The sequence below is a fragment of the Streptomyces sp. 8N616 genome (assembly GCF_052246385.1).
In the GTDB taxonomy this organism is placed as follows: Bacteria; Actinomycetota; Actinomycetes; order Streptomycetales; family Streptomycetaceae; genus Streptomyces.
Genome location: NZ_JBQQBY010000009.1, coordinates 1 through 56,100, shown reverse-complemented (window position 1 = coordinate 56,100; position 56,100 = coordinate 1). Strand labels below are relative to the sequence as shown.

The window sequence follows — 56,100 nt, the reverse complement described above, 5'->3', positions numbered from 1 at the left end:
GGTCATGGCGTCATCCACCAGATCGATGCACTTCGCGAGTCCGTCCTCGGTGAACACCACGTCGTCGGGGCCCTCATGCGTGGCGACGAGCGGATCACCCGGTCGCACGATATTGCGTCGCCGCAGTTCGAACGGATCGATGTGCAATGCGCGTGCCAGTTCGTCCATCGCCGATTCCACGGCGAACGCCGGTTGCGTCATCCCGTAACCGCGCAGTGCCCCGCTCGGAACGGTGTTCGTGTAGACGGAGAACGCGTCGTACTTCTTGTTGGGGCAGCGGTAGATCATGACGGCAGCGCCGCCCGCATAGAGCGTTTCGCCGCCGTGGTTGCCGTAGGCGCCCGTGTTCGACACATTGCGGACTTGGAACGCCGTGAGCGTTCCGTCTGCCTTCGCGCCGAGCTTGACCGTCAACGCCATCGGATGCCGTGGCGAAGCCGTGGTGAACTCCTCCTCGCGGGTGTACTCGAAGCAGACGGGTCGCCCGGTGTCCAGGGTGGCGAGCGCGACCAGATCCTCCGAGATCACTTCCTGTTTGCCGCCGAAGCCGCCGCCAACGCGTTTGCAGAACACGCGGAGCTGGTCCGGGCGCAGCGCGAAGAGATAGCCAAGTTTGGCCTTCCCGATCGACGGCGACTGCGAACTGGTGCGGACGTTCAGACGACCGTCCTCCATCCAGGCAATCGAGCCGTGGGTCTCAAGATGCGCGTGCTGTACTCGCGGAGAGAAGTACGTGCCTTCGTGGATCACGTCGGCTTCGGCGAACCCTGCCTCGATATCGCCGATGTGCGAATGGAGCTCGAGCAAGAGGTTGTGGACGGGATCGCGGACGAATGGATCGTCCGCGCCGTGCAGCTGTGGCGCCCCCTCGGCCATTGCCTCTTCGGGGTCGAATACTGCCGGCAGCACCTCGTATTCGACGACGACCCTTCGGCAGCCCTCTTCTGCCGCCCCGACCGTGTCGGCCAGGACCGCAACGACGCGTTGGCCGACGAAGCGGACCGTGTTGTCGAGGATGAAGGTGTCGTCCGGGTCGACAAGATGGTCGGTGTGGATCGCCGTAGTAAAACGCTTGCGCGGCACATCTTCCCAGGTGTAGACCCGATGAACGCCGGGAACTGCGAGTGCAGCGATCTTGTCGATCGAGACGATCCGGGCGTGCGCGTGTGGTGAGTGCAGCACCTTGAGGTGCAGCATGCCTTCCATGTGGGTGTCCATCGTGAACTCGGCGCGACCGGTTACCACGTCGTTGGCTGCCGGCGCACTGACGCTCGTCCCGACGGCCTTTCCTGGCGCCGCGGTCTCTATGCCGGCGACGCCCTTCACGGCATCCTCGATCCCTCGATAGCCCGTGCAGCGGCAGAGGTTGCCCTTCAACGCCCCTGGCAAGTCATCTTTCTGGGCCTCGGTGAACGTTGCCGACGTCATGATCATCCCTGCGGTGCAGAAACCGCATTGGAACCCCGGGGCGTCGCGGAACTGTCGCTGCATTGGATGCAGGTTGCCGGGTGATCCGAGACCCTCGATCGTCGTCACCTCACGACCGTCTGCGCGGAAAGCAGGGGTGATACAGCTGTGTACCGGACTGCCGTCCAACCACACCGTGCATGCGCCGCAATCGCCTGCGTCACAACCCTTTTTGACGCCATGGTGGCCGAGTGAGCGGAGGAAAGTGCGCAGGCACTGACCGGGGTCTGGTTCTTCGTCGAAGCTCTTGCCGTTCACGATGTATGTCATGCCACGCTCCCAGCCATGAGTTCGCGACGAATCTCTTCGGCGAAGTGCTTTGTCAGGTGGCGACGGTGGTCGGGGCTCCCGTTGGGATCGGCGAACCAGACGTCGGCGGGGATGACGTCGATGCTCTGCTGCAGAGTTCGGGCGTCGGGCATGGTGTCGAAAGCAATGCGCACCGGCCGTGTAGTGCCGGCTGTGACGGTGAGCAGCAGGTCGGTCGTTCCTGGCGTTTGAGTACCGATGAGGAATACCGTCGAACGGCCGAGGTGGGTCAGCGCGAAGCGGCGGTGCGAGGTGCGTTTCCTCAGGGCGTGCGCCGGAATGTCGATGCGCCGCAAAATTTCCCCGTGAGTAAGAATGTTCCGATGGTCGCCGGTCACGAAGTCGAGGGCATCGACGCTGCGCGCGGACCCGTCAGGAGCCCACAGCTCGTACTTTGCCTCGAGTGCGACTGTCAGCGTGATCATTGGGCCGGCGGGCAAAGACATGCAGATATTGCCGCCTACGGTCGCCGAGCTCCAGACTTTGAACGAGGACAAGAACGCCTCGCAGCTTTTCGCGAAAAGGGTGCCCGCGATCCAATCACCTGGCGGCGCAAAGGCATACAGGTCGCGGATGGTGCACGTTGCGCCGATCTCGAGGCCTGCGTCGCTCGGGACGAGGGGATCCCAACGCAACGCCGTCAGATCGATGAGGCGGCGCAGGCTTGGCTGCTCCGCGGAAAACAGCCACGTTCCGCCTGCGAGCCAAGCGTCGCCTTCGCGCCAGTCCACGCCTGGCCGATCGGACGGCCGCCGGATGACTTCGGTGATGGTGTTGAGGTCCATGGGAACTGATCTCCCTCACGACGATCATCGTGCGACGGACCGCCTACCGAACTCGATCGACCAGCGCGCGTGCTGGTGACCGTCTGCCCCGTTCCTTCCCCCTTCTCCCCGCCGGAGGAGTCGCAGCCACTGCCCCCGCCGCCACTGTTTCTGCCAGGAGGCAGGCGGACCCCTGCGGAGAGGATGCGGCTCATGGGCATCACCTCGCGAGCGGCTCACGCACTCTCACTCCAGTCTGCGCCGCGCGGCCCGGCGGCGCCTGTGGATCATCGATGGCGCGCGTCGCCCACGGTCAGAGCTGGTGAAGACTGCCTTACGCGGTCGAGGTCGCGCTAGCCGTCATCCGGCGCCGAGCACGGCGTCGCGCCTGGCTTGGAAAGTCTCCCCAGTGGCTTGGCTCGCATCGTCGGCCGGGTAATCGACGTGGTGTCCGGCGACCAGCAGACTGTCTCCAGGACCTGATCTTGGAGGCGGGTGTGGGGCGTCGGCCGAGTGCGTTCGTACGTCCGGTCAGCATGGACGAGGGCCGCCGGTTGCAGCGGATCAGCCGGAGTGCGAAGAACCCGGTGCGGCTGCGGCGGGCGATCGTGGTGCTGATGTCCGCCCAGAGCCAGACGGTCAGGACATCACCTCGCTGATGCAGGTCGGGCGAGGACTACGTCTGCGATGTCATCCATGCCTTCAACGGGCGAGGGTTCGAGGCACTGGACCCAAAAATGGAGCGGGGGACGCCCTGTGCGGGCGCCAGGGCATCAGCCTGGCGCTTGCCGCCGAAGAACTCAGTTCGAGTGCGGCCGACCGTCACGGACCCATGTCACCACAGTCAGAGCTGCGGTGATGTACATCACGACGCTGAAGTTGGCTACGGATTCGACGTACTGCTCGTAGCCGTTTGCGCGGAGTTGGAGCGCGAGGGCGCCAAGCACAGTCCCAAGCGACGCGGTAGCGACGGACACGGAGACGAACGGGGCCTTCGTCATTGGTACTTCCTCCAAGCCGCGAGACGATTGATCAATGCCGAGACTACATGCACTGCGACGTCACTGCCGGAAGCGGATGTGGACGGTCGACGAAGGACCGAACACCCGTGTTGCCTCTGCCAGTTGCACTCGTGTCACGGAGGAAGATCTACCGGTCCAGGTCTCGCTACGAGAGCGAATCGACAGATTGAGTACGACTCGATACGCGCCCCAGTACTCCAGCTGTAGATCGTGATCTTGCCGGTTAGGGCCGGTTGTGACTCAGCACTTCAGGCGGTTGGCCTGAGCTTCGCAGTTGGCCCCACACCCGAGCGGCGGGCTGAGTGGCTTGTCGGTCGCTGAGAGTAGGACCAACGGCTCATGCGCGCTTCGGAACTGCTGATTAGGATCGGCGTTCATGCAGACCACGGGAATCACTCGTCGCGATGTGCCGGAGCGCAGGCGCGACACTCTTGAACGGCTCGCTGGAGAACGGGATATATGGGTGTCGACGGCTCATCCGGATCACGGCCCGCACCAAGTGCCGCTGTGGTTCTGGTGGGACGGGCATGCCGTGTGGATGTGCACCGGCGAGACCTCCGCAACAGCGCGTAACGTGCGAAAGGAGCCCCGTGTGCGCCTGGCATTGCCGGACACCTTCGATGTGGTGCTCCTGCAGGGGGAGGCGAAGTGCTTCCCGGACCGGGGCGCGCCGGAGTACGCCGCGGATGCGTTCGCCGAAAAGTTCGCGTGGGACCCACGTGCGGAGGAAGGCCCTTTTCTCTATATACGCGTGGCGCCGAAGACTGTGCTCGCCTGGCGCGGGGAGCCGGAACTGCGCGGCAGAGTCCTCATGCGCGAGGGAGCGTGGCTGGAGTAGCCGCGGTCGCCAGGTGAGGCGTCCTCGTTCTCTGATCTCGACGACGCAGATCCATGCTGAGCACACCAGAACGGCCAACTGAACTGCTCAGCGGCCGACTGAAGCACTCAGTCACACCGATGCGGACATGGGTGCGGCCACCGTCGATCATCGTGAGAGATCCACCACGACGTCGCGCCCCAGCAGGGCGACATCGTGGTTACCAAGAAGCGGGGGAGCGCGTTCTCGGGCAGCGACCTCGATGTAGTACTCAGGGCTGGCGATATCGACAGCCTCGTTCTCACCGGCATCGCCACCAGCGATGTCGTGCTGTACACCCTGTGCCACGCCAACGACTTGGACTTCGGCCTCACTGTCCTGGCGGATGCCTGCCTCGACACCGACCCCGAGGTGCACCGGATCCTCACCGAAAAGCTGTTCCCGCAGTGGGCAGATGTCGCCGCCGTCGAGGACTGGCTCAAAGCCATCGCACCGCAATAGCGGGAGGCCGTCCGAACCCTCGCATGCGGGTCAAGACGGCATCGCCTTCCGCGCCCCCGACGAAGCCGCGACGCATCGCGGTGGTCCAGGGGACCCCACCCCACTGCCACGTCTGCGACTGGTCGTATCAGAGTGTCTCACCGCGCAGGAATCGCTGCCATTTCGCGCTGCGCCGATCTGAGGCGTAGCCAAGCTGGGTCTCCAGCCGCCACGCCGTGTGCTCGAACTCCTTGAAGAACTGCTGACCTCAGTGAATGGGATCAGGGCCGACACGTCACTCCTTGGGCCGAATCGGGTCAGCAGCTCACGAGATACGACCACGGAGATCTCCGACCGCTTCACGTCCCGCAACTGTGCTAGATGGTCAGGGTCTGTGAGCGTTCGCCCTGCACCACGATGTCACCAGTCTCCCTGACTTCGTAGAGGGTGGGGCAGTCACCGTCGTCCTCTAGGATCTGCAAGTTCATGCAAGTTCCTAGCCTCCGCGGCGACTTTGACTGCAGGCTCAACACAGAGATCGTCGGCTTCGGGCAAGGAGGTCAACATGGCTCTGCGTAAGCTCGGCAAGGACCCCTGAGGGCAAGGACGGTGCCTCTCCCACTGTCTACCTCGACGAGGAGACCGACAACTATCTGGTCCAGGGGTGGCGGGTGCTGGACGAGGAGCGCCTGAACCAGATGGACGTCCCTGGTCATGAGACCGTGGTCGAGATCCCCAGGCGCATGGTGCAGTTCTTCCAGGAGGTGGAGCGTGACGAAGGTCCCGTCGTTTGAGGAACTGCTCGGTTCGGCGCGCCGTTCGGCCGTGCATCTGGAGATGCGCGACTGGTACATGAAGTCCGACCCGAGCTATATCGCCTGGAAGGCCGGTGCCCGCAACACCCCGGAGGACAACGACCCCGAGCAGCGCCCATGCCTGAAGTGGGTGCGCGAGGCCACGGATCGCGGAGTGGTGATCCGGCGTGCGAGGGTCTTCTCGGTTCCGGAGTCGGACTACATCAAGTTCGAGCACCATGTATCCGACGCCAACGTGGAGGCCGGCGAGCAGATCGTCTGGCTCCCGCGGCGCCAGGTCACGGACATCGCTTTCCCCGGCAACGACTTCTGGGTCTTCGACGAGGAGCTCGTCCTGGTACTCCACTTCGACAGCGAGGGGGAGATGCCTCCGGACGGAGGACTCGAGCTGACCACTGAACCCGCGGTCCTCAACCTCTGCACGAGCGCCTTCGAAGAGGTATGGAAGCGGGCCATCCCCCACGGGGAGTACCGGCCTTCCTGACGGACCTCAGCAGCGAAGTACCGCAGCTGTGTGTTCGTTACTCCGCTGTGAGGCGTACGAGGTCGGAGGCGCGCACACCAGGCGGATGACGGCCGGATGATCTGCCGCAGGAAGCGCGACAGGGTTCGGATGGTCTCATCGAGGCAAGGGCCGGGCGGCGTCGTTCAGGGACCGAGGAGTTCGATCTCGATTGCGAGGGCGCCCAGCTTCTCCTTCTCGGGTGGATAGATGCTCCGGATGTTGGCGAGCTGCTCTTCGCGGGTGGCGGATGGGTTGACGTTCGAGGCCCCCTCGCCGTCGAGAAGGGCCTCGAAGCCGTCGTACGAGGTAACCCGCTTCACCAGCACGTCGCATGTCTCGTCGGTTCCTTTGATCCGAAAGCGAATCACGTCGCTGGCGGCGAGGTCTTCGAGGTGCGGGTAACGCACACGTACCTCAACTCTCTTTCGACGAGCTGAGATCAGATCGAAGTAGCGGCGATAGAGATTGAGTTCGTAGACGCGGGCGGCTGTTTCCGTCATGGAGAAGGAACGCTCCTAGGCAATGGTGCGGACATTAGCCGACCGAGCTCGCTGGCCGAGTACGAGCGGAAGAAGTGCCGAGGGTCCGAGAACAGAACCTCGGTCACTGCGAGCAAACGCTCAACGTACTCGGATAACGATCCTGACCACAGTCGAGTGTCGAGCATCCAAGGGGTGGCGCCATCGGGCAAGGGCGCGCGGCCCTTGCTGATGAGTGACTTCGACAGCTTCGCGCCTGTGTCGGTTACTACTTGAGGGCAGAACAACCGGGCAGGGAGTTGGCCATAGGGGAGCCCCACGGCCTGCAAAGCGCCATCGACGAGCTGCGAGCCAAACACCCAATCGCCACCCTTCACCATCACGTGCAGCGTGCCGCGCGATCCAGTGAGGGTCAGCTCTTTCACGAGGTTGCGGTACAGGGTCGCGAGGTCGAGGTAGCCGTCGCCAGTCGGCTCGATGGCGACCTCGTACTCGCCGTGATGAAGGCATACAGCCCTCACTTCTGCGCGTTCGACGCCTACGTGATACGAGCGGGTCCGCTCGGCATCTTTCTCCGCCCATCCACAGCCAGGTTGCGGACAGGGGACTCGCACATGCGGTACGCCGGTCGAAGGAGCCAGCCACCACCGTGCGCCCTCGATACGTTGCAGGACGCGTAACCAAGTACGCCTGAAGTGCTCACGAGCTTGCTGCTGCGAATAAGTCTCGACAGTGTAGGGGACACGCAGGCGGTCGGACAGGGCGGTGAACAGCGGCCGGTACAGGCTGTCGACCTGCTCCACGATGGCCTGTTGGCCGAGAAGCTGTGCGTACGCACGCTGGTACCTGTGACCGCTCACGGCATCTGTCACGACTTCGTGGGGCGCGTTGTCGAGCGCGCTGAACATGACCTCGGCAGGGAAGCCGAAGCGGTCTCGGACGCGGGCAGCGGCAGCGAAGGTGAGCGACTGCACGAGCGAGGTGCCAATGTGCGGGGCACCATTGATCTGTGTTCCAACCACGAATACGAGCCTTTGCGTCGTCGTGGCGAGAATGCGCGGGGTGAGGACGTCCTCGGCGCTGGTCAACGCGTTGGCGAGTACCGTGTTTGGCGAGACAGGGTGTGCAGTCATCGATCCTTCTCCTCGACTAGGTGGACGGGATGACGTGGGTCTTGCCCAGTAGGAGTCGTCCCTCGGCCACGCGGTCGACGACGTATGACTCGACCACATCCTGTGGTGCGTGCGCGGGAAGCGGGGCGAGTCCTACGGCGACGACTACGCTCCCGCCGCTGCAGACGAAGCGCGCCCAGTCGCCTCCGATCGGCACGCGCATGAGGTACTCGCAGTCATCGAGCATGAGGAGCGCGTCTGATTCGCGGTGCATGAGCAGCCGCGGTCCGATATTGGGAAGCGTGGCCGTCGGTTCGGCGAGCGTGAGCGCCTGAGCAAGGCCGCGCATCCGCGCTTCGATCACTCGTAGCGGCTCTTCGGGCCGCCGCTCAGGTGGATGTGCGAGCAGCAGAAACGCCACATGCCCCGCCGGCGTGACGGCGACCCAGTGCCACGCGGCAACTGAGGCGATGAGGCCTGCGTTCGGCGCAATGATGAGAGGACGGGGCGTCGTCAACACGGATCGGGCCCTACGCCGATACCTTCCGGCTGCATCTCGACCTTGAACTCCGTCCATACGACTTTGCCGCGCGGTGGACGCGGCTCTACCCCCCACCCGTCCGCGAGCGTTTCCACCAGCAAGAGGCCGCGTCCCGTTGTCTCGTCCGGGCTCGGCTGCTGCACCCGAGGGCGCCTACGGCCCGTGTCCTGCACCTCGATGCGTAACCGTCCATCGACCGTCAGCACCTTGAGGAGGAAGTGGCCAGCGTGCGGATCGCCGTGGCGAATCGCGTTCGTCGCGAGCTCCGAAACGCAGACCAATACGTCGTCGGCACGATCTGCGATGCCGAGAGCCTCGAGGGTGCGCGCCACATGTGACCGTGCCTCGGGAACTGCGCTGGCCGCACGTGGGAATCGTTGCGTCATTGGTTCTGGCACGGCCTCCACCTATCCCTGGCCACGTGACTTGGCGAGTCGAGCCGAGAGCCAGAGGCGCGGCGGTGACCACGTGAGGGACGCCGATCCGACGGCGCCGGTCATCACCAGTGGCCTACCGTCGGTGGCGCTTCGCATCAGAGCAACTCCTTTATGTACGGGCCGAGTTCGCATACCCAGGCAACCGCTAGGGCCTGACAGCGGGTACTGTCAGAGGGGGTGTCGAAGGGTGTCGCTTCTGCTACTGCCCGTAGCTGAGGGGTAAGGGGCTCAACATGAAGACGCCGAACTCAGATCTCACACAGTGGCTCGACCGATCTGGCATGAGCCGTAAGGAGTTGGCGCGTCGCGTCAAAGCTGCAGCTCAGACGTGGGGTCAGCCGCACATCACGCCAGATGCGACGACCGTACGGCGCTGGCTGGAGGGCGATCAGCCACGCCCGCCCGTGCCCGAGATTCTCGCCGACGTTTTCTCTGCAAGCGTCGGATACCGGGTCACAACGTACGATCTCGGCTTTAGCGAGAGCCCAGCCGTCGATCGTGCGCTCGTTTACAACTCCTCATTCGCCGTTACGGTGGAAGCCGTTGCCGACCTGGGGAGAGCGGACGTGGATCGTCGAAAGTTCTTGGCAGCAGCGCCGTTTGCCGCCGTGGCAGCGATCGGCCCGTCTCGTGACTGGCTGCTCAACACTCTTGACCAGCAGCCTCCTTCGGGGCCTCGCGTGCGGCTCGAAGATGTCTCGGCCGTCCGGAACATGTTCGGCGAGTTCCAGCGGATGGACGTGCTTCAGGGCGGCGGCTCTGGTCGGCTAATCCTCGCCGAGTACATGAATCAGCACGTCTTCCCGCTCCTGCGTCGCACGCACACTGAGGACGTACGGAGGGCGCTCTGCGAGGCCGCGGCCGAACAGACCTACCTGCTCGGGTGGATGGCCTACGACAACGGTGAGCACGGCATCGCACAACGGTACTTGGTGCAGTCCCTTCGGCTTGCGGAGGAGTCGAGGAACGCGGCGCTCGGTGCTCACGTCCTCGCGGGTATGGCTGATCAAGCGACCTTGCTCGGCAACCCAGAAGAGGGGCGCCGACTCGCGCAAGCTGGTCGTGCCGGTCTTGGAAACAGCACATCTGCGGCATGCCTGGCCGACCTCTGGGCACTGGAGGCCCGCGCACTCGCCAAGCTCGGTGACAAGACCGCAGCAACCCGCGCTGTGAGGCAGTCCGAAGCCTCATTCAATCGCGTGCGCTCGGAAGATGAACAAGAGTGGGCAGCCTTCATCGACCCGGCGTACCTACACGGGGAACACGCGAACACCTTCCGCGATCTGGAGCAGGCGAGCACCGCTGAGGAGCACGCACGGCAGTCCATCGACCACGCCCGGAAGCAACGCCGGGCACGCCGAGGAGCAATGTCGCAGGCGGCGCTCGCTGTCTCGCACTTGCAGCGGCGGGACTTGGAAGCAGCGCATGCAGCCGGGTTGCGGACACTCTCCCTTTCGCGGCAGGTCAAGAGCTCGCGTTGCGTCGAGGCCGTGCAGGATCTGCAGCGTCGCATGAAGCCCTTCGGGCGGAATCGACTTGTCGCGGACTTCAACGAGCGGGCACGCGATCTCGTGGCTGCGGCGTAACGGGTGCCCCCTGTGGCAAGCAGCTAGCGGATACCGGCTGAGGCGTGGTGGCCGAACCGATCGAAGGCTGTCGTGCCCTGATCGCCGTTGAGTAGTGTCGTGGCATGCCGATACGCGACCTACTCATGGACGTTGCCAGCACGTATGACGAAGGTCAGGGCACAGGGAAGGGCGTGCATGCCCAAGCCCTGCTCCGTGAGGCGGGGGCGCACATGACCCCGCTCTTGCCTGCTGGATTCGAGGCGGAGGGCTACGGAGGGAGCGGGAGCGCAAGCCGAACGCCGTGGATCGGTGTGTTCGACCCCGATATCACTCGGGATCCCAAGGAAGGGCTATATCTGGCGTACATCTTCGCTGCCGATCTCAAATCGGTTACCCTTACGCTCCAGCAAGGCGTGACCAATCTGGAAAAGAAACTGGGGCAGGGGGAGAGGCGGCGGGCGTACCTGAGAGCTAGGGCGCGAGTCCTCTTTGAGGGACTCCCTGAGGAATTGGTGAAAGGTTGGGAGGTTCGGCCCTCCTTCAAGTGCAATGTGGCAAGAGCTCTGTCCTATGAAGCGGGTAGCGTGGCCGCGCGCGCCTACCACACTACTGCCATGCCTTCCGAGAGCACTCTGCGTGAGGACCTCTGGCATGTGTCAGATGTGCTCCAGCAGGCTGCCAAGATTGAGAAGGCGCTCTGGGCTGAGGAGACACCTGAAGGGCTCAAGGTTGGATACGTGCCGAAGCCGCACGGCGTAGGTGAGCCTAAGGGACTTGAAGGATTTCACCCGAAGAACGGCAGTGACTACGAAGCCCACATCCCGGAGCGGACAATCTACAAGTCGCGGCGTCATGAGGTTCTCGTTGAGGTGTTTGGGCCCCACATAGAACAATGTGGATTCGTGCCGATCACGGACAAAATGCACCCCAAGGATCTTGTGCTCCGTAGGGGCGGCGAGGAATGGCTAGTCGAGGTCAAGGTCATAAAGGACGGCAATCCAACCAAAGCCGTACGTGAGGCTGTGGGGCAGCTCTTCGAGTATAGCTATTTCCTGTATGAGAAGAGAGGGAAGCCGAAGCCGCACCTTATAGGGCTCTTCACCGAGGGCATAGACGCGTATGCCGACTATCTCGAAGAGCGCGGCATTGCATCGCTCTGGAAGACACCCGACGGCTGGGCTGGGTCTGAATCCGCCGTCGAATGGGGAATGGTCGGCTAGCAGGAACGATCCAGCGCGGATTGTCCATCCACTCACTGAGGCTTCGTTGCCGTGGGGATCGGGCACGCGCAGCGCGCCCCTACTCCGGGTCCGGGACGCCGTGGCAGTCCTTGTACGGGCGGGAGGAGCCGCACCAGCACGGGGCGTTACGGGCCGGAGGCCAGGGGGTGGCGCGGCCGCGGGCCGCCAGGTTTGTGGCGTATTCGGGGAGGAGGGTGACCGTGGCGGGGGACGTCTGCTCGGCCGCCGCGAAGGCCTCGTACGACGGGACCGTGGCCGTCACGATGCCGAAGGCCTGGGCGCCCGTGGAGGCCAGGTCGCGGAGCGAGGACTCTATGCGGGCCAGGTGCTCGGAGTGGGAGGGGTATTCGGAGGCGAGCGCGGGATACGCCGCGAGGAGTTCCGACAGCTCGGCCTCCGGCCAGTGCAGGACCGCCACCGGATACGGGCGGGACAACGCCGCGCGGCGCTCAACCAGTTCGGCGCGGAGGCGGGCGATCTCGGCGCGGAGCTCGGCCGGGTTGTCCGAGCCGAGAGACCACAGGCGCTTGGGATCGTGGAGTTCGTCCAGGGAGATGTCGCCCGGGTGGTGGGCGTCGGCGAGGGCGTCCCACTCGTCGTGCGGGCTGCCGAGGAGGCGGCGTACGCGGTGGCGGCCCGCCAGGAGGAGCCCCGCCTCGTACGGGATCTCGTCGCCGTCGATCAGGAGTGCGGCGCCTGCAGAGAAGCAGTCATGGGCGGCCTGGAGTTCGTCGTGGGCTTCCAGGGCCTCGGCGATGATCTCCCAGGGGGCGGCGTCCCGCGGGGCGGCGGCGCGGATGCCGTCGATGAGGACGCGGGCCTCGGCATCGTGACCGTACTCCCAGAGGTTCGCCGCGTTGAGGGCCTTGATCAGCAGAGGGTTCTTGGGGGTGCCGGCGAGGAGCCGGTCGTAGAGAGCAGAGGCCCGTGGGCGCTCGTCGGCGAGTTCCCAGTGGGCCGCGGCCTGCAGGAGCAGGAGCTCGCTGTCCTCGGGGTGCTGCACCGCGATGCGCTCCAGGCGCTCGGCTTCCGACGCGTGCGGGGCGGGGGTGGTCTCGGACGGCATGATGCACACCGTACTGCGGTACGCAGACGGTCGCGCCTCCCGGTCCTGCCCTTCGGTTGTGCCCGGTCGTGCCCCCGGTCGGCGTCGCGAAGGCACGGCTACGCCCTCACGCAGCGCGCCTCCCTCGGAGAGAGGTCCGCGCCCTGGTGGGTTCGCGGAGAAGCGCCTATGGTGCGGCGGCGGCCGCGGCCGGGAGGTGGTGCAGGGTGCGGGAGCGGGGGCTCGTGCGCGGGTCGGCAGTGCCGGTCGTCGTGCAGGGACAGGGACAGGGGCAGGGACGGGGCCAGGGACAGGGCCAGGGGCACGCGCAGGGACAGGGGCAGAAGCAGAGCCCGGGGGAGCGGCGGCAGCGGGCCCCGCGACGCGTACTCCTCGCGCGCGTGCTGTGGGGCGCCGCCGAAGCGGTCGTGACCATCGGCCTCGTCGTGCTGCTGCTCGTCGTGCACCAGCTCTGGTGGACCAACCGGCAGGCGCGCGCCGGCGCCGAGCGGAAGGTTCAGGCGCTGGAGGAGGAGTGGGGGACAGCGCCCGGAACGGTCCAGGAGCCGTCGCCGCCCTCCGAGACCGCAGGGGACGCCTCCGGGCCACCGAGCGGGGGCAGGGACTCCCGCGAACGGCAGGCGAAACCGGCCGCCCCGCGCTGGGACCAGGCCTACGCGATTCTGCGCATTCCGCGCATCGGAGTCACGGCCCCCGTCGCGCAGGGGATCAGCAAGGGCGGCGTCCTGAATCGCGGATACGTCGGGCACTACCCGCAGACCGCCCAGCCCGGCCAGGCCGGGAACTTCGCGCTCGCCGGGCACCGCAACACGCACGGCGAGCCCTTCCGGTACATCAACCGCCTCCGCAAAGGCGACGAGCTGCGCGTCGAGACGCGCGAGGGGCTGTTCACCTACCGGGTCGAGAAGACGCTGCCGCAGACCTCAGCCGTCGACTCCGCCGTGATCGGCAAGGTGCCCCGCAGCTCCGTACGGCCCGAGTACGGGTTCGGCGAGCCGGGTTACTACATCACGCTCACCACCTGCACCCCCGAGTACACCTCCACGTACCGGGTCGTCGTCTGGGGCCGTCTCCAGACCATCGAGGTGCGGGGCGTCGGGCAGTGGTAGCCATCGCCGTTGTCGGTGGGGGCAGTTAAGCTCGCGGGCAGGACAGAAAAACCGGGCGGGAAACACAGGAGGGGGAGTCCGATGGTGCGCATCGTGAGAGGCCGGCGTGCGTACGTCGGCGGGCTGCTCTTCCTCCTCCTCGGGCTGCTGCTCGCCCAGAGCGGCATCGCGACCGCGCTCAGCCCGCTCTCCGCCCTCACCGCTGCCGCCGCGACCACCGCCCTTGTACTGCTCTGCGGCGCCGTCCTCTCGGCCGGCCTCGCACCGGCCGTGCCGCCAGGGCGAATACGGACGGCGATACGGGACCGGGAGCGCCGTACGGCCTTTCTGCCGCAGCGCGATCCCGATGCCTCCGGACGCCCGCGGCCCCGAGCGCCGGGCCGCCGCCTTCCGACGGCGGCCGCGTAGGCGCTCCCTCGCATCCATCTGTACGAGAGGTTCGTACGGGAGCCCGCGCGGCTCGTCGCACCGAAATCCGACATTTCCGGTACGACGAGACCCGGGAGGGTTCAACCATGTCCGTTTTCACATCTCTTGGTGCGCTGCTCGCGCAACTTGCCGACCAACTGCACCCGCTCTTCGGCGCGTCGGCGACGGCCGCCGCGATCGTCCTGCTCACCCTGTGCGTGCGGCTCGCGCTGCACCCGCTCGCGCGGGCGGCCGTCCGGGGTGAGAAGACGCGGGCCGCGCTCGCGCCGCGGATGGCCGAGTTGCAGCGCAAGTACGGCCGTGATCCCGAGCGGCTGCGGCGCGCGATGCGCGAGCTGTACGCGGAGGCGGGGGCCTCGCCGCTGGCCGGGTGCCTGCCGATGCTGGTGCAGCTGCCGGTGTTCTTCGTGATGTACCGCCTCTTCGGGGGCAGTGGCGCGGGTGGGGGTGAAGGCAGCGAGGTGCTCGGCCACGCGCTGCTGGGGGCGCCGCTCGGCGGACGGTGGGCGGACGCGCTTGCCGAAGGGGGCGCCTTCGGGGCACAGGGGCTGGTGTACCTGGGGCTGTTCGCGGCGATCGCCGTCGTCGCCACCTGGACGTACGTCCGGGCGCGGAAGGCGATGGCGGCCGGGCCCGCGGCGGGCGCCGCGGGCGCAGCGGGCGGCGCAGCCGGCGCAACGGGCGCGGGCCCCACCATCGGGGCCCTGCCCGGCGGCATGACCAAGGTGCTGCCGCTGCTGTCCTTCGGGACGCTCGTCGCCGCGGCCGTCGTGCCACTCGCCGCCGGGCTGTACCTGGTCACCACGACAGCCTGGACCGCGGCGGAACGGGCCTGGCTGCAGCGCGGCGACCGCGCCCCGGCGATGGCCCGAAACCAAGTCCGGTAGAAGGCCTGGGCGGTCGTGGCCCCTGGGGCGGGGCTCCTCCTCCCCTGGCCCCGGCCGTCCCCCCCGGCTACCTCTGGGCTTGCCTACGGCGCCTTGATCCGGCGTCAGAACTTAAAGGTTGTCCGTTGTTATCGCAGAGGGGCGAAGTTGGGGCGGCAGCGTCAGGTGCGGCGGGCCAGAACGTAGGCCCGGCGGGTCTCGACTTCGTGGGCGTAGTGAGTGCGTTCCATGCGCATCTCCACGGTGAACCCGGCCGCTTCGAGCAGTCCGGCAACGTGCCCGGGTTCGAGAAAGCGGAAATCGAGGTCCACATCATGTCCCCACAACTCGTCCAGGTGCCGGATCTCCTCACCCATGTGGAAGGAGAGGAGGAGAAGTCCGGAAGGGCGCAGTACCCGCCCTGTCTCCTCGAAGGCGCGCTGCAGGTCGCCGGGATTGAGGTGAATGATCGTGTAGAAGGCGACGGCGGAGCCGAATTCGCCGTCTTCGGCGGGGAGTTCCAGCAGGTCGCCTTCTCGGAACTCCACCTGTGCAAATCGGCGGCGGCCAGTCTCGATCATGCCCGCGGACAGATCAATCCCGACCGTACGCGCGCCCTTCTCGGCAAGCCAGGCCGCGACGTGCCCGGGGCCACAGCCGAGGTCGGCGATCGCGGTCCCTCGTTCCGTCTGTTCCAGGAGGCAGGCGAGGAGCGCCCGGTCGAGCGGCTTCCCGGCGAGCTCGTCGTGCAGCCGGGCCGCGTACTCCTCGGCCACGGTGTCATAGCTGCGGCGTACGGAGTCGCGATGTGCATGATCACCCATGTGGGTAACCATGCCACGGTCAGTTGGGCCCCGCCCTCTCGGGGCGGATCAAGGCACCCAAGAACTCTGGCAACCCGGCCGGCGCACCACCCGGCAAGTTGATCAATACCTCAGATCAGGAAGACAAGTCCCGGCCTTGCGTGAGCACGCCGTCCCCCGGTATCGCACGGAGCCGGGTCGAGGCGGTGTTGCGCGGTAGGCAGGTCAGCTCTGAACGGGCAGGGAGTAGCGGAGTTTCTCTTTGGCGCGTGCGCCGAGGCGCTCGTAGAAGCGGGCCGCGCCCTCGTTCCATGCGGGGGTCTGCCACTGCACCTCGGTTAGACCGAGGCCCCGCGCCTCGGCCATTACGGCGTCCATCAGCGCCGCGCCAAGGCCCAGGCCCCGGTTGCCGGTGCGAAGGAAGAGACAGTCCATGTGGAGGTACTCACGGCCCTCCCAGGTGGAGAGTTCGGGCGCGCAGGTGGCATAGCCGACGACCTCGCCGTCGGGCAACTCCGCCACGAGGCAGCGCAACCGCGGTATCGGGGTGCCGAAGAGGAGGACCGCGAGCCGTTCCGCAAGGTCAGGGACCGGCGGTGCGGCCTTTTCGTACGAGGCGTGCTCCGCGACCAGTTCGGCGATACGCGACAGGTCGGCGGGGCGCGCATGCCTCACGCGCGGAGCGCCCGTCATCGGACGCCTCCCGCCGTGGTGTCTGCGCCCCACGCGGCCAGCCGGCCCGCGATCGGGCCGCTGCCGTCGAGGACATGCCGCGTGAACGCGTCGCGCTCATGGGCCAGGACGGCGGCTTCCCAGACGCAGGGCGCAAGCCCCACCCGCCCCGGTCGCAGCTGGTCGGGCTGCCCGGCCGGGCCGACGAAGACCGCCAGGTCGGACATGTATCCCTCGATCCAGCTGTGGACGAGGACGTAGTCCCCGTCGCCGCCCGCATGCACGATCAGCACGGCGAGCCCGAGTGACCCGCGGGAGCGCCCAAGCCCCAGATGTGCTCCGGCGATCCGCAGTGCCGCCGCCTCGTCCCGCTCCGTCACCGCACGGCCCGGCGCCTCAAGGGCGTACACCTTCACCACATGACCACCGGCCTCGCGCGTACCCAAGGCCCGTGTGGTGCGCGCGTGGTGCTCATCGGCCAGGGCGAGAAGTGCTTCTGCGTCCACCGCTAGGGGCAGTTCCTCACGATCACTCATCCGGCCATCATGCAGTGCGCGGGCCCCGCCCGTCTCCGGCGGGTGTCCGTTCCGGCCGTCCCGTCGCTCACGTCGCGGCGGTGATGCGGCTGACCTGGAAAAACGTTCGGCGGCGCGCCGCAGCGGCCGACCATTGCCGGTCGGCCGCGCGGGGTCTGCTCCGCAACCCAAGACGCCTGGTCCAGGGCCTGGGAGCCCTGGTTGCGGGATAGCCGGGATTGACGGGATTGACGGGATGGCCGGGATGGCCGGGATAGACGGGATAGACGGGATAGACGGGATAGACGGGATAGACGGGATGGCCGGGATTGACGGGCGGGATTCACGGGATAGACGGGATGGCCGGGATAGCCGGGATAGCCGGGATAGAGGGGCATCCGGCATCCCCAGCGGTGGCCGGGGCGCGGCGGATTCAGGAGCGCGGAGCGGGCCAACGGATGGTCCAGTACATGAACGGGGTCTTGCGGAGTGGACCCAGCCCCTTGGAGGATCGACCGATCCTCGACCGATGGCCGCCACCCATCGGTTGGGCCGGTCCCGGCAGTGTGTGGCCGGGGCGGTCCTTGACCACGGGAGAGTGACTGTGAAGCTGCTGCGTGTGGGAACGGCGGGGGCGGAGCGCCCGGCGCTGCTCGACCAGGACGGGATCGTGCGCGACCTGTCGGACCTGGTGCGGGACATCGACGGGGAGCTGCTCGCCGAGGAGGCCGCGCTCGCCCGCGTACGGTCGGCCGCCGCGAGCGGGGAGCTGCCCGCGCTCGACGGCGCGGGGCTGCGGGTCGGGCCACCGGTTGCCCGGATCGGCAAGATCGTGTGCATCGGGCTGAACTACCACGCCCACGCCCGCGAGACGGGCGCCGCGATCCCGAAGGAGCCGATCCTCTTCATGAAGGCCCCGGACACCGTCGTCGGCCCGGACGACACGGTGCTCGTGCCGCGCGGCAGCGTGAAGACCGATTGGGAAGTCGAGCTGGCCGTCGTCATCGGGCGTACGGCCAGGTACCTGGAGTCGGCCGAGGAGGCACTCGGGTACGTCGCGGGTTACGCCATCGCGCACGACGTCTCCGAGCGCGAATTCCAGATCGAGCGCGGCGGCCAGTGGGACAAGGGCAAGAACTGCGAGACGTTCAACCCGCTGGGCCCGTGGCTCGTCACCGCGGACGAGGTCGGCGACCCGCAGGCCCTGCGGCTCAGGCTGAGCGTGAACGGGGAGGTCAAGCAGGACGGCACGACCGCCGACCAGATCTTCCCCGTGGGTGAAGTAGTGTGCTACGTGAGCCAGTTCATGACGCTGTACCCGGGCGACGTCATCAACACCGGTACGCCGGCGGGCGTGGCGCTCGGGCACCCCGACCCGAAGCCGTATCTCCGGGCCGGGGACGTGGTCGAGCTCGAGATCGACGGGCTCGGGCGGCAGCGGCAGGTCCTCAAGGGGGCGTAGGCCCCGGGCAAGGCAGTCCCCCACACCCCGCCTCTCTTCAGCCCGCCTCCGTGGGCGGCTACAGTCCGCCTCCGTTGGCGGCCGCACCGGCGCGGCCCGCGGCGATGAAGCGTTCCAGGGCCTCCACCACCAGGGCGTGGTCCTCGGCCTGCGGCAGGCCCGAGACCGTGACCGTGCCGACGACACCCGCGCCCTCGACCGTGATCGGGAACGAGCCGCCGTGGGCCGCATAGCGGTCCGGGTCGAGCCGCGAGGACTCGTCGAACGTCGTGCCCTTGGCCCGGAAACGGGTGCCTACGAGGTACGAACTCTCGGCGTAGCGCTCGACCACGCGCCGCTTGCGGTCGATCCAGGCGTCGTTGTCCGCCGTTGCGCGGTCCAGAGCGAAGTGGAAGAGCTGCTGTGGGCCGCGCCGGATGTCCACGGCGACCGGCGCATGGCGCATCCGGGCGAGTTCCACCAGCAGCGAGCCCAGGTGCCAGGCGTCGTCGTGGGTGAAGGCGCGGAGCACGAGACGGCGCTCCTGGGCCTCCAGTTCCGGAATGAGCGCGCTCGCCGCCTCGCGGGGGTCGGGGGCGGCACCGGGCTCCACCGGTGCCGTCGGGCCGCCGGGGGCGGGGGCGTGTTCCGGGGCGGAACCGGCCCGGGCGCCCGTCGCGGCGGCGCCGCCGGTGTCCTGACCCGCGCCACTCGCGCCGGCGCCACTCGGGCCACCCCCGCCGGGGCCGCCCGTGCCGGGGCCGCCCGAGCCGCCAGGGGCGACCTGTCCTCCTCGTTCCGCCGGTGCCGGAGCCATCACGCGTCACCTCCGATCGTTCCTGTTCCGATCGTGCCTCTTCCGACCGTGTCTGTCCCGGTCATCTCTGTTCCGATCGTGACCGTACGGCCGCCCTCGCGTGCCGAGTCGAGAGCGGCCTCCAGTACGTCCAGGGCCGCCGCTGCCTCGTGCGCCGTCACCGGCGGCGGGGTGCCGTCCCTGAGCGCTGCGGCGATCGCCGCGTAGTACGCAGGGTAGTCGCCGGGGAGCGAGCGGACCGGCGTGCCGCCGCCGGTCAGCGGCGACTCGCCCGCGCCCAGCCGCCCCCACAGCGACTCCGGCTCCGCGCCCCAGCCGGGCGCGGGCCGCAGGCCCTCGCGGAGGGCGGCCTCCTGCGGGTCGAGCCCGTACTTCACATAGCCCGCCGCGCTGCCCAGGACCCGGAAGCGGGGGCCGAGTTGGGCGGCCGTGGCGCTGGCCCAGAGGTGGGAGCGGACGCCGTTCGCGTGCGTGATCGCGATGAAGGTGTCGTCGTCGGCCTCGGCGCCGGGGCGGCGGACGTCCGACTCGGCGTAGACCCGTACGGCCGGGCCGAAGAGGACCAGCGCCTGGTCCACGAGGTGGCTGCCCAGGTCGTAGAGCAGGCCGCCGACCTCCGCCGGGTCGCCGGACTCGCGCCAGCCGCCTTTGAGCTGCGGCCGCCACCGCTCGAAGCGGGACTCGAAGCGCTGGACCTCGCCGAGGTCACCGTCGGCGACGAGGGTGCGGAGGGTGAGGAAGTCGGCGTCCCAGCGGCGGTTCTGGAAGACGGACAGCAGCAGCCCGCGCTCGTCGGCGAGCGCGGCGAGGGCGCGGGCCTCGGCGGCGGTGGCGGCGATCGGCTTGTCCACGACCACCGGCAGGCCCGCCTTCAGGGCCTCGGTGGCGATCGGCACGTGGGTGCGGTTGGGGGACGCGATGACGATCAGATCGAGCGCGTCCCCGCCGGGACGGCCGCCACGGCCGGGGGCGGCGGCGCGGCCGGGGGCGGCGGCGCGGCCCCACAGTTCGTCCGGCGAGGCCGCGAACCGTACGTCCGGGTGCTCGGCGCGCGCCTGGGCCTGGCGGTCCGGGTTCGAGGTGACGACGGTGTCGAGGACGAGCCCGTCGGTCGCGGCGATCAGGGGGGCGTGGAAGACGGAGCCCGCCAGGCCGTATCCGACGAGGCCTACGCGGAGGGGAGCGCCTGAGCCCGTGCCTGAGCCTGTGCCCATCCCTGAGCCTGTGCTGGCGGTGCTGGCTGTGCCTGTCATGAGGGCCACTTAAGCAACGGTGTTGCCAAACTGCAAGCGGAAGGGAGAATGGCCACGTGAACAGGGGCAACTCCGGGGTCAATCTGCCCGCGCTGCGCAGCCACAACGCCGCGCTCGTGCTCGACCTGCTGCGCGCGGCGGGGCAGGGCGGCATCAGCCGTCTCGAGCTCGCCGAACGCACCCGGCTCACCCCGCAGGCCGTCAGCAAGATCACGGCGCGCCTGCGCGAGGAGGGCCTGGCGGCAGAGGCGGGCCGCCGGGCCTCGACCGGCGGCAAGCCGCGTACGGTGCTGCGCCTGGTGCGGGGCGCGCGCAGCGCAGTGGGGCTCCACCTGGACCGGGACGAGCTGACGGCCGTGCTCACCGACCTGACGGGCGAGCCGGTGGCGGTACGGACCGCGCCCTTCGACTTCGGCGCGGGGGCGGGGGCCGTACTCGACGCCGTGGTGATGGAGGTCAGGACCCTGCTGCGCAGCGGGCCGGATTCCGGGCTCGGTCCCGTCATCGGGGTCGGGGTCGCGTGTCCCGGGCCGCTCGATCACCGGAGCGGGGTGCTCGGCCGGGTCACCGGACTGCCGCGGTGGGACGGCTTCCCGCTGCGGGACGCACTCGCCGCGCGGCTCGGCCTCCCGGTCGTCCTCGACAAGGACACGAACGCGGCCGCCCTCGGCGTGGCGCTGGGCGCAGCCGGGAGCGAGTCGTTCGCGTATCTGCACCTCGGCACCGGACTCGGCGCCGGGCTCGTGCTCGGGGGCGTTCTCTACCGGGGGAGCAGGACTGGGGCCGGGGAGTTCGGGCACCAGGTGATCCAGCTCGACGGGCCGCCCTGCGAGTGCGGCAGCCGCGGCTGCGTCGAGGCGCTGTGCCTGGCGGCCGTCGCGCGCGGCGACACCGCGGAGGCGGCGCGCGTCCTCGGGGCCGGGGCGGCCAATCTCGTGGGGCTGCTCGACTTCGACCGCGTGCTGCTCGGCGGCCGGACCGCCGTCGCCGACGCGGAGGTGTTCGTACGGGGCGTGGCTGCGGTGCTCGCCGAGCGCGCGGAACGGGAGGGTGCGGGCGCCGGGCGTACGGTGCCGGTCGCGGTCGCCCCGGACGGAGAGCGGGCCGTGGCGTACGGGGCGGCGCAGCTCGTCCTCGCCCCGCTGTTCGGCCGCGCGGAGCCGACGGAGGCGGCTGGCACACCGGATGCAGGAGAGCCGGAGGAGGTAGTGGGACCTCCGCCGGATCAGCGGAACATAGGCTGATCGAGGGGGATTCGGGGGAAGGGTGCTCGCCCCGCCGCCGTGGTGCGCAGGGCCATCGGGGCTCGCGTGGCAGGGTCCTGTGGGCACCGGCCGGACCCGCCGCCGGTGCCGGCCCAACGCCGCTGAACACCGCCGAAACGCCGCGAGCATCCACGAAGGTCCGCCCATGCGCCTCCGCACAGCCGCCGCTCCCGCCGCTCCCGTCGCTTCCGTCGCTTCCACCGCCCACCGCCGGCCCGCCGCGCCCGCGATCGCCACCAAGGTCACCACCGCGCTTGCCGCCGCGGTGACCCCGGCGCTCCTCCTGTGCGGGCCCGCGGGCAAGGCCGCCGCGGACCCGACCCCGCCGCCCGCGGTGGGCACCCGCGCCCCCGAACCGACCTGCGGTGACCCGGACAGCGCCGACTTCCCCCTCAAGGCGCGCATCCACAGCGGCCCCACCTCGTACGCACCGGGCGCCGACCGCAAGACCTGGAAGCTCGATCTGCGCAACACCACCGATGCCGACTGCCGCGCCGTCCACCCGGTCGCCGTCCTCGTCGATCACAAGCGGGCGCTCGCCAAGGACCGGATCGGTATGGAGTTCTACGACGGCCGGGACCGTACGTGGCGGCCCGTCACCTTCGAGACCACCGACGAGGACGAGCACATCGGCGTGTTCGAGGACGTCGGCTTCGACGGCTTCACCGTGGCCTCGAACGAGACGCTCACCGTCAAGGTGCGGATGAGTTTCGACGACCGTACGGAGGAGGACCGCGTACGGCTCAACGTCGCGGCCATGCAGCGGCGCGAGGACGACGGCGACTGGGTCGGCGAGTCAAACGACTACGACTTCGCCATCCGCGCAGACGACGGCGACCGGCACGGGCACGAGCACGGACACGAGCACGGACACGAGCACGAGGCCGGCAAGGGGGAGGGGCACGACGGAACCGACGGCGGGCAGGGTCACGAGCACCGCCGTTCCGACGGCCCGGGTGCCCGGGACGCGCACGGCAGCGAGCCCCAGCCCACCGCCGAGTCCGGCGCACTGGCCAGCACCGGCCGGGAGGTGCTGGCCTGGGTCTCGGGTGTGGCGGGCGTCTGCCTGCTGGCCGGGGCGGGCCTCGTGGCCGTGGCCCGGCGCCGCACCCGCTGACCGCCCCGCGCCAGCGGCAGACCGCTCTCGGCCGCTGACCGCCCCGCGCCCGCCCGTACCGTACGGGTTCGGCGGCGCCGCCCGTCCCCGGTGAACTCCCCGCACCACCCCACCGAGCAGGCGCCCGGCGCACCCGTCCGCTCCGGCATCCCCGAGCACGGACGCGTGCCCGAGTCCTACGCCGCCAGGAACCGGCTCTCAGCCCTGCTCGACGAGCTCGACCGCTTCCCCTGCCTGACCGGCTCGCCGCCTTCGAGGTTCGGGACCGGTCCCTGAACGCGGCGAGCTCGTACGGCACTTGGACCGGCTGCCGCCGGCGGCAGACGAGCGGGCCGGGCTCGAGATCACGTATGTCTCCGTGGTGCGCGCGCCACGGCCCGACGCCGACGTCGACCCGGACACTCCTTCTGCGCCTACCTCCGCGACCGGCAGCACCGTACGGGCTGAACCGGGTCTCTTGATCGTCCGGACCGCCTGATCGTCCGGACCGCCTGATCGTCCGGACCGCCTGATCGTCCGGGCCGTGGACGACCGGGGTCGTCCGCGGCCCCGCCCCGTTACCCTGTGACTTCGAACATTCGGCCACGCAGAGCGGAGATCAGTTCAGTGGCGGAGCGCAAGCCGATCGAGTCCTGGCTCACCGATATGGACGGGGTCCTGATCCACGAGGGCATCCCGATCCCCGGCGCCGACGCCTTCATCAAGCGGCTCCGCGAGTCGGGCAAGCCGTTTCTGGTGCTGACGAACAACTCCATTTACACACCGCGCGACCTGCACGCCCGGCTGGCGCGCATGGGTCTCGACGTGCCCGTGGGGCACATCTGGACCTCGGCCCTCGCCACCGCGCAGTTCCTGGACGACCAGCGGCCGGGCGGCACGGCGTACGTGATCGGCGAGGCCGGGCTGACCACCGCGCTGCACGACATCGGATACGTCCTCACGGACGCCGAGCCGGACTACGTGGTGCTGGGCGAGACCCGTACCTACAGCTTCGAGGCGCTGACGAAGGCCATCCGCCTGATCAACGACGGCGCCCGGTTCATCGCCACGAACCCGGACGAGACCGGGCCCTCCGCGGAGGGCGCGCTGCCCGCGACCGGGTCCGTCGCGGCGCTGATCACCAAGGCGACCGGCCGCGAGCCGTACTTCGTCGGCAAGCCGAACCCGCTGATGATGCGGGCCGGGCTCAACGCCATCGGGGCGCACTCCGAGACCAGCGCGATGATCGGCGACCGGATGGACACCGACGTGCTCGCCGGGCTCGAGGCCGGGATGGAGACCTTCCTGGTGCTCACCGGGCTGACCAAGCCGGACGAGGTCGAACGCTTCCCGTTCCGTCCTTCGACCGTCGTGGACTCGATCGCGGATCTGGTGGACAAGGTCTGACGGTCTCGCAGCTCGGACGGGGCCGGTTGCCCCGTGCGTAACTCAGCCGGTGGCGCCCCGTCACCGAACGGAGCAATCCGGACACGCTGCGGGTGCGACCGGCTGGGGAGCCGGTGAACCTTCAGGTGTGTGAGGAGGTTCAACGATGGGCTCTGACCCGCCATTCAGGCTCTCCCGGCCGTCCCGGCTCCGCCGCGCAACGCGGCGGTCCGGGTTGAACCCGGCGCTGCCCCGGCTGTCCCGTCTGTCTTATCTGTTCCGGTGTACGGCCGTGACCGCCGCGGCCGCCGCCCTGTGCTCGGCGGCCGCGCTTCCCGCCCACGCCGCCGAGTTCGACCCCGGCGACGTCCGGAACGAACCGTCCTCCGCCCCCCGCTCCAGCACGCTCTTCGATCCCTTCGCGGATCCCACCTCCGACTCGTACGCCGACGACTGGGAGGCGGCGGCGGACGGCGGCACCCGGGTCGCTGCCTCGTCCGGCACGCTCAAGGTCACCCCCTCCACGGCCGCGCCCGGAGCCGAGGTCGAGATCCGCGTCCAGGGCGTCAAGGGGGCCAAGGACACCAGGATCCGGGCGCGGTCGAAGGTCTTCGTCGCGGACGCCGAGCTGGCGTCGGACGCGGGCGGCGCCCTCTTCGCCGAGGCGAAGATCCGCAGCACCGCGGCCCCCGGCAGGTACAAGATCACGTGCGACTGCAAGGCCGAGGGCACGATCACCGTCGTCGCGCCGCACGACAGCCCGACCGATAGCCCGACGGGCAGCCCGACCGCACCGGTGCGGGCCGGAGGCGGTGGCACCGCCGCGCTCGGAGCCGATGCCATGGAGAGGCAGAACGGCCCCGGGGTCGTCCACTTCATCGTCGCGGCGGGGCTCGCCGGGGGCGCCGGGCTCGCCGTCGCCGGTATCGCACTGCGCCGCCGCCGGGCCAACTCGGCGGGCGACTGAGGCAGGCGGTCCACCGTGTCCGGCCGGGACCGCGGCGGAGCGGGGCGCCTGGTCACCGGCCTGACCTGGGCGGTGGTGCTGCTCGGCTTCTGGCTGTGGGGCCGGGGGATCACCGAGGGCCACGGCATCGCAGCGCCCGCGACCGGCGATGTGGCCGCGGTCGGCCGACCCGGCGGCACCCCGCTGCCCCCGCCGTACGCACCCCTGGCACCGGCCCGTCCCGAGCGGCTGCAGATCGGCTCGGTGGGCATACGGGCCCCCGTCGTCGAACGCGGCCTGGACGCCGACGGGGCCGTCGACCCGCCGCCGTACGACGCACCCGGCCTGGTCGGCTGGTACGGCGGCGGCCCCGCCCCGGGCGCCCCGGGCACCGCCCTCCTCGTCGGCCATGTCGACACCGAGTCCCAGCCCGCGGTCTTCTACCGGCTCGCCCATGTCAAGCCGGGCGAGCGGGTGAGCGTGAACCGGGAGGACGGGTCCGTCGCGGAGTTCACGGTGGAGGCGGTCGAGGTCTTCACCAAGGACCGCTTCGACCCGAAGCGGGTGTACGGTCCGCGCGACGCGCACCGCTCCGAACTCCGCCTGATCACCTGCGGCGGCGCCTACGACCGCAAGCGCCACGCGTACACCGCGAACGTCGTGGTCTCGGCCTACCTGACCGCGGCCCGCACGAGGTGAGGGAGACGCAGTTCCCTCAGCGGGGCGGGCAGCCAGGGGCGTGGGCTGTAACAGCTGGTCGACGAAGCATGGGTGGGCGCATGGCCGAATGTGCCGTGTGTCAGCATGGATTCGACCGGTCTTGTCCCACCCGGGGCCGGGGCCCGCGGCGCCTGCCGCGCGGCACCGCCACCGGAGAAGTGCAGCCAAGGGGGAGTGGATGTACGGCAGTTACACCGGCCGAGGGCCCGTCGCTGTGCGCGCCCGGCTCACGGCGGGGGCGGCAGCGGCAGGGGCTCTGCTCCTCCTGTCCGGCTGCTTCTCCTCGTCCGGCACCGACGACGAGGGCGGCGGCGCCCAGCAGCCCAAGTCCAGGGCCCCGTACTGGGTCAACCCCGACGGCAACGCCGCCAAGCAGGCCGCCGCCTACCGCAAGGACGGGCGCGAGGCGGACGCGAAGCTGATCGAGAAGATCTCGCGGCAGCCGGCCGCGGAGTGGATCGGGGTCGAGGACCCGGAGGGCCAGGCCCGCGGCTTCACCGAGGCCGCTGCCAAGGCCGACCGCGACGCGCTGCTGGTCCTCTACAACATCCCGCACCGCGACTGCGGTCAGTACTCGAAGGGCGGGGCCGCGGACGGCAATGCGTACCGCGACTGGCTCGGCAAGGCCATCAAGGGCATCGGCGACCGCCGCGCCACCGTCGTCCTGGAGCCGGACGCACTGCTTCACGTCGTGGACACCTGCACCCCGCCGCAGTTGCACGAGGAGCGGTTCGCCCTGCTCAAGGAGGCTGTCGGGAAGCTGCAGTCGCTGCCGAACGTCAAGGTCTACCTGGACGCCGGAAATCCCGGCTGGAAGGACGACCCCGGCCAGCTGGTCGAGCCGCTGAAGCGGGCAGGCATCGACGAGGCTGACGGCTTCGCGCTGAACACCTCGAACTTCCAGACCGTCGAGGCGAACGTCGCGTACGGCAAGAAGCTCTCGCCGATGGTCGGCAACAAGCCCTTCGTGATCGACACCAGCCGGAACGGCAACGGCCCGTACACCAAGGGCGATCCGCAGGAACGCTGGTGCAACCCGCCGGGCCGGGCGCTCGGCGAGCCGCCGACGACGGAGACCGGTGACGAACTCGTCGACGCGTATCTGTGGATCAAGCGCCCCGGCGAGTCGGACGGCGACTGCAAGGGCGGCCCGGCGGCCGGCCAGTGGTGGCCCAAGTACGCGCTGGAGCTGGCCCGTAACGCGGATCGCTCCAGCTAGCGAGGGTGCGTGGCAGGCGCGCACCGGTGCACGCACCCCCTCCGTGCGATGCGCACCATCCAGGCTTGGGTGCGCATCGCGGTGCGCACCGGATGCGCACCGCAGTCGTGCTCCGGACGATTTACAGCCCCAGCATTGGCTGCTCGGTCCAGACGGTCTTCCCCTCGCGGGTGTAGCGCGTGCCCCAGCGCTCGGTCAGCTGGGCCACCAGGAACAGGCCACGCCCGCCCTCGTCAGTGGTGCGTGCCCGGCGCAGGTGCGGTGAGGTGTGGCTGGTGTCGGTGACCTCGCAGATCAGAGATCGTTCACGGATGAGTCGCAGGGTCACGGGGCCGCCGGCGTACCGGTAGGCGTTGGTGACCAGTTCGCTGGCGATGAGCTCGGTGGTGAAGGTCAGGTGCTCCAGGCCCCATTCGGTCAGCTGGGCTGTCGTCAGTGTCCTGGCCTGGGCGGCGGAGGTCGGGTCCAGCGGAAGTTGCCACGAGGCGACGTTCTGCGGGGGGAGCACGCGGGTGCGGGCGATGAGCAGGGCGATGTCGTCGGCGGGGTGGGCGGGTACGAGGGAGTCCACCACCGCTTGACAGGTCCGTTCCAGGGGGTCGGCGGGGCGGGTGAGCTCCGCGCACAGCCGGGCCAGGCCGATGTCGGGGTCGATGTGGCGCTCGCCGATGAGTCCGTTGGTGTAGAGGGTGAGCAGGCTTCCTTCGGCCAGTTCGATGTCCCGGGCCTCGAACGGCAGGCCGCCCAGGCCGAGCGGTGGGCCGGCGGGCAGGTCGAGCAGGCTCACCTGTCCGTCTGGAGTGGTCACCGCCGGTGGTGGGTGGCCGGCGCGGGCCGCTGAGCACAGCCGGGAGACCGGGTCGTAGAGGACGTACAGGCAGGTGGCGCCGATGACCTGCTCTCCCACGGGCTGTTCACCGACTGCTTCTTGTTCGGCGGCCAGCAGGTTGACCAGGTCGTCCAGGCGGGAGAGAACCTCGTCCGGTTCCAGGTCCAGGGTGGCAAGGGTGTGCACGGCGGTACGCAGACGGCCCATGGTGGCTGCGGCGTGGAGGCCGTGGCCGACCACGTCGCCGACAACGAGCGCGACCCTGGCCCCGGACAGGGGGATGACGTCGAACCAGTCGCCGCCCAGCCCCGAGGCCGCCCTGGCGGGGAGGTAGCGAGGGGCCACCTCGACGGCAACCTGGTGCGGAACCGCCCCCGGCAGCAGGCTGCGTTGCAGGGTGAGCGCGGTCTGTTGCTGCTGGGTGTAGCGCCGGGCATTGTCGATGCAGATGGCTGCGCGCGAGGCGAGCTCTTGGGCCAGTGTGAGGTCGTCCGCTTCGAACGGGTCCGGGCGCCGCGAGCGCCACAGGCTCATCGCGCCCAGCACCAGGCCCCGTGCGGCCAGGGGCACCACGATCAGGGAGTGGACACCCAGGTCGGGAAGGTGCTCACCCTGGCGCGGTTCCATGGAGAACCAGTCAGGCGGAAGAACCGATTCCAGGACGGCCCGCCCTTCGGCCAGACACCTGGCTTGTGGTGTGTCCGGTGCGAAGTCGACGGGTTCCCCTCCCGGCTGCGGTAGTTCGGGCTGCTGGGCCAGGACGCTGCGGACCGCCACCCGTACGACAGGCTCCGTCAAGCCCTGCCCCGGCTCCTCACCGCGCGTCACCGGTTGCGACAAGTCCACTGATACGTGGTCGGCCAGATGAGGGACCATCACATCAGCGAGCTCCAGGGCCGTCTCTCCCACATCGAGCGTGGTTCCGATGCGGGCGCCGGCTTGGTCGAGAAGCGCCAGCCGAAGGCGGGCCCGATGGCGTTCGGTGACGTCCTCGACGGTCTCCGCCACGCCCAGGACCCGGCCGGACGGATCCTCCAACCGGAAGGCCGAGACGGACGCGGCCCGCTCGCGTGTCGGGTCCCGCTCCAGGCGCGCGTACTGCTCGGTGGAGACCAGTGACCTTCCGCTCTTCATCACCTGGCGCACCCGGTCCACGGACTTCCGTGCGTCCTCGGCAACCAGCAACGCGCCGGTGGGCATGCCCCGAAATGAGGCCGCCGGAACGCCGGTGAACCGTTCGACCGCCCGGTTGACCCGGAGAATCGTCATCTCGGGACTGTGGACGACCAGGCCGATCGGGCATCGGCGGAACAATCCGTCGAGAACCGCGCGGTCCCTTTGCCACTCGAGGACCTCCGCCGCCGGCGCCCCCACAAGGAACCACTCGCGGACAGGGCCCTCACGCAGGAGCGCACGTGCCCGGAACCCCATCTCCACGAGCTGCCCGCTGCGATGCCGCACCGCCAGCACCCCGAACCAGCCTCCGGCTCTCCTGCATGCCGCCGCGGCGTCCTTGGCGGCCGGCAGGTCGCGGGGATCGATCAGCATGTCGAGCGCCGGACGGCCGATCACTGCTGTCGCCGGATAGCCGAGCAGCTCCTGGGCCCGCCGGCTCCATCCGACCACGGTGCCCCGGCCGTCGAGCACCGCCGAGGCGGCCAGGTGCAGAGCGAACGGATCATCTCGGCTCTCGCTGAGCACCGTCACCCGCTCATCCACTGCCGGACACCACCTCTACTCGGCTACCGATGTTCTCCCGCTCGTCCTGGTGCGCGACCGAGACTGGCGTGACTCAGTCCCGGACCTGGTCGTGCCACCAGACGTCCGGTGCAAAGACCGGGGTGATGCCATGTGAGCCTATTGAACCCGGTCGGACCCAGCAGCCTTCCGGGCGCTGTGTCATGGCGTGGCGGCCATCACCCGCCCGGTCCCACCAGAGATCCGGCCTGCCGCGCAGATACGGCTCTTCCGGGGCGCGTGCGGCCGAAGGCTCTACGGCACTTCCACCCACACCGCCTTGGACGGCGTGCCCTCGCCGTCCGTGACGAAGAGCATGTACCAGCCGGACGGGACCAGTGAGCGGTCGTCCGGCACCGTCACGCGTATGCCGTTCCCGGTGCGCTCGAAGTCCAGCGCGACCGACCGCTGGTCGATGTCCGTGACGTGCGTGACGGCGCTCGGCCGCATCAGCCGTACGTTCTTGATCTTCGCCGCGTCCCGCGTCTCGTACGTGGCCGAGTCGCCGCGCCCGATCCGGTCCGGGCCGGAGCCGACCTGGGGCCGGGCGTCCTCACCGTACAGGTAGGGCGGGGTGTAGATCTCGATGCGCTTCTCGAAGACCCCGGGCTTGGTGTTGGCGTCGTCGGAGAAGAGCGAGTCCGAGCCGAAGATCATGACCCGGCCGTCGGGCAGCAGCAGGCTGCCGGAGTGGTAGTTGCGGCCGACGGTCGGGTCGGCGACCCGCCGGAAGGTGCCGTCCTTCGCGTCGTAGATCTGCGCCTTGAGGATGTTGCTGCCGCTGCGGCCGCGGTAGTCGCCCGAGCCGCCGGAGACGAAGACCGTGTCGTCGGGGAGGATCGAGCCGCCGGGGTAGCGGGTGCCTTCGGAGAGGGGTGCGCCGTTCTTGAAGCGCGGGTCCTGGTCCTTGAGGTCGACGACCCGGGTCTTCTCGCTGGACTTCTCGGACTCGCCGACGCCCCCGCCGCCGATCACCATGAACTTCTGGTCCTGGGCGGGCGGCAGCATCACGGACATCGAGGTCTCGAGGATCTTCGGGTCGCTCATGCCGGGCACGGGGTCGAACTCGTTGGTGTCCACGTCCCACAGGCCCGGCGTGCGGCCCTTGTCGGCCGGGCCGTAACCGGCGTTGGAGCCGCTGTAGAAGATCTTGCCGCCGCTGGTGAGGAAGAGGGCCGGGTAGGTCGGGAAGAAGCGCTGACGCGGCAGGTAGCTCCACTTCTTCGTCTCCGGGTCGTAGACCTCGTTCTTGCCCGGGACGACCTGGCCGATCTCGTCGAGTCCGGAGACGGAGAGGACGCGGCCGTCCTCCAGGGTGGTGAGCGTGGGGTACCAGCGGGCCTCGTGCATCGGGTCGACCCTGACGTAGCGCTCGGCGACCGGGTCGAACTCGAAGGCGTCCTTGATCCCCTGGAAGTCCTTCTTGTCGAAGGAGAGCTTGTTGGCGATGCCGTAGAGGTTCTTGGCGTCGGCGCCCTTCAGGCCCTGGATCCGGTAGTTGTCGGTGTCGCCGGTGCTGTACTGCTTGCCCTTCCTGCGGGCCTCGACGTAGACGCGGGCCTCGCTGGCGGTGACGGTGACCTCGCCGGTGACCGGATCGGCCTTCTTCTTCGCCCGCGGGACGAGCAGGTTGTCCTTGGACTCGAAGGTCTTGCCGTTGGTCTTGCCGGTGAAGAGCGTGCCCGCGGGCAACGTCCTGGGCTTGTCCGGGTTCTCGTTCTTGACGATCATCAGGCCGCCGGCCTTGTTGACGTCGCCCTCCAGCTTCTCGTACCGCTGGGTGCCGCCCGCCACCAGCAGCTTGCCGTCCGGGAGTTGGGTGTGCCCGGCGCAGAACATGTCCTTGGGCGTCGGAATGTTCTGATACGTGTTCTTCTCCGGGTCCCACAGCACCGACCGGAAGGTCTTGGCCTTGAACATCTTCGCGTTGTTGCCGGACCCGGCGATGAGCAGCACCTTGCCGGTGTGGAGCAGAGCCGCGTGAATCGTGTTGATCTGGAACTCCTCCGGGACGTCGAGGAGGTCCCAGTGGCCGTTCCGCGCCATGTACTCCGGCTGGTTGATCTTGTACGTGTGGTACTTCTCCGAGCCGAAGCGATACAGGGCAGGCCCGTTCATCCCGGCCAGCACGAGCACCGCCGCCGCACCTATCGCGATCCTGCGGGTGCGGCGGCTTGGACGGTAGTTCATGTGTTACGTCCCCCAAGGGCGATCTGCATGGTCTGGTCGTTCGCAACCCGGCCGCCCTCCGGCTCGGGGGCCGCGGGCGCGGGCCCGCCGCCGGCCGGAGGGCCGCCCCGGTCCCTCTTCCGCTTGTCCTGGCGGATGGTCCACCGCCAGGCGAGGATCGGGGAGGCCGTGAGGATCAGGGCGAGCGTGGCCCAGAGGATCATCGCCGGGTGGCTGTGGCCGAAGTAGAAGGAGGAGACGAGCGATCCGCCGAAGACCAGCAGGAAGAACAGGTGGATCCGGAACGTCCCGAAGAGGGTGTCGGGGCTGGACGAGTCGCCCTTCGGGGTCACGACGAACTTGCTCTTGCGGCGCAGCACGGCGTCCATGAGGGAGCGCGCGTAGATCGGGGCGGACAGCGCGGACATCGCCATGCCCGCCACGCCGCCGGACCCCTCGGGCTCGTGCGGGGAGACGTTGTGCCGCCGGTTCCAGACGTAGAGGCCGATCTGGAGGGCGGAGGCGTTGCCGTACAGCATCATCCACACCGTCGGGTCGATCTGGAGACCGGAGGCGCCGAAGCCGAGGAACAGCGCGCAACTCAGCGCCGCCAGGATCCAGTTCATGGCCGAGATGGGATAGAAGATCACCATCAGCGTGTAGTTGAAGAGTTTGCCGGGCGGCAGCGTGAAGGGCGCCTTCCAGAACTGCTTGAGGATGGTCTCGTACGTGCCGCGGGACCAGCGGAGCTGCTGGGTGAAGAAGTCGGTCCAGGCGGTGGGGCCTTCACCGACGGCCAGCACGTCGGGCGTGTAGACCGAGCGCCATTTCCTCCCTGTCTCGGGATTGCGGTGGCGATGAAGCTCGAAGCCGGTCGCCATGTCCTCGGTGATGGAGTCGTACAGGCCGCCGATGCCCTTGATGGCCTCGATGCGTACGGCGTTGCTGGTGCCGACGAACATGGGGGCGCCGTAGCGGTTTCCCGCGCGCTGGATCAGTGCGTGGAAGAGGAACTGCTGGCTTTCCGCGGCTTTGGTGACGGCCGTGTCGTAATTGCCGTAGACCTGCGGTCCGATGACGAAGGCGACGTTCGGGTCGCGGAAGAAGCCGAGCATGCGCTCGAGGTAGTTGGGCAGCGGGACGTGGTCGGTGTCGACGGAGGCGAAGTAGTCGTAGTCGTCGCCGTGGGCGTCCAGCCAGGCGTTGTAGTTGCCGTGCTTGGTCTTGGCGCGGTGCGGGCCCTTGGGCTGGTTCCACCTGGCGACGCCCTTGCGGGTGAAGTGGTGGACGCCGAGCCGCTGGCAGACCTCCTTCACGTCGGGGTCGTCGCCTTCGTCGAGGAGCCAGACGTGGAGGAGCCCGCGGTGGCGTATTCGCACGGCGGCCTCGAGGGTCTTGGTGACCATCTCGAGGGGTTCCTTGCCGGGTACGTAGGTGGTGATGAAGGCGACCCGCGTGCCGCTCTCGGGCACGACCGGGACCGGGTCGCGGGCCACCAGCGTCGCGTGCGCGTTGGAGACGACGTTCAGGGTGCGGAAGAGCTCGATCAGGCCGATCGACACCAGCATGACCACGTCGAGGACGAGGAGGGCGTCCGAGGCGCTGTCCCGCTTCGTCCAGTGCGCGGGCTGCATCAGCCAGGCCAGCAGGCCGAGCGAGACCAGCGGCGCGGCGCCGAGCAGCAGGGCGGCACGGATGCGGTGCGGCTCGTCGGCGAGCAGGCTGCGGTAGCGCACGGTGTACGGCTTGTCCGGGTCGGGCTGCGTGAGGGGCCCGGCGAGCCGGCTGTAGTGCTCGTAGTCGTAGCGCGGCAGCACCTTACGGGTGCGCCGCGGGCCTCGGTGCGCGGACCCGGGCCTGTGCTGCCGGGGCAGGCGGAGCCGGGTCGTACGGTCAGGGTCGTAGGAGTGCCGGGCGCCGGTAGGCGTCGACGTCATGAGTCATCCCCCCGCACGCAGGCTGACTGCGTGGTCGGTAAGCCTTTCTGGGCCGGGTCAATGGTCCCCCTTGACCGACCCGGGCTCAGCACTGGTCGGGTGGCCGTTCCGTAAGACATGGAACGAACACCTTCCGGTTGCATGATGCCGACTCCGGCATCGTCACATGAACGGGGCCCCCACCCCGCCGGTGAACGCAACCGACTGATTCCCCACCAACTCCAGCAAAGCGTCCTGGACCCGGAGGCTTGATCGCAAGAGCGAACAAGCTGTTCACCGGGCATACGCGTGCAATGGGCGAACACTGCTGAGAATTGGTGCGACGGTCTTCCCCCTTGCACAGGGGAAAATCCGCCGGGCACACCCTAGTTGGCGTGCCCGGGGCGACCGGCGGCGGGCTGCGATCGGAGGCGGATCAGGCGCGGTTGGACCGGCGCAGGCGCTTGCGGATGTCCTCGAAGTGATCGCGTACGGCGTCCTCCGCGCGGACCGCGTCGCCTGAGCGGACCGCCTCGAGGATCTCCCGGTGCTGGCGGCAGGTGATCTTGGGGTCGGGGTGGGTGTCCACGAGGTCGGTGCGGACGCGGTGGAAGGCGTCCCAGAACGCCTCCAGCACCTCGCTCAGCAGCAGATTGCCGAGTCCGCGGTAGAGGGTGGCGTGGAAGGCGCGGTCGGTGTCCGCGCGGACCGCGCCCGCGGTGGCCTCCTCGTCCATGCGGGCCATGAGCGCGTCCAGCTCGGCGAGGTCCATGGCGGGCACGCGGCCGGCCAGCCGCGCTATCAGCCCGGTCTCTATGGCCTCGCGCAGCTCGAGGAGCTGGAGGAGGCTGTCCTCGCCCCGGTAGTGCCCCGCGACGGTGCGGAAGGTGAGGCCCTCGATCATCGGGGCCATGGACATCGGCCCCACGTACGTGCCGAAGCCGTGCCTGATCTCCACGATGCCCATGGCCTGGAGCGCCTTGAGGGCCTCGCGGACGGAGTTCCTGCTCACCCCGAGGAGCTCCATGAGCTCGGTCTCGGTGGGCAGGGGAGCGCCGGACGGCAGCCGCCGGTCGATGATCAGCTTCTTGATCCGCTCCTGGATGTCGCTCGCCATTCCGCGACTGTGCACCGCAACCTCCGTTTTGACCAGCCGCGCGACCGCCGCATGATCCCGGAACGACTCCGGGCCCCCTCGCGGGTGGCGAGGAGGCCCAGAGTGTCACGTGCGCCGCCAGGGACTCGAACCCCGGACCCGCTGATTAAGAGTCAGCTGCTCTAACCAACTGAGCTAGCGGCGCGTGCTGACATCGGAGATCCTACCCGATCAGCCGGGATGCTCAGAACACGGGATATTCAGCGCCCGCCCTTCCGAATTTCCCCCTCCGATTGGTCTGGACATGTCCGTCAGGCGGGGCTAATCTGCGCCTTGGTCTAGACCTGAAGTGTTCAGATCAACTCAGCTCGAAGCTCGACTCAGGCTCGCCTGATTCCGGCTCCACACCCAGCTCCACACACCCCAGCTCCACCCTCCAGCTCCATCCCGATTCGGCTTGGCTCGGCTCGCGGAACTTTCCCCCACGTTCTCTTGGAGCGAAGCATGCGCAAGAAGATCAGCGCTGCCGTGATAGGGCTCGGCGTCCTCGGCGTCTCGGTCCTGGCCACGGGAAGCGCCAGCAGCCACGGCTATACCGACTCCCCCATCAGCCGCCAGAAGCTGTGCGCCAGCGGCACGGTGACCAACTGCGGCGAAATCCAGTGGGAGCCGCAGAGTGTCGAGGGTCCGAAGGGCTTCCCCGCCTCCGGACCCGCGGACGGAAAGATCTGCGCGGGCGGCAACAGCCGCTTCGCACAGCTCGACGACCCGCGCGGCGGCCAGTGGCCGGCGACCCGGGTCTCCAGCGGCAGCTACACCTTCCGCTGGCAGTTCACGGCGGCGCACGCCACCACGGACTTCCGCTACTACATCACCAAGAACGGCTGGAACTCCGGCCAGCCGCTGACGCGCGCCGCCCTGGACACCACTCCGTTCCTGACGGTGCCCTACAACGGCCAGCGCCCGCCGTCCACCCTGTCCCACTCGGGCACGATCCCCTCCGGAAAGACGGGCAGGCACATCATCCTGGCCGTCTGGACGATCGCCGACACGGGCAACGCCTTCTACGCCTGCTCGGACGTCACGTTCTAGGCGTCTGATTCCGGCGTACTTCCCCCGGCCGCCCGGCCGCTCGTCGGACCGCCCCGCGCCACCCCCACCCCAGCGGGGCGGTCCGATACGCGGTGGCCACCCTGTCCGGACATGGCACCGGGCGTTCAGTTTCCTGCTCCGGACGGGTGCTCCCGACCATCTAGATCGTCAGGGACAGCACGACCGGGGCGGCACTGCGGTTGAGGGCGTCGGCGGCCTGCCGCAGCCGGTGCGCGTGCTCGACCGGCATCGACAGCGCGAGGCAGCCCACCGTCTTGCCCGCGGTGATCGGCACCGCGGCGCAGACCGTCCCCACCGCGTACTCCTGGAGGTCCAGCACCGGAACCGTGGGCGGCTGGTTGTCCAGCCTGGAGAACAGCAGCTTCTCGTTGGTGATCGTCCGCGAGGTGAGGCGGGCGGTCTTGTGGCGGGAGAGGTGGTCGCGGCGGCCGTTGTGGTCGAGCTGGGTGAGCAGGCACTTGCCGACCGCGCTCGCGTGTCCCGCGGACCGGAAGTCGACCCACTCGTTCACCTTCGGGGCGCGCGGCCCGTCCGCGTACTGCATGATCCTGATCTCGCCGTCGATGTAGCGGCTGATGTAGACGGCCGCGCCGACCGAGTCGCGAATCTCGGAGAGGGTGCGCTGCAGCTTGTCGGAGAGCGCCTGCTGGCGGTTGCCGGCGGAGCCGAGGAGCACCAGCGACTCACCGACGACGTACGCGCCGTCGGTGACCTGCTCCACATATCCCTCGCGGCGCAGCATGCGCAGCAGGTGGGAAAGGTGGCCGGTGGGCAGACCGGCCTCGCGCGCGATCTGAACGTCGGTGACGCCGCCGGAATGCCTGGCAACGCATTCGAGTACGCGCAGTGCGTACTGAACCGAGTGGAAAGGCGCGGTCGGCTCGGGCATGAGCGCCACGGTATCCCCCTACCAGGTTGTGACCGCTTGCGTCATCGCCTTCGCTACAGGCCACGGTTCGTCAGGCGCTTCGCACCGGTCCCGGTAGCTGGGCTCGATACCACGATAGCCGCCAAGAGCCCCGAATGGAGCAGCTGTTGAGGAGTTTGGTGGCGCGCCTCATGCCTATATGCAGGGGCGCGCCACCATGGCATATGCCATTGTCATTCCGTGGGCGTCCGAACTGGGATATTCACAGTACGGCGCCGAGGAATTCGCGCGTGCGCTCGTGCTCCGGTTCGCTGAAGATCTTCTCCGGCGGACCTGATTCGATGACGCGGCCCGCGTCGAACATCAGGACGTCATCGGAGATGTCCCGGGCGAAGTTCATCTCGTGGGTCACACACAGCATGGTGATGTCCGTGGTGTGCGCGATGTCGCGGAGCACGTCCAGCACGCCCGCCACGAGCTCCGGGTCCAGCGCCGAGGTCACCTCGTCCAGCAGCAGCACCTGCGGCCGCATGGCGAGCGCCCGGGCGATCGCCACCCGCTGCTGCTGTCCGCCGGAGAGCTGGCTCGGGTACTTGTCCATGTGCTCGGTCAGGCCGACCAGTTCGAGCAGTTCGCGCGCCCGCTGCTCCGCCTCGTCCTTGGACAGTCCCAGGACGTGTACGGGCGCCTCGGTGATGTTCCGCAGCACCTTCATGTTGGGGAACAGGTTGAACTGCTGGAAGACCATGCCGATCTTCTTGCGGATCTCCCGGGTGTGCTTGTCGCCCGCCGGGACGAGCTTGTCACCCTTCTCCTCGTGGGTGAGGTACTTGCCGGCCACCTTGATGGTGCCCTCGTCGGGCTTCAGCAGGGTCATCAGCAGCCGGAGGATCGTCGTCTTGCCGGAGCCGGACGGTCCGATCAGCGTCACGTGCTTGCCCGGAGCCACGGAGAAGTCCAGGTGGTCCAGGACGGTGGCGTCGCCGAAGCGCTTGGTCACCTGGTCGAAGCGGATGAGTTCGGCGCCGTCCTCGCTTCCCGGGACGGACGGGGTCTGGGTGCTGTCAGTGGACAAGACGACGCTCCAGGTATCGCATGAGAAGGGAAGCCGGGTAGGCGATGAGGATGAAGGCGACGCCGACGACCGTGTACGGCTCGATGTACTGGAAGGTCTCGGCCCCGAACAGGCGGGCCTGCTGCAGCATCTCCAGCACGCCGATGCCCAGCAGCATCGGGGTGTCCTTCAGCATCGCGATCACGTAGTTTCCGAGCGCCGGGACGACGCGGCGGATCGCCTGCGGCAGGATGACCGCGCTCCAGGTGCGGCCGCGCGGCAGGCTCAGCGCCGTGGCCGCCTCCCACTGGCCGGCCGGCACGCCCTCGATGCCGGCCCGGTAGACCTCGGCGGTGTACGTCGAGTAGTGCAGCCCGAGGCCGATCACACCGGTCGCGAGCGCGGAGGTCTGGATGCCCCACTCCGGCAGCACGAAGAAGAAGAAGAACAGCTGCACGAGCAGCGGGGTGTTGCGGATGAACTCCACGAAGATCCCCACCGGCCAGCGCACGAAGCGGGTCGGCGTGCGCAGCAGCAGCGCCCAGACGAGGCCGAGCACGAAGGCCAGCAGCGAGCCCAGCACGGTCGCCTCGAGGGTGACCCTCACGCCGTCCCAGAACACCGGCATGAAGTCGCCGACTACGGACCAGCTCCAGTTCACTGTGCGCCTCCTGCCACGCTGATGCCGGCCGCCTGCTCGGTCTCCTCACGGATCCTGAGCTTGCGGACGATGCCGCCGCCCTTCGGCGGGGCCTGCCCGATCCCGGCCTTGGCGCGCCGCTCCAGCAGCCGCATGACGCGGGTGAGGAGGAAGGCGAGCACGAAGTACATGACGAGGATGCTGAAGTAGATGTTGGCGCTCTCACCGGTGGCGAGACGGGCCAGCTGCGCGGCGAACGAGATGTCGCCGACGCCCAGCAGCGAGACCAGCGCGGTGCCCTTGAGCAGCTCGATCAGCAGGTTGTTGAAGGGCGGCAGCATCTCCGGGATGGCCTGCGGCAGGATGATCCGGCGCATCCGCTGCCAGGGTGTGAAGCTCAGTGCGATACCGGCTTCGCGCTGGGCCGGAGCCACCGCGGCGATGCCACCGCGTACGATCTCCGCACCGTACGCCCCGTAGGACAGGCCGAGGGCGAGCGTGGCGGCCCACATCGGGACCAACTGCCAGCCGAAGGCGAGCGGTACCACGAAGAACAGCCAGAACATCAGCACGAGGGCCGAGGTGCCGCGGAACACCGCCACGTAGAAGGCGGCGAGGAACCGGAGGATCCGGAAACGCGAGGTGTTCGCGGTGCCGACGGCGAAGGCCACGACGGCGCCGAGCGCGGCGCTGTAGATGGTGAGCTGGACCGTGACCCAGATGCCTTTGAAGATGAGTACCCAGAGGTCGGCCGTCATTTCTTGCACAGCTCCTCTGCGGTGAGATCGGTCATTTCCGTCTCCGTGAAGCCGAAGGGCTTGACCACGCGCAGAACTTCGCCACTTTCCTTCATCTTGTGGAGTTCCGCATTGAATGCGTCCCGCAGTTTTGTCTCGCCGGGACGGAAGGCGAAGGCGCCCGCGCCGTGTGCGGGCTTGCCATCGAGGGTCGGCAGGAATGGCTTGGTGGATTCCACCCGCGGATTCTTCGTCTGGTTGATGACATTGCGGACGGTGAGGCTGGTGCCCGCGAACGCGTCGGCGCGGCCCTGGGCGACGGCGAGCAGGCCTGCCAGCTGGTCCGGGTAGATCTGGATGTCGCCCCGCGGAATGCCGGCGTCGACGGCGTAGTCGATCTCGGCGTACGCCGTGCCGCTGGCCAGCTTGGCGCCGGTCTTCTTGACGTCGGCGTAGTTCTGCAGGTTCTTCGGGTTTCCCTTGCGGACGATGAAGGCGTCCAGCACCTCGTAGTCCGGGTCCGCGAAGAGGACCTGCTCGCAACGGTCCGGATTGACGAACATGCCCGCGGAGATCACATCGAACTGCTGCGAGTTGAGACCGGGAATGAGCGAGCCGAACTCCGTCGGCACCGGCTGCACGTTCGGCACCCCCAGCCGTTTGAAGATGATCTTCGCCAGCTCCGGAGCCTCCCCGGTGACCTCGGCCTCCTTGCTGATGTAGCCGAACGGGATCTCTCCAGCGATCCCCAATCGCACCGTGCCCTGAGCGCGCAGGCGTTCCAGCAGATTCCCGCCGCCCTTCACGTCCGCGGTGGACACCCGGCTGCAGCCGGCCGCGGCCGCCGCGCCCAGAGCAGCCATTCCCGCGAGCACGGAACGGCGGCCGACACTTCTTCCGATCATGTCGTTCCCCTGTGGTGGAGCCATGGCCGCGCGGCTACCCGGACCCGCGCGATTTATGCAGGCCGTTTCCAGCCCCTTGATGCGGGCGCCGCTGGTGCGAGCGCCGTCTGATGCGAGCGTTGCTGATGTGAGCACTTCGCTATTGACCTTTGAGCCACAATTGATCCCGTATCCGACGAGAGGACCCACGATGGCCGACCGCTTCATCGAAGTCTCGCTCGACAAGCGCGGTGTCACCTGTACGGCGAAACTGCTGGACGACCGCGCCCCGATCACCTGTGAGGCGGTGTGGAACGCGCTGCCGCTCGGCGGCGACGTCTACCACGCGAAGTACGCCCGGAATGAGATCTATGCGCTGCTGCCGCCTTTCGCCCCTGCGGAGCCGCCACTGGAGAACCCCACCATCACTCCCATCCCTGGTGATCTGTGCTATTTCACCTTCACCGAGACGCAGTTGGGGACGAAGTCCTACGGCTACGAGGCACACGCCACGCACCGCGGCAAGGCCCAGGTCGTCGATCTCGCGCTCTTCTACGAGCGCAACAATCTGCTGATCAACGGGGACGCGGGCTGGGTCCCGGGCATCGTCTGGGGCACGGTCGTCGACGGTCTCGACCGGATGGCCGAGGCATGCCAGGACCTGTGGCGGGCCGGAGCGGTGGGGGAGACCCTCAACTTCCGCCGGACCGGGTGAACGTCGGCTTCCGCCGGGCGGGGCTGCTCGTCAGTTTCCGCCCGGCGGGGTGATGCTCGCCGCCCCGTCCGCGTAGAGGGCGTGCGCCGCGCGCAGGACCAGCGCGTCCGCGTGGCGCGCGCCCACCAGCTGCACGCCGATCGGCAGCCCGTCCGGGTCCGCCCCGCACGGCACGCTCGCCGCCGGCTGCTGGGTCAGGTTGAAGGGGTACGTGAAGGGCGTCCAGCCCGTCCACCGGTGATGGCCGGAACCCTTCGGTACCTCGACGCCGGCCTCGAAGGCGGTGATCGGCAGCGTCGGGGTCACCAGCAGGTCGTACCGGCTGTGGAACCGGCCCATCTTCTGCCCCAGGGCCATCCGCACATCCACCGCGGCGAGGTAGTCCAGCGCGCTGTACCCCGCCCCCTGCTCGACGATCTCCCGCAGTCCGGGATCGAGCAGCTCCCGCTGCTCCGCGCCCAGGTGCTGCACCACGCGCGCGGCGCCGCTGAACCACAGGGTGTGGAAGGCCTCCACCGGTTCTGCGAAGTCCGGGTCGGTCTCCTCGACGTGCGCGCCGAGCGCGGCCAGCCGCTCCACCGCGTGCCGCACCGCCTCGGCCACGTGCGGGTTCACCGGCACCTGGCCGCCGAGGCTCGGCGAGTACGCGATGTGCAGCCCGGCGACGCCACTGTCGATGCCGTCGCGGAAACTCCCCCGCACCTGCTCCAGCTGGGACCAGTCCCGCCAGTCCTGGCCCGTGATCACATCCATCAGCAGCGCCGCGTCCAGCGCGTCGCGGGTCATCGGCCCCACGTGCGCGAGCGTGCCGAAGGGGCTCGCCGGGTAGTGCGGAACCCTCCCATAGGTGGGTTTGAGCGCGAAGATCCCGCAAAAGGACGCGGGGATACGGACCGAGCCCCCGCCATCCGTGCCCAGGCTCAGCGGTCCCGCGCCGAGCGCGACCGCCGCGGCGCTCCCGCCGCTCGAACCGCCCGCCGTGCGCCGCGGGTCGTACGGGTTGCCCGTCACCCCGTGCCGCGGGCTGTCCGTCACGCCCTTCCACGCGAACTCCGGTGTTGTCGTCTTGCCCAGGAAGACCGCGCCGTGCTCGCGCAGCCGGCCCACCGAGGGCGCGTCCTCGTCCCAGGGCTGCCCCTCGGCCCGTACGGTCAGCGAGCCGCGGAGCGTCGGCCCGCCGCGCTGCAGCAGGATGTCCTTCACCGACACCGGTACGCCGTCGAGCAGACCGGCCGGCTCGCGCTTGAGCCAGCGCTCCTGCGACTCGGCGGCGTGTGCGAGCGCGTCCTCGGCGTCGACGCGCACGAAGGCGTTGACGGCCGGGTCCTTGCGCTCGATCCGCTCCAGTGCGGCCCTGGTCGCCTCCACGGGGGAGAAGGCGCCGGTGGAGTAGCCGGACAGCAGCTCGGTCGCGGTCAGATCGGCGAGGTCGGTCATCGGCCCTCCAGCCGGGTCGGGTCAGCTCAGGGATCGGGACGGCTCAGGGACCGGATCGGCCCAGGGGCCGGATCGGCCCAGGGATCGGTTCGGCTCGGGGGATCGAGTCGGCTCCGGGATCGGTTCGGTTCGGGGATCGGTTCGGCTCAGGGGGGTGGGGTCAGGTCACCGGTACATACCCCAGCTTCTTGTCCACGACGTTCAGCAGCGGCTCGCCCGCCGCCCAGCGGTCGAAGTTGTCCATGAACTGCTCGGCGAGCGCGTCCCGCCAGCCGAGCGTGTCGCCACTCATGTGGGGCGAGACGAGCAGCCCCGGCACGTCCCAGATCCGGCTGTCGGCGGTCAGCGGCTCGCTCTCGAAGACGTCGAGGGCCGCGCCGCCGATCGTCCGCGTCAGCAACGCGTCGACCAGGTCGTTCTCCACCACAAGCGGTCCGCGGCCCACGTTGATGAAGCGGGCCGACGACTTCATCCGGGCGAAGGTGGAGGCGTCGAACATGCCCCTCGTGGCTTCTGTGAGGGGAGCCGCGCAAACCACCCAGTCGGCTGACGGCAGCAGACCGGACAGCGCGCCGCTGCCGTGCACCCGGCCGAACTCCGGATCGTCCTCGCGCGCCGTACGGCCGACCAGCTCCACCCTGACGCCCAGTCCCGCGAGGGTACGGGCGATGGCGCGGCCGATCGGCCCGGAGCCGACGACCACGGCCAGGGTCCCGGCCAGCCGCATCGTCTCCCGGTGTTTCCAGCGCCGCTGCCGCTGCAGCTCCCAAGTGCCATGGAAATCCTTGGCCATGGCTACCACGAGCCCGGCCACGTACTCGGCGATCGGCTGCTCGAAGACCCCGCGCGCATTGGTGACCACGGTGTCGGAGTCGATCAGCTCCGGGCACAGGAGCCGGTCCACGCCCGCGCTGGCGGTGTGCACCCAGCGCGGTCTTGGCCCGCCGCCCGGCCAGGCATCGCGTACCGCGTCGGAGGTGAAGTCCCAGACCAGCAAGGCGTCGGCGGTCGGCAGCAGCTCGGCGAGGGACTGCTCGTCGCTGAGGACGATGCGGGCGCGGCCGGCGATCCGGTCGAGCCGCGGCGGAGGGTCGGCGCCGAAGACAAGGAGGGTGTTCTCGGACATTGGCGGGAAACCGTTTCGAAACGTTGATCCGCTTCTCTCGGACTGGAGAAGGCGGTGAACGGCCTGAGATGTGAGGATTGACCACGCTAGGGAGCAGAAACTACCTTCGTCAACACGGGCTTCTGCCCCGCATCTGTCCCGACGTCCCGGCGTGCACCGGCTTTCTCGACCTGCCGTTTCCTGCGGCCATTCGGCCCAGCCCTCCGTTCGCATTGGGGCTTGAAATGGACGTCTCCTTTCTGGGTGGCCCACACCCGCAGCGTGGTGTGGGCGTCGTAGCACCGTTTGACTTCGCTCTCGATCGCGAACTGTGGCGCTGGGTTCCGGACGATGTGTCGCTCCATCTGACTCGCACCCCTTTTGTGCCGGTCGAGGTCAGCCTCGACCTCGCACGGCTGGTCAGTGAGCACGAGACTCTTCGGGAGGCCGTACAGGCGCTGTGCGCGGTCGCGCCCGAGGTCGTCGCGTACGCCTGCACCTCGGGCAGCTTCGTCGGCGGTGTGGCCGGGGAGCGCGGGATGTGCGCGGCGATGGAGCAGGCCGGCGAGATGCCGGCGGTGACCACGTCGGGCGCGCTGCTCGATGCGCTGCACGAGATCGGCGCGAAGCGGATCGCCCTGGTCACGCCGTACACCAGGTCCGTGACGACCACCCTCGAGGAGTACCTCGCCGAGGGCGGCGTCTCGGTCACCGGGCGCGCGTACCTCGGGCTGACCCGGCACATCTGGAAGGTTCCATACCGGGACGTAGTGGACATGGCGCGGCAGGCGGTGGTGGGCGCGGCCGACGCGCTCTTCATCAGCTGCACCAACCTGCCGACGTACGACGTGATTCCGCAGCTCGAGGCGGAGCTGCGGATGCCGGTGCTGTCGGCCAATCAGGTGACGATGTGGTCGGCGCTGCGGCGGATCGGCGAGCAGGCGGTCGGGCCGTACCAGGCGCTGCTGGACCCGGTGGCCCGGCGTGGGCCCGCGGCGATGTCCTCCTCCTCGTCCCCCTCGTCTCCCTCGTCCCCTTCACCGCCGGTGGAGTCGGCTCCGTCGGCGGCTGCGGCTCTGCCTCCGGTGGAGCCACCGCAGCGGCCGCAGCCCGAACCGGAGGCGGCCTTCGCCGGGTCGCCCGGCGTGGCGCCGGACGCGGAGGCGGTGGACGGTCTGGACCCTCCGCCGTTCCCGGACGAGCCGGGTGGGATGACGCCGACGTGATGACGCCGACGTGATGGTGCCGACGTGATGGTGCCGACGTGATGGTGCCGACGTGATAGTGGCGTGACTCAGGACGTGGCGGCGCGGGGCTTTCACTCGGATGGGGGAGGGCGCGGGATGGAACCTGGCGGCCTTCGCCGGTGTATTGAAAGCAGTTGAGCGGCGCGGGACTGAGCAAGCGACGCGCGATGAGCGATTGCGGGACGAGCGACTGGCTCGGCTGACTAGGGACGAGGGGGGCGAACGATGAAAGACGCGGAGGTGGAGATGGCGCACGCGGCGACCGGACCGGCGGTGGGATTCCTGTACCCCGGACATTCAGCGGAGGACGACTATCCGCGGCTCGAATCGATGCTGTCGTCGGACATCCGGCTGCCCCTGGTCCACACCGACATCGGCGAGGACGCCCACCGCGTGGACGCCCTGCTGGAGATGGGATCGGCCACCCGGCTCGCCGCGGGTGTCGCGGAGCTGAAGGTGCGCGGGGCGCAGGCCGTGGTCTGGGCCTGCACCAGCGCCAGCTTCGTCTTCGGCTGGGAGGGCGCGCAGGAGCAGGTGCGGGAGCTCTCGCAGACGGCGGCGATCCCCGCCTCCAGCACCTCCTTCGCCTTCGCCCATGCCGTACGGGCCTTGGGCGCCGACCGCGTCGCCATCGCCGCGACCTACCCCGAGGACGTGGCCGAGCACTTCACCGCCTTCCTCAAGGCGGCCGGCGCGGAGGTCGTCGCCATGTGCGGCAGCGGGATCATCACCGCGGCGGAGGTGGGCACCTGGGGGCGCGAGGAGGTGCTGCGGCTGGCCCGGGCGGGCGACCACCCCGACGCCCAGGCGGTGCTGCTCCCGGACACGGCGCTGCACACGGCCGCGTATCTCACCGACCTCGAGACGGAGCTGGGCAAACCGGTGCTGACCGCCAACCAGGTCACGGTCTGGGAGGGCCTCCGCATCCTGGACCGCCCTCTGGCCCGCCCCAACCTGGGCACCCTCTTCACGACAGCCTGACCGCCGGTCTCCGCGGCAGCCGTCCGGGCGGGGCGGAGGCCCGCCCGGGACAGGCGGGAGGCCTCCGACGGGCACGCGGTCGGGCGGGCCCTCCGACCGGCCCGCGGGCAGGCGACGGCCAACGATCGGGCCGGGCGAGTCCCGCTGGCTCTCCTGTATCGCGGGGGAGAAGGGGCCGGGGTCAAGCCGTCGGTGGCGGGCGGCGCCCGTAGGAGTCCCTTCGTTCGAAGGGCGGGTGGGTAGGGAAGGCGCGCCGCAGGCGCCGGGGGAGGAGATGGGCGGCGCTCCGGCGGCGGGAATAAACCGGAGCACGTCTCCGGTTGGGCCTCTGCGGCAAGCAGATCGACCAGGGAGGCGGGCCGCATGGCCACCACGCACGACACCATCCGCGGCACCGCCGCCGGAACCGCACCGGTTCCGCTGTCCGTACTCGACCTCGCCACCGTCGGCACCGGCCTGACCGCCACCGACGCGCTCCGCACCAGCGTCGAGCTGGCCCGGAGCGCCGAGCGGCTCGGCTTCCACCGCTTCTGGGTCGCCGAGCACCACTCCATGCCCGGTGTCGCCAGCTCCTCCCCGGCCGTCATCCTCGCCCACCTCGCCGCGCACACCGACCGCATACGGCTCGGCTCCGGCGGAGTCATGCTCCCCAATCACGCCCCGCTCGTGATCGCCGAGCAGTTCGGCACGCTCGAAGCCATGGCCCCCGGCCGGATCGACCTCGGCCTCGGCCGTGCCCCCGGCACGGACGGCGCCACCGCGGCCGCCCTCCGCCGCACCGACAGGCTGGAGGAGGGTGCCGACGAGTTTCCGCAGCAGCTGGCCGAGTTGATCCGGTTCCTGGACGACGACTTCCCGGACGGCCACCCGTACCGCCGTATCCATGCGGTGCCCGGGCCCATCCAGGCCACCGCCCCCGGTGGGGTGCAGTCACCCGCCCGGCCGCCCGTCTGGCTGCTCGGCTCCAGCGGCTTCAGCGCCAGGCTCGCCGGGATGCTCGGCCTGCCGTTCGCCTTCGCCCACCACTTCTCCGCCGCCAACACGATCCCCGCGCTCGACCTCTACCGAGAGTCTTTCCGGGCTTCGGCCGTGCTCCAGGAGCCGTACGCGCTGATCGGCGTCTCCGCGCTGGCGTCGGAGGACGAGAAGGAGGCCCGCCGCCAGGTGCTGACGGGCGCTCTGTCGATGGTGCGGCTGCGCACCGGGCGGCCCGGCCTGATCCCCTCCCCCGAGGAGGCGGAGGCGTATGAGTTCAGCCCGGTGGAGCGGGAGTTCGTCGACAGCTGGCTGTCGAATGTCGTGCACGGCACAGCGGAGGAGGTCCGTGACGGTCTCGACGCCCTCGCCAGGCGCACCGGCGCCGACGAGCTGATGATCACGGCCAACGCGCACACCCCCGCAGCGCGCCGGCGCTCGTACGAGCTGATAGCCGAGGCGTGCGGGTTCCCGGGCTCCGGGGCCCGTTGATCCGGGCCAGTTGAACAGGCCCGTTGATCGGGACCTGCCGGGCGGGCCCGTCGGTCGGGACCCGTCGGTCGGGGCCCGTTGCTCCGGGCCCATTGGTCCCCTTGCCCCTCGAGCTCTTCGGCCTCTTCATCCCGCGAACGAAAGCCCATTGACGCGGCGAGTCCCGCTCAGCCTCCGCCGAGCAGTGCGGAGATCCGGTCCGCCGGCACCGGCCGGGAGTAGAACCAGCCCTGGCCGGTGTCACAGCCGATGTGCCGCAGCCGTTCCGCCTGGCCGGCGCTCTCCACGCACTCCGCGGTGACCGTGAGGTCCAGACGGTGTGCGAGCTGCACCATGGCCTCGACGATCGTCTCGTCCGCCGGGTTGGGGTGCTCCTCGTCCTGGAAGCCGCGGACGAACGAGCCGTCGAGCTTGAGCACCGACACCGGGAGCCGGCTGAGATAGGCGAGGTTGGAGTAACCCGTCCCGAAGTCGTCGATCGCGATCGATACGCCCATATCGCTGAGGGCCTGGAGGGCCTGCAGCGGGCGGCCAGCGGACCCCATCACCGCCGACTCGGTCAGCTCCAGCTGCAGCAGCTCGGGCGGCAGCCCGGTCTCCTCCAGGATTCCGGCGACGTCCGCCACCAGGTCCGAGTCCCACACCTGCCGTACCGCGACGTTGACGCTGACGAAGACCGGCGGTGCCTCCGGGTGCTCGAGCTGCCAGCACCGCGCCTGACGGCAGGCGTTCGCCAGCACCCAGCGGCCGAGTTCGACGATCGAGCCGTCCTCCTCCGCCAAGCCGATGAACCGGTTCGGTGCCAGCGTGCCGAACTGCGGATGCCGCCACCGTACGAGCGCCTCGACGCCCCGCACGGCCCCGTCGCCCAGCCCGACCAGGGGCTGGTACTCCAGCGTGAACTCCCCGCGCTCCACCGCGGGCCGCAGCGTGCTCGACAGCGCCTGGCGGGTCATCCGGTGGGCGTTGCGCTCGGGGTCGAAGAGCGTCCAGCGGGCCTTCCCGTCGGCCTTCGCCCAGTACAGCGTGGTGTCGGCGGCCTGCATCAGCCCGGTCGCCGTCGTCCCGGCGACCGCACGTTCCACCACACCGATGCTCGCCGAGACGGACAGCCGCTGCCCGGCGAGGTCGAACGGTCGCTGCAGCGAGGCCAGTACGGCACGGGCCAGCGCCGCCACCTGCTCCGTACCGGTGGAGTCCTCCACCAGCACGGCGAACTCGTCACCGCCGAGCCGCGCCACCAGATGGCCGCCCGGCCTTCCGTACCCCGTCTGGTCCGCGCACTGGACCAGGCGCTGGGCTACGGCGCTCAGCAGTTCGTCGCCGACGCGGTGCCCGAGCGTGTCGTTGACCGCCTTGAAGCCGTCGAGGTCGAGATAGCAGAGCCCGATCCGGCCGGTGGCGCCCCCGCGGTCGTACGCGTCGGGGCCCAGCGCCGCTGCGAGCCGCTCGAAGAAGAGCGCCCGGTTGGGCAGCCGCGTCACCGGATCGTGCATCTGCAGATGGCGCAGCCTGGCCTGAAGGTCGCGCCGGTCGCTGATGTCCGCGACCGACAGCAGCGCACTGCCGCTGTCCGGGAGGGGCGCGACCGTGACCTCCGTCCACAGAGACTGGCCGTCCGGGCCCTTGAGTCGGCGGGTGCAGCGGAGGGGTTCGGCGCGCCCGCGCAGCACCTCGCCGTACGCGGTCCAGGTACGGGAGTCGTGGCAGAGGTCGACGAGGTCGGCGGCGGCCTCGTCGGCGAGCCGGGACGGATCGGTACCGAGCAGTGCCGCGAGTGCGTGGTTGGCGCTGACCACCCGGCCATCGCGGCCGACCACGGCCATGGCGAGCCGTGCGGCGTTGAACGCTGCCTGGATGTCACGGGCCCGGGCTTCGCGAGCCCGGGCTCCACGGGCCTCGGCCTCACGGGACCGGGTCTCAACGGCCCGGGCCTCATGGGCCGGCGAGTCACGTGCCCCGGCCTCACGTGCCCCGGCCTCACGTGCCCCGGCCTCACGTGTTCCGGTCTCACGAGCCCGGGCCTCATGGGTCGGCGAGTCACGGGCTCCGGCGGCCGGGTCCGCGAGCCGACGGCGGCGCATCTGGCTACGCTCCGTGATCATCGGCGGCGTGATGCCGGGTCCGGGGACCGGCCCGTCGGGGGGTTCGCTCACCGGTCGCTCCCGCAAGTGCACTCGTCACGTACAGATTCGTGAGGTGGTCCGGTCGTCGGCGAACGACCGCCCATGGAGGAATCCGCGCTGGAAATGTGGCGATCATAGGGGCCTTCGAGACGGCCCTTCCAGTAGCCCCGTCCGTGACGCCGGGCACCCGTGACGACCGGTCGATCGTTTCTGCGCTCCTCCTGCGCGACCCTGATGCAGCGCTGACCGCCAGTGACTTTCTGTTATGTATGAACATGCTCGTGCGGCTCACTCGACCGGGCCACCGGAACAGGGCACCAGTGGACAAAAACCCACAAAGTGGATGAGGTGTCCCGATTCCAGCCGGGAGGTCGACGTGCCGCGTCCGCAGACACCCGGGCGAGTGGACCGGTCGCGGCTGCGTACCTTCGCCGCCGCCTTCACCTCCCTCACCGCGGTGATCGCCACGTCTCTCGTCGCGGGCCCGGCCACCGCGGTCAGCGCCGCGGGCCCCTGCGCACTGGCGCGCACCGACGATCACCACTCCGAGGGCGTCGACACCTGGAACAGCGCCTATCCGCGCCCCCTGCACAGGCTCCACGCGGTCATGGTCTTCCTGTCCTTCCCCGACTCGAAGCCGCAGGTGGCCCCCGATGACCTGGCCGCCGACTACTTCCCCGACACCTCCCGCTTCTTCGCGCGCGCCTCGTACGGGCGGTTCAGGCTGGACACCGACCCGGTGCGCGCCTGGGTCCGGATGCCGGAGACCTCGACCTCGTACGGGATACAGCGCGACTGGGACCCGAAGCGGCGCTCCGACTATCTGCGCGACGCCATCGGGGCGGCCGACCGCCGGGTGAACTTCGCCCGGTACGACGTCGTGTATCTGGTCGCGGACCCGGACGCGCCGGGTGTCGACTCCGACGCGACGAAGGTCGTCAACTTCGAGCAGCCGCTCCGGGCCGACGGCACCCAGCTGCGCCGGGTCGTCACCGTCTTCGAGGAGCACCCGCCCGACCGCAACGTCCTCGCCCACGAGACCGGGCACGTCTTCGACCTGCCCGACCTCTACCACCGGCCCAGGGACGGCAAGAGCGACTGGGACACGTACGTGGGCGACTGGGACCTCATGGGCAGCCAGTTCGGGCTCGCGCCAGAGCCCCTCGGCTGGCACAAGTGGAAGCTGGGCTGGCTGAACCGCGGCCAGGTCGGCTGCGTGGAGAAGAGCGGCACGAGCGTGCACAGCCTGGATGCGCTCGCCGCCCCGCCCCGCCGGGGCTCGGACGGCGGCACCCGGCTGCTGGTTATCCGCACGGGCGCGGCGACGGCGATCGCGGCCGAGGTCCGCGAGGCGCACGGCAACGACAGCGAGACCTGCACGGAGGGTGTCCTGGTCTACCGGGTGCGCAGCGGGGTGGCCTCGGGCGGCGGACCGGTCGAGATCCTCGACGGGCACCCGAGGTCCGCTGCCTGCCCGGCCGCCTCGGTCTTCCCGCCGCTGGCGGACGCGCCGCTGGGGGTGGGGGAGCGGCTGACCGACCGGGACAGCGGGGTGGCGGTGGAGGTGCTGGGCACAGACGAGGGCGGGCGCTGGACGGTACGGGCCACCCTGCCGTGAGGGGCGCGTGATCGCGTACGAGCCGCGTACGTGAAGGCCGCAGACATGACGAAGGGCTCTCTCGCAGAGCGAGAAAGCCCAGGTCAACGGTGGAACCGTAAGTGCGCCGCCAGGGACTCGAACCCCGGACCCGCTGATTAAGAGTCAGCTGCTCTAACCAACTGAGCTAGCGGCGCCCGACGTGGAAGACATTAGCATCCTGGTCCGGCGGAAAGAAAATCGATAATTTCCGGGGTCCGCCGAGGCCGCTCAGGGGCCTGAGCGGGGCCTCAGCCGGCCACTGGGGCGTCGCCGCGCACGGCCTGGACGCAGGCCCAGAGCATGGCTTCGGTGCCCGGCAGCCACGGGTGCCGCACGTCGGGGGCGACCAGCCAGCGCGAGCCGTTCCCCGCCGTCTCGCCGCCCGAAGGGGGCGGGCTCACGGGCGGCACGGTCACCGCGTCCCCTGCGCCATGGCACAGCAGCGGTGGCACCACGTCGCTCCACCCTCCCCCTGACTTCGTCGCGGGCCCCACCCAGTCGAGCTGCGCGGGGAGCCGGTGGGCGGTGCCGGGCGCGGCGAAGAGCAGCATCCGGCCGCGGTGCGCCGCCACCGGTCCCGACCCGGGGCCCTCGGACCACAGGCGGTCCAGCATCCGGCGGCCGAAGACGGCGGGGGCGTTGATCACGTCGAATGCGGTGCCACAGGGCAGTACGACGGGGGCGGTGGGGCGGGCGGACCAGAGGGCGAGAGTGCTGCGGGGGAACGGGCCCGCCGAGGCGAGCCAGTCGGCTCCGGCGGGCGTGACCCCGTCCGCGGTGCCCTGCGGCTCGGCGGTGCCTACGGTCCTCTGTGCGCGTACGGCACTCCGGCCGCATCTGGCGCTCTCGGCGCCTACGGCGCCGAGGACGTCGAGGCGGTGGTGGGTATCGGGGCGGTGCCGGGTATCGAGGCGGTGCCGGCTATCGAGGTGCCGGGTGTCCCGCTGCCAATCGCTCATGGCATACACACCTACGCGGAGGAACGGTTCCGCTCCCGGTTTTGCCGGAAATCCGGACACAGCGGGACGTGGAGGCGTACTGTGCCCGGGCACTCGGCGTGTGGGGTCACGCACTCAGCGCGGGGGTGGGCGGTCGCGTCGCGGGCCGCCGTCGCCGCTACTCGGCGGCCAGGCCGCCGCCCTCCAGCAGATCGCGGCCGAACTCGATCATCTTCCGGGCGTAGTCCTCGCTCCAGTCCGCGCGCTCCGCGATCACGGCGGAGGAGAGCCGGTCGAACCGCTTGGGGTCGGCGAGCTGGGCGGCGGCGATGGCCTGGAACTCCGTCGCGCGGTCGGCGGCCTCCTGGAACGCCACCGCCAGCTCCGTGGACCTGGCCAGCAGTTCGCCCGGATCCTCCATCGACTCCAGGTCGAAGAAGTGCTCCTCGTCCTCCAGGGCCTCCGGGGGCTCGAACAGCAGCGCCGCGGGCCGCAGCCGTCGCTGCGCGTCGTCCGCCCGATGATGAGCCGGCCGCGGCTCCGACATTGATCTACCTCCGACGCTCTTCCTCGATCGATCGATCGCTTCACATGGCCTGTGCCCATGAGCTCAGGCTCCGCCGCCTCTATTGTCCCGCGCTTGGCAAGTGCGGGGCGGAAGAAGGCCATCCGGTTGGTTTCCTTCGGCCCCGGCACCGCGGTCCTCAGCACCGCGGCCCTCACCCCGGGGACTGCCCGCCGGGCCATGGCACCCGGTGTTCCGCGAGGTGCGAGAACACCGCGTGGTTCGCCTCCCAGCCGTCCGGAAATTTCACCGTCACCCCCAGCTGCACCGGTTCCGTCGACGGATGCTCGTCCAGCAGCTCGGCCACCCCCGCCCGGCACACCACGACGCACGCGTGCCGGTGGCGGGACGCCAGTACGCACAGCCGACCCGTCTCGAGATGGAAGGCCGTCGCATCCGGTCGCCCCGACAGCGGGTGCAGCACCACTGTCACATCGAACTCCCGGCCCTGCAGCCGGTTCGCCGTGTCCACCGCCACTCCCGAGACCCCCAGCTCCGCGAGCGCGGCCCGCACGGCCGCCGCCTGGTCGCGGTGCGCCGTACCGACCGCGATCCGGTCGGCGGTCAGCGGTACGGGCTGCTCGGCGCGCTCGCTGGTCGCCGCGCCGCCCCGGTCCAGCAGCCGCCGCACCACCAGCGCCACGGCCCGTACCGCCTCCGGGTCCGTGCGCGGCGTGCGCCGCGCGGGCAGCTCCAGAAGGCCCCAGCCCGATTCGGCCGCCTCGTCCAGCACCCGGTCGGCCGCCGAGCCGTCCGACGGCACGCCGAACGACAGCCGCCGGTCGCCGTGGTCCGTACCGCTGCGGAACGGCGTGTAGGGATAGAAGGCGTCCGAGACGAGCGGCGCGGCGGAGGCGGGCAGCCGCCACGACACGGGCAGGCGGTGCTGCGGCAGATCCGGGTTGTGGGCCAGCAGCGTGCTCACGGCGCTCGCCGACGGGTCGTACGACAGGCCCGCCCACTGCTCGGCGCCCACCACGCTGAACGGGTCCAGCTGGCCCGGGTCGCCGACGAACAGCGCCCGCTCGAACAGGCCCGCCACGGCCAGCAGCGCGTCCGACCGCATCTGGTACGCCTCGTCGACGATCGCGTGCCGCCACGGCTCGACGGCCTTGGTGTGCGCCCACTTGGCGGCGGTCGAGATGACGATCTCGAGCCCCGCCAGGTCGGCGGCCTTCGCGGACTTGACGACGGAGGTGTGCTGGTCGAGGACCGGGTCGTACGGGTGCGGCTCGCTGCTGTGCAGCCTGCCCACGGGGAGGTCGGGATCGGCCGTCGCGAGCCGGTCGGCGAGATCGTCCACCTGCGCGTTCGTCTGCGCCACGATCATCAGCGGGCGCCCGGCGGCGGCCAGCTCGCGCGCCGCCCGCACGACGAGGGTCGACTTGCCCGCACCGGGCGGCGAGTCCACGACGACGCCGCGGTGCGTGCCGTGCAGCGCGTCGTGCAGGATCGCGTCCGTCGCGCGCGCCGCGGCGGCTCCGGGATCGAATCCGGGCGCCGCCGGGCTGCTGTCGCCCGTCACCGCGCACCCTCCGCGGGAGCGGCCGCGCGGACGCGCGCTTGGACGTGCCGGGGCGCGGCAGAGGGGCTCTGCTCGGGGGAGGGGCCGCGGGCGGCGGACGGGCGGCGGACGGCGGAAGGGCCGCGAACGGCGCGCGGGCCGCGGACGGCGCGCGGGGACGGGGACGGGTACGGGGCGGCGGGGCCCGGCCCGATCCGGATCGCAGGCCGCGGCCCCAGGGGCGGCCGAGTACCGGTCACAGGTAGTCCTCCGAGGTCACGGGGTCAGGGCGGTCGGCGGCGGCTCCCGCGCCGGAGGAGGCGGCTGGTGGGCCGCCGTGCGTCCAAGGGGTCCCCTCCGGGTCCGGCAACTCGGGGCCGCCGCGGGGGGCGTGCTCGAACAGCGTCCAGCACACACGGTCGCCCTCCTCCGGCACCGAGCCCGGCACCGGGACCTTGCCCCGCCCCATCCCGCCGGTCAGACGCACCACAAGCGCGCCCGGCTCGTACGACACGAACTCCCCCGTCTGCGTCTTGCCGTCCGCCAGCGCGCGGTACACCTTCGCGGACTCGGCCAGATGCGGCCGGTCGTCCGTGCGGACGGTGATGAGGGGGCGGGGGCGAGGCACCTTCGCCTCGCTGTACGCCATGACCACCTCGGTCACCGCGCCCGCGAACGCCTCGCCTGCCAGCCGCCGCCCCGCCATGACCAGCGGGTCGTCCAGCGCCTCCTGCGCGTCGAGCAGCGCCTGCGCCGTCTCCCGGGCCGCCAGCTTCTGCGCTGCGGTGACCGCGTCGTCCCGCTTCGGCTGCGGTGGTTCACCGGCGCGTACGCGGTCGCGGTGGCCGGTGTACGACCAGCGGTCCCGCTTCCAGCGGTCGGGCACGCGGGCGCCTTCCGGGAGCGCGCGCAGCAGGTCCACGCCGCGCCACAGGGCGTCCCAGGTGGGGCGCAGCTGGGAGGCGACGAGCTGGCGGATCTCCGCCTCCGCGCGGGCGGCGGCGTTGGGTTGGTTTGCGTTTGGTTGGGTCGCGTCGGGTCGGCCGGCGCCGGGTTGGTCGGTGTTCGGTTGGTCGGTGATCGGTTGGCAGCTGTTCGGTTGGTCCGCGTGCGGTCGGTCTGTATGGGGTTGGTCGGCTCTCTGCTCGTCCGCCGCGCGCGCCGCGTCGTAGCGGGCCATGGCCGGTGCCAGCCGCTTGTTGTCGAAGACCGGGTCGGTCGCGGGACCGGCGGGCGGGCACAGCAGCAGCCCGTCAGGGCCGCGCTCCAGCTCGGCGCGCAGGGCCGCGTCCGCGCCCGACTCCCCGTCCGGCGGGTCGATCCAGGCGAGGAGCGCGCCCAGGTGCTGGTCCTCCAGATCGCTCTGCCCGGTCGCCCAGTGGCGGGACAGCAGCTCGGTCATGGACAGCAGCAGAGAGGCCCCGGGGACGCGGGACCGCTCGCCGTAGTGCGTCAGCCAGCGGCCGAGCAGCGGCACGCGCGCGGGGGCCGGATACGGGGTGTCCGGGTCCTGCTCGGCGGTGCGGCGGAACCGCATCGACCGGCCCAGCAGCCGTACGAACTCCACGCCTGCGGAGCTCGGGACCAGCAGCTGCGGCGCGTCCGAGCACAGCTCGACCTCGACCGGCACCTTCTTGCCGGTCTCCGGGTCGGTCTCCTTGCGCTCCGCGGTCTCGACGCCGTCCGCGTACGACTCGAGGTACGGCAGCACGGCCTCCGCCAGCTCGGCGAGGAAGGCGAACCGCAGGTCGCGGTCGCGCGATTGGGGCACGACGAGCAGCCGCGGGGCGTCCCGCTCGGTACCGACGAGCGCGCCGAGCGGGGCACCCGCCTCACCGGCGGTCGTCAGCGGCACGAACGCGAGGGGCCGGGCGGACACATGCCGGTGCCGCACGGTCGCCTTCGGCTGCGCCCGCCCGCCCTGCACGGCCTCGAGCCGGGCCAGTGTCGTGATCAGCGACATGCGACCTCCGCTCGGGGAGGACGGCACGTGGCGCGCGGGGCCGGGGCGTGCCCGCCGCCCCGCCTTGCGCCGCCCCCTGCCCGGCACCACGAAGGCACGCGCCTCGCGCCCCACCGAGCGCAGGGGGTCTCGCGCCGCCACCGCTCCTTGGGCGGGGTGCCTGCGGTGCGGTGGGCGCCGAGTGCCTCGCACCGCCGCGGCGCCTTCGAC

General features: G+C 69.9%; 52 protein-coding genes, 2 tRNA genes and 2 pseudogenes (1 of these 56 only partly in view). 24 read left to right on the top strand and 32 right to left on the bottom strand.

All coding sequences use genetic code 11. The annotated features are described in order from the left end of the window. Window positions 1-1,737, bottom strand: the 5' portion of a protein-coding gene (locus ACTWQC_RS10550) for a molybdopterin-dependent oxidoreductase (protein WP_443315336.1). 981 nt of this gene lie to the left of the window's left edge; the window shows 1,737 of its 2,718 coding nt (coding positions 1-1,737); it begins with the start codon at window positions 1,735-1,737; its stop codon lies beyond the left edge, outside the window. Next, window positions 1,734-2,561, bottom strand: coding sequence for an FAD binding domain-containing protein (locus ACTWQC_RS10545; protein ID WP_443315335.1), 828 nt, complete (start codon window positions 2,559-2,561; stop codon window positions 1,734-1,736). Before ACTWQC_RS10545 ends, ACTWQC_RS10550 begins: the two co-directional genes overlap by 4 nt. 515 nt (window positions 2,562-3,076) lie before the next feature. Between ACTWQC_RS10545 and ACTWQC_RS10540 the strand changes: the two genes are divergently transcribed. Beyond that, window positions 3,077-3,199 carry a hypothetical protein gene (locus ACTWQC_RS10540; RefSeq protein WP_443315334.1) on the top strand — a complete coding sequence of 41 codons (123 nt, stop codon included), beginning with the start codon at window positions 3,077-3,079 and terminating at the stop codon, window positions 3,197-3,199. Between the two features lie 141 nt (window positions 3,200-3,340). Here ACTWQC_RS10540 and ACTWQC_RS10535 read toward each other — a convergent pair whose 3' ends face one another. Beyond that, window positions 3,341-3,541, bottom strand: coding sequence for an SCO3870 family protein (locus ACTWQC_RS10535; RefSeq protein WP_443315333.1), 201 nt, complete (start codon window positions 3,539-3,541; stop codon window positions 3,341-3,343). A gap of 397 nt (window positions 3,542-3,938) precedes the next feature. Here ACTWQC_RS10535 and ACTWQC_RS10530 point away from each other — a divergent pair, with 397 nt between their 5' ends. Next, window positions 3,939-4,400 carry a pyridoxamine 5'-phosphate oxidase family protein gene (locus tag ACTWQC_RS10530; RefSeq protein ID WP_443315332.1) on the top strand — a complete coding sequence of 154 codons (462 nt, stop codon included), beginning with the start codon at window positions 3,939-3,941 and terminating at the stop codon, window positions 4,398-4,400. Window positions 4,401-4,556: 156 nt separating this feature from the next. Continuing rightward, a pseudogene (locus ACTWQC_RS10525) lies at window positions 4,557-4,880 on the top strand (cysteine hydrolase family protein); the annotation flags it as partial. A 127-nt stretch (window positions 4,881-5,007) separates the two neighbouring features. On the opposite strand, the gene ACTWQC_RS10520 reads toward ACTWQC_RS10525, so the two are convergent. Further along, entirely contained in the window at window positions 5,008-5,085 is a 78-nt protein-coding gene (locus ACTWQC_RS10520; RefSeq protein ID WP_443315451.1) for a hypothetical protein, read from the bottom strand. A 339-nt stretch (window positions 5,086-5,424) separates the two neighbouring features. Here ACTWQC_RS10520 and ACTWQC_RS10515 point away from each other — a divergent pair. Both ACTWQC_RS10515 and ACTWQC_RS10510 read left to right on the top strand, forming a co-directional pair. Beyond that, a pseudogene (locus ACTWQC_RS10515) lies at window positions 5,425-5,653 on the top strand (hypothetical protein). Beyond that, window positions 5,631-6,158: a DUF6879 family protein gene (locus ACTWQC_RS10510; protein WP_443315331.1), complete on the top strand. Its 528-nt coding sequence runs from the start codon at window positions 5,631-5,633 to the stop codon at window positions 6,156-6,158. Before ACTWQC_RS10515 ends, ACTWQC_RS10510 begins: the two are co-directional and overlap by 23 nt. Window positions 6,159-6,322: 164 nt before the next feature. On the opposite strand, the gene ACTWQC_RS10505 is transcribed toward ACTWQC_RS10510, so the two are convergent. From ACTWQC_RS10505 to ACTWQC_RS10490, 4 genes are all read right to left on the bottom strand, one after another. After that, the gene (locus tag ACTWQC_RS10505; protein WP_443315330.1) at window positions 6,323-6,679 is read right to left on the bottom strand and encodes an ASCH domain-containing protein; all 357 of its coding nucleotides are present in this window, start codon (window positions 6,677-6,679) and stop codon (window positions 6,323-6,325) included. Then, window positions 6,676-7,791 (bottom strand): hypothetical protein, encoded by a 1,116-nt coding sequence (locus ACTWQC_RS10500; protein ID WP_443315329.1) that lies wholly within the window; start codon window positions 7,789-7,791, stop codon window positions 6,676-6,678. The genes ACTWQC_RS10505 and ACTWQC_RS10500 overlap by 4 nt, the downstream gene beginning before the upstream one ends. 16 nt (window positions 7,792-7,807) lie before the next feature. Continuing rightward, entirely contained in the window at window positions 7,808-8,134 is a 327-nt protein-coding gene (locus ACTWQC_RS10495) for a hypothetical protein (protein ID WP_443315328.1), read from the bottom strand. 149 nt (window positions 8,135-8,283) lie between these two features. Continuing rightward, complete coding sequence (locus ACTWQC_RS10490) at window positions 8,284-8,697, bottom strand: ATP-binding protein (RefSeq protein WP_443315450.1); 414 nt, start codon at window positions 8,695-8,697, stop codon at window positions 8,284-8,286. 284 nt (window positions 8,698-8,981) lie between these two features. Here ACTWQC_RS10490 and ACTWQC_RS10485 point away from each other — a divergent pair, with 284 nt between their 5' ends. Both ACTWQC_RS10485 and ACTWQC_RS10480 read left to right on the top strand, forming a co-directional pair. Beyond that, a complete protein-coding gene (locus ACTWQC_RS10485) occupies window positions 8,982-10,334 on the top strand; it encodes a transcriptional regulator (protein ID WP_443315327.1) in 1,353 nt (450 codons plus the stop codon). Between the two features lie 104 nt (window positions 10,335-10,438). Next, window positions 10,439-11,536: an MrcB family domain-containing protein gene (locus tag ACTWQC_RS10480; RefSeq protein WP_443315326.1), complete on the top strand. Its 1,098-nt coding sequence runs from the start codon at window positions 10,439-10,441 to the stop codon at window positions 11,534-11,536. A 79-nt stretch (window positions 11,537-11,615) separates the two neighbouring features. Here the strand turns inward: ACTWQC_RS10480 and ACTWQC_RS10475 are convergent, their stop codons facing one another. After that, complete coding sequence (locus tag ACTWQC_RS10475) at window positions 11,616-12,623, bottom strand: SEC-C domain-containing protein (protein WP_443315325.1); 1,008 nt, start codon at window positions 12,621-12,623, stop codon at window positions 11,616-11,618. A gap of 224 nt (window positions 12,624-12,847) precedes the next feature. Here ACTWQC_RS10475 and ACTWQC_RS10470 point away from each other — a divergent pair, with 224 nt between their 5' ends. The 3 genes from ACTWQC_RS10470 (at window position 12,848) to ACTWQC_RS10460 (ending at window position 15,048) form a co-directional block, all read left to right on the top strand. Beyond that, entirely contained in the window at window positions 12,848-13,732 is an 885-nt protein-coding gene (locus tag ACTWQC_RS10470) for a class E sortase (protein ID WP_443315324.1), read from the top strand. An 81-nt stretch (window positions 13,733-13,813) separates the two neighbouring features. Continuing rightward, window positions 13,814-14,140, top strand: a complete 327-nt coding sequence (locus tag ACTWQC_RS10465) for a DUF6412 domain-containing protein (protein WP_443315323.1) — start codon at window positions 13,814-13,816, stop codon at window positions 14,138-14,140. Window positions 14,141-14,247: 107 nt separating this feature from the next. Next, a complete protein-coding gene (locus ACTWQC_RS10460) occupies window positions 14,248-15,048 on the top strand; it encodes a YidC/Oxa1 family membrane protein insertase (RefSeq protein WP_443315322.1) in 801 nt (266 codons plus the stop codon). Window positions 15,049-15,209: 161 nt separating this feature from the next. Here the strand turns inward: ACTWQC_RS10460 and ACTWQC_RS10455 are convergent, their stop codons facing one another. From ACTWQC_RS10455 to ACTWQC_RS10445, 3 genes are all read right to left on the bottom strand, one after another. Further along, the gene (locus ACTWQC_RS10455) at window positions 15,210-15,851 is read right to left on the bottom strand and encodes a class I SAM-dependent DNA methyltransferase (RefSeq protein ID WP_443315321.1); all 642 of its coding nucleotides are present in this window, start codon (window positions 15,849-15,851) and stop codon (window positions 15,210-15,212) included. 204 nt (window positions 15,852-16,055) lie between these two features. Beyond that, on the bottom strand, window positions 16,056-16,523 hold the full coding sequence (locus ACTWQC_RS10450) for a GNAT family N-acetyltransferase (RefSeq protein WP_443315320.1): 468 nt from the start codon (window positions 16,521-16,523) through the stop codon (window positions 16,056-16,058). Beyond that, window positions 16,520-17,038: a hypothetical protein gene (locus ACTWQC_RS10445; RefSeq protein ID WP_443315319.1), complete on the bottom strand. Its 519-nt coding sequence runs from the start codon at window positions 17,036-17,038 to the stop codon at window positions 16,520-16,522. The genes ACTWQC_RS10450 and ACTWQC_RS10445 overlap by 4 nt, the downstream gene beginning before the upstream one ends. 583 nt (window positions 17,039-17,621) lie before the next feature. Here ACTWQC_RS10445 and ACTWQC_RS10440 point away from each other — a divergent pair. Then, window positions 17,622-18,479, top strand: a complete 858-nt coding sequence (locus tag ACTWQC_RS10440) for a fumarylacetoacetate hydrolase family protein (protein ID WP_443315318.1) — start codon at window positions 17,622-17,624, stop codon at window positions 18,477-18,479. A 58-nt stretch (window positions 18,480-18,537) separates the two neighbouring features. On the opposite strand, the gene ACTWQC_RS10435 is transcribed toward ACTWQC_RS10440, so the two are convergent. After that, entirely contained in the window at window positions 18,538-19,071 is a 534-nt protein-coding gene (locus ACTWQC_RS10435; RefSeq protein WP_443315449.1) for a heme-degrading domain-containing protein, read from the bottom strand. Window positions 19,072-19,274: 203 nt separating this feature from the next. Further along, window positions 19,275-20,489 carry a Gfo/Idh/MocA family oxidoreductase gene (locus ACTWQC_RS10430; RefSeq protein ID WP_443315317.1) on the bottom strand — a complete coding sequence of 405 codons (1,215 nt, stop codon included), beginning with the start codon at window positions 20,487-20,489 and terminating at the stop codon, window positions 19,275-19,277. A gap of 95 nt (window positions 20,490-20,584) precedes the next feature. Between ACTWQC_RS10430 and ACTWQC_RS10425 the strand changes: the two genes are divergently transcribed. The 7 genes from ACTWQC_RS10425 to ACTWQC_RS10395 all read left to right on the top strand — a co-directional run bounded on the left by ACTWQC_RS10425 (window position 20,585) and on the right by ACTWQC_RS10395 (window position 27,160). Beyond that, window positions 20,585-21,772 carry an ROK family transcriptional regulator gene (locus ACTWQC_RS10425; RefSeq protein ID WP_443315316.1) on the top strand — a complete coding sequence of 396 codons (1,188 nt, stop codon included), beginning with the start codon at window positions 20,585-20,587 and terminating at the stop codon, window positions 21,770-21,772. Window positions 21,773-21,938: 166 nt separating this feature from the next. Continuing rightward, entirely contained in the window at window positions 21,939-22,910 is a 972-nt protein-coding gene (locus ACTWQC_RS10420) for a cell wall protein (protein ID WP_443315315.1), read from the top strand. Between the two features lie 90 nt (window positions 22,911-23,000). Continuing rightward, window positions 23,001-23,186, top strand: coding sequence for a hypothetical protein (locus ACTWQC_RS10415; RefSeq protein ID WP_443315314.1), 186 nt, complete (start codon window positions 23,001-23,003; stop codon window positions 23,184-23,186). Window positions 23,187-23,516: 330 nt separating this feature from the next. After that, window positions 23,517-24,296 (top strand): HAD-IIA family hydrolase, encoded by a 780-nt coding sequence (locus tag ACTWQC_RS10410; RefSeq protein ID WP_443315313.1) that lies wholly within the window; start codon window positions 23,517-23,519, stop codon window positions 24,294-24,296. A 271-nt stretch (window positions 24,297-24,567) separates the two neighbouring features. Then, window positions 24,568-25,242, top strand: a complete 675-nt coding sequence (locus ACTWQC_RS10405) for a hypothetical protein (RefSeq protein WP_443315312.1) — start codon at window positions 24,568-24,570, stop codon at window positions 25,240-25,242. Window positions 25,243-25,257: 15 nt separating this feature from the next. Further along, window positions 25,258-25,920, top strand: a complete 663-nt coding sequence (locus ACTWQC_RS10400; RefSeq protein ID WP_443315311.1) for a class F sortase — start codon at window positions 25,258-25,260, stop codon at window positions 25,918-25,920. A gap of 199 nt (window positions 25,921-26,119) precedes the next feature. After that, window positions 26,120-27,160 (top strand): glycoside hydrolase family 6 protein, encoded by a 1,041-nt coding sequence (locus ACTWQC_RS10395; protein ID WP_443315310.1) that lies wholly within the window; start codon window positions 26,120-26,122, stop codon window positions 27,158-27,160. A 121-nt stretch (window positions 27,161-27,281) separates the two neighbouring features. Here the strand turns inward: ACTWQC_RS10395 and ACTWQC_RS10390 are convergent, their stop codons facing one another. The 5 genes from ACTWQC_RS10390 to ACTWQC_RS10370 form a co-directional block, all read right to left on the bottom strand. After that, on the bottom strand, window positions 27,282-29,708 hold the full coding sequence (locus ACTWQC_RS10390; RefSeq protein WP_443315309.1) for a SpoIIE family protein phosphatase: 2,427 nt from the start codon (window positions 29,706-29,708) through the stop codon (window positions 27,282-27,284). Between the two features lie 273 nt (window positions 29,709-29,981). After that, window positions 29,982-31,916: a galactose oxidase-like domain-containing protein gene (locus ACTWQC_RS10385; RefSeq protein WP_443315308.1), complete on the bottom strand. Its 1,935-nt coding sequence runs from the start codon at window positions 31,914-31,916 to the stop codon at window positions 29,982-29,984. Further along, a complete protein-coding gene (locus ACTWQC_RS10380; protein WP_443315307.1) occupies window positions 31,913-33,832 on the bottom strand; it encodes a glycosyltransferase family 2 protein in 1,920 nt (639 codons plus the stop codon). Before ACTWQC_RS10380 ends, ACTWQC_RS10385 begins: the two co-directional genes overlap by 4 nt. Before the next feature lie 415 nt (window positions 33,833-34,247). Beyond that, complete coding sequence (locus ACTWQC_RS10375) at window positions 34,248-34,928, bottom strand: FadR/GntR family transcriptional regulator (RefSeq protein ID WP_443315306.1); 681 nt, start codon at window positions 34,926-34,928, stop codon at window positions 34,248-34,250. A gap of 110 nt (window positions 34,929-35,038) precedes the next feature. Then, a tRNA-Lys gene (locus tag ACTWQC_RS10370) sits at window positions 35,039-35,112 on the bottom strand. Window positions 35,113-35,411: 299 nt separating this feature from the next. Between ACTWQC_RS10370 and ACTWQC_RS10365 the strand changes: the two genes are divergently transcribed. Beyond that, complete coding sequence (locus ACTWQC_RS10365) at window positions 35,412-35,999, top strand: lytic polysaccharide monooxygenase auxiliary activity family 9 protein (protein WP_443315305.1); 588 nt, start codon at window positions 35,412-35,414, stop codon at window positions 35,997-35,999. Between the two features lie 160 nt (window positions 36,000-36,159). Here the strand turns inward: ACTWQC_RS10365 and ACTWQC_RS10360 are convergent, their stop codons facing one another. The 5 genes from ACTWQC_RS10360 to ehuB form a co-directional block, all read right to left on the bottom strand. Continuing rightward, the gene (locus ACTWQC_RS10360; protein ID WP_443315304.1) at window positions 36,160-36,918 is read right to left on the bottom strand and encodes an IclR family transcriptional regulator; all 759 of its coding nucleotides are present in this window, start codon (window positions 36,916-36,918) and stop codon (window positions 36,160-36,162) included. Window positions 36,919-37,150: 232 nt separating this feature from the next. Further along, on the bottom strand, window positions 37,151-37,963 hold the full coding sequence (gene ehuA / locus ACTWQC_RS10355; protein WP_443315303.1) for an ectoine/hydroxyectoine ABC transporter ATP-binding protein EhuA: 813 nt from the start codon (window positions 37,961-37,963) through the stop codon (window positions 37,151-37,153). Beyond that, on the bottom strand, window positions 37,953-38,603 hold the full coding sequence (gene ehuD / locus ACTWQC_RS10350) for an ectoine/hydroxyectoine ABC transporter permease subunit EhuD (RefSeq protein ID WP_443315302.1): 651 nt from the start codon (window positions 38,601-38,603) through the stop codon (window positions 37,953-37,955). Before ehuD ends, ehuA begins: the two co-directional genes overlap by 11 nt. Then, entirely contained in the window at window positions 38,600-39,340 is a 741-nt protein-coding gene (ehuC, locus tag ACTWQC_RS10345) for an ectoine/hydroxyectoine ABC transporter permease subunit EhuC (protein ID WP_443315301.1), read from the bottom strand. Before ehuC ends, ehuD begins: the two co-directional genes overlap by 4 nt. Continuing rightward, window positions 39,337-40,248 (bottom strand): ectoine/hydroxyectoine ABC transporter substrate-binding protein EhuB, encoded by a 912-nt coding sequence (gene ehuB, locus ACTWQC_RS10340; protein WP_443315448.1) that lies wholly within the window; start codon window positions 40,246-40,248, stop codon window positions 39,337-39,339. Before ehuB ends, ehuC begins: the two co-directional genes overlap by 4 nt. A 166-nt stretch (window positions 40,249-40,414) precedes the next feature. Between ehuB and ACTWQC_RS10335 the strand changes: the two genes are divergently transcribed. Then, window positions 40,415-40,918 carry a DUF3830 family protein gene (locus tag ACTWQC_RS10335; RefSeq protein WP_443315300.1) on the top strand — a complete coding sequence of 168 codons (504 nt, stop codon included), beginning with the start codon at window positions 40,415-40,417 and terminating at the stop codon, window positions 40,916-40,918. A gap of 30 nt (window positions 40,919-40,948) precedes the next feature. On the opposite strand, the gene ACTWQC_RS10330 is transcribed toward ACTWQC_RS10335, so the two are convergent. Further along, window positions 40,949-42,355, bottom strand: coding sequence for an amidase (locus ACTWQC_RS10330; RefSeq protein ID WP_443315299.1), 1,407 nt, complete (start codon window positions 42,353-42,355; stop codon window positions 40,949-40,951). 160 nt (window positions 42,356-42,515) lie between these two features. Beyond that, window positions 42,516-43,481 (bottom strand): D-2-hydroxyacid dehydrogenase, encoded by a 966-nt coding sequence (locus ACTWQC_RS10325; RefSeq protein WP_443315298.1) that lies wholly within the window; start codon window positions 43,479-43,481, stop codon window positions 42,516-42,518. Window positions 43,482-43,705: 224 nt separating this feature from the next. Here ACTWQC_RS10325 and ACTWQC_RS10320 point away from each other — a divergent pair, with 224 nt between their 5' ends. The 3 genes from ACTWQC_RS10320 to ACTWQC_RS10310 all read left to right on the top strand — a co-directional run bounded on the left by ACTWQC_RS10320 (window position 43,706) and on the right by ACTWQC_RS10310 (window position 47,155). Next, window positions 43,706-44,686: a maleate cis-trans isomerase family protein gene (locus tag ACTWQC_RS10320; RefSeq protein ID WP_443315297.1), complete on the top strand. Its 981-nt coding sequence runs from the start codon at window positions 43,706-43,708 to the stop codon at window positions 44,684-44,686. A 246-nt stretch (window positions 44,687-44,932) separates the two neighbouring features. After that, on the top strand, window positions 44,933-45,688 hold the full coding sequence (locus ACTWQC_RS10315) for a maleate cis-trans isomerase family protein (RefSeq protein WP_443315296.1): 756 nt from the start codon (window positions 44,933-44,935) through the stop codon (window positions 45,686-45,688). 363 nt (window positions 45,689-46,051) lie between these two features. After that, window positions 46,052-47,155 (top strand): LLM class flavin-dependent oxidoreductase, encoded by a 1,104-nt coding sequence (locus ACTWQC_RS10310; RefSeq protein ID WP_443315295.1) that lies wholly within the window; start codon window positions 46,052-46,054, stop codon window positions 47,153-47,155. 167 nt (window positions 47,156-47,322) lie between these two features. Here ACTWQC_RS10310 and ACTWQC_RS10305 read toward each other — a convergent pair whose 3' ends face one another. Beyond that, complete coding sequence (locus ACTWQC_RS10305) at window positions 47,323-48,981, bottom strand: putative bifunctional diguanylate cyclase/phosphodiesterase (RefSeq protein WP_443315447.1); 1,659 nt, start codon at window positions 48,979-48,981, stop codon at window positions 47,323-47,325. A 676-nt stretch (window positions 48,982-49,657) separates the two neighbouring features. Between ACTWQC_RS10305 and ACTWQC_RS10300 the strand changes: the two genes are divergently transcribed. Beyond that, a complete protein-coding gene (locus ACTWQC_RS10300; protein WP_443315294.1) occupies window positions 49,658-50,899 on the top strand; it encodes a M6 family metalloprotease domain-containing protein in 1,242 nt (413 codons plus the stop codon). A gap of 102 nt (window positions 50,900-51,001) precedes the next feature. Here ACTWQC_RS10300 and ACTWQC_RS10295 read toward each other — a convergent pair. From ACTWQC_RS10295 to ACTWQC_RS10275, 5 genes are all read right to left on the bottom strand, one after another. Further along, window positions 51,002-51,075: transfer RNA gene (locus ACTWQC_RS10295), tRNA-Lys, on the bottom strand. Between the two features lie 93 nt (window positions 51,076-51,168). Beyond that, a complete protein-coding gene (locus ACTWQC_RS10290) occupies window positions 51,169-51,879 on the bottom strand; it encodes a bifunctional DNA primase/polymerase (protein ID WP_443315293.1) in 711 nt (236 codons plus the stop codon). Window positions 51,880-52,036: 157 nt separating this feature from the next. Then, a complete protein-coding gene (locus ACTWQC_RS10285; protein ID WP_443315292.1) occupies window positions 52,037-52,405 on the bottom strand; it encodes a hypothetical protein in 369 nt (122 codons plus the stop codon). Window positions 52,406-52,577: 172 nt separating this feature from the next. Continuing rightward, on the bottom strand, window positions 52,578-53,948 hold the full coding sequence (locus ACTWQC_RS10280; RefSeq protein ID WP_443315291.1) for an AAA family ATPase: 1,371 nt from the start codon (window positions 53,946-53,948) through the stop codon (window positions 52,578-52,580). Window positions 53,949-54,183: 235 nt separating this feature from the next. Continuing rightward, a complete protein-coding gene (locus ACTWQC_RS10275; protein WP_443315446.1) occupies window positions 54,184-55,890 on the bottom strand; it encodes a hypothetical protein in 1,707 nt (568 codons plus the stop codon). Window positions 55,891-56,100 lie beyond the last annotated feature (210 nt).

Coding starts and splice junctions, on each gene's coding strand:
- ACTWQC_RS10460 (WP_443315322.1), top strand. CDS start 14,248: ATGTCCGTTTTCACATCTCTTGGTGCGCTGCTCGCGCAACTTGCCGAC.
- ACTWQC_RS10505 (WP_443315330.1), bottom strand. CDS start 6,679: ATGACGGAAACAGCCGCCCGCGTCTACGAACTCAATCTCTATCGCCGC.
- ACTWQC_RS10450 (WP_443315320.1), bottom strand. CDS start 16,523: ATGACGGGCGCTCCGCGCGTGAGGCATGCGCGCCCCGCCGACCTGTCG.
- ACTWQC_RS10325 (WP_443315298.1), bottom strand. CDS start 43,481: ATGTCCGAGAACACCCTCCTTGTCTTCGGCGCCGACCCTCCGCCGCGG.
- ACTWQC_RS10320 (WP_443315297.1), top strand. CDS start 43,706: ATGGACGTCTCCTTTCTGGGTGGCCCACACCCGCAGCGTGGTGTGGGC.
- ACTWQC_RS10315 (WP_443315296.1), top strand. CDS start 44,933: ATGAAAGACGCGGAGGTGGAGATGGCGCACGCGGCGACCGGACCGGCG.
- ACTWQC_RS10485 (WP_443315327.1), top strand. CDS start 8,982: ATGAAGACGCCGAACTCAGATCTCACACAGTGGCTCGACCGATCTGGC.
- ACTWQC_RS10480 (WP_443315326.1), top strand. CDS start 10,439: ATGCCGATACGCGACCTACTCATGGACGTTGCCAGCACGTATGACGAA.
- ACTWQC_RS10500 (WP_443315329.1), bottom strand. CDS start 7,791: ATGACTGCACACCCTGTCTCGCCAAACACGGTACTCGCCAACGCGTTG.
- ACTWQC_RS10420 (WP_443315315.1), top strand. CDS start 21,939: ATGCGCCTCCGCACAGCCGCCGCTCCCGCCGCTCCCGTCGCTTCCGTC.
- ACTWQC_RS10535 (WP_443315333.1), bottom strand. CDS start 3,541: ATGACGAAGGCCCCGTTCGTCTCCGTGTCCGTCGCTACCGCGTCGCTT.
- ACTWQC_RS10530 (WP_443315332.1), top strand. CDS start 3,939: ATGCAGACCACGGGAATCACTCGTCGCGATGTGCCGGAGCGCAGGCGC.
- ACTWQC_RS10310 (WP_443315295.1), top strand. CDS start 46,052: ATGGCCACCACGCACGACACCATCCGCGGCACCGCCGCCGGAACCGCA.
- ACTWQC_RS10275 (WP_443315446.1), bottom strand. CDS start 55,890: ATGTCGCTGATCACGACACTGGCCCGGCTCGAGGCCGTGCAGGGCGGG.
- ACTWQC_RS10545 (WP_443315335.1), bottom strand. CDS start 2,561: ATGGACCTCAACACCATCACCGAAGTCATCCGGCGGCCGTCCGATCGG.
- ACTWQC_RS10330 (WP_443315299.1), bottom strand. CDS start 42,355: ATGACCGACCTCGCCGATCTGACCGCGACCGAGCTGCTGTCCGGCTAC.
- ehuB (WP_443315448.1), bottom strand. CDS start 40,248: ATGGCTCCACCACAGGGGAACGACATGATCGGAAGAAGTGTCGGCCGC.
- ACTWQC_RS10385 (WP_443315308.1), bottom strand. CDS start 31,916: ATGAACTACCGTCCAAGCCGCCGCACCCGCAGGATCGCGATAGGTGCG.
- ACTWQC_RS10395 (WP_443315310.1), top strand. CDS start 26,120: ATGTACGGCAGTTACACCGGCCGAGGGCCCGTCGCTGTGCGCGCCCGG.
- ACTWQC_RS10365 (WP_443315305.1), top strand. CDS start 35,412: ATGCGCAAGAAGATCAGCGCTGCCGTGATAGGGCTCGGCGTCCTCGGC.
- ACTWQC_RS10285 (WP_443315292.1), bottom strand. CDS start 52,405: ATGTCGGAGCCGCGGCCGGCTCATCATCGGGCGGACGACGCGCAGCGA.
- ACTWQC_RS10375 (WP_443315306.1), bottom strand. CDS start 34,928: ATGGCGAGCGACATCCAGGAGCGGATCAAGAAGCTGATCATCGACCGG.
- ehuC (WP_443315301.1), bottom strand. CDS start 39,340: ATGACGGCCGACCTCTGGGTACTCATCTTCAAAGGCATCTGGGTCACG.
- ACTWQC_RS10490 (WP_443315450.1), bottom strand. CDS start 8,697: ATGACGCAACGATTCCCACGTGCGGCCAGCGCAGTTCCCGAGGCACGG.
- ACTWQC_RS10335 (WP_443315300.1), top strand. CDS start 40,415: ATGGCCGACCGCTTCATCGAAGTCTCGCTCGACAAGCGCGGTGTCACC.
- ACTWQC_RS10305 (WP_443315447.1), bottom strand. CDS start 48,981: ATGGCCGTGGTCGGCCGCGATGGCCGGGTGGTCAGCGCCAACCACGCA.
- ACTWQC_RS10540 (WP_443315334.1), top strand. CDS start 3,077: ATGGACGAGGGCCGCCGGTTGCAGCGGATCAGCCGGAGTGCGAAGAAC.
- ACTWQC_RS10290 (WP_443315293.1), bottom strand. CDS start 51,879: ATGAGCGATTGGCAGCGGGACACCCGGCACCTCGATAGCCGGCACCGC.
- ACTWQC_RS10465 (WP_443315323.1), top strand. CDS start 13,814: ATGGTGCGCATCGTGAGAGGCCGGCGTGCGTACGTCGGCGGGCTGCTC.
- ACTWQC_RS10455 (WP_443315321.1), bottom strand. CDS start 15,851: ATGGGTGATCATGCACATCGCGACTCCGTACGCCGCAGCTATGACACC.
- ACTWQC_RS10430 (WP_443315317.1), bottom strand. CDS start 20,489: ATGGGCACAGGCTCAGGCACGGGCTCAGGCGCTCCCCTCCGCGTAGGC.
- ACTWQC_RS10475 (WP_443315325.1), bottom strand. CDS start 12,623: ATGCCGTCCGAGACCACCCCCGCCCCGCACGCGTCGGAAGCCGAGCGC.
- ACTWQC_RS10380 (WP_443315307.1), bottom strand. CDS start 33,832: ATGACGTCGACGCCTACCGGCGCCCGGCACTCCTACGACCCTGACCGT.
- ACTWQC_RS10445 (WP_443315319.1), bottom strand. CDS start 17,038: ATGAGTGATCGTGAGGAACTGCCCCTAGCGGTGGACGCAGAAGCACTT.